General features: G+C 54.0%; 49 protein-coding genes, 1 pseudogene and 1 riboswitch (2 of these 51 cut by a window edge). Of the genes and pseudogenes, 30 read left to right on the top strand and 20 right to left on the bottom strand.

Features of this window, described 5'->3' with window-relative positions:
- The 6 genes from ACMZ66_RS00910 to ACMZ66_RS00935 form a co-directional block, all read left to right on the top strand.
- Window positions 1–1,146, top strand: the end of a protein-coding gene (locus ACMZ66_RS00910) for a Tex family protein (RefSeq protein WP_416933543.1). Its footprint begins 1,221 nt before the window's first position; 1,146 of the gene's 2,367 nt are visible here — the last part of the coding sequence; its start codon lies beyond the left edge, outside the window; its stop codon occupies window positions 1,144–1,146.
- Between the two features lie 124 nt (window positions 1,147–1,270).
- Window positions 1,271–1,377, top strand: a riboswitch (TPP riboswitch).
- A gap of 72 nt (window positions 1,378–1,449) precedes the next feature.
- A complete protein-coding gene (thiM, locus tag ACMZ66_RS00915) occupies window positions 1,450–2,259 on the top strand; it encodes a hydroxyethylthiazole kinase (RefSeq protein ID WP_416933544.1) in 810 nt (269 codons plus the stop codon).
- Window positions 2,256–2,900, top strand: coding sequence for a thiamine phosphate synthase (gene thiE / locus ACMZ66_RS00920; RefSeq protein ID WP_416933545.1), 645 nt, complete (start codon window positions 2,256–2,258; stop codon window positions 2,898–2,900). Before thiM ends, thiE begins: the two co-directional genes overlap by 4 nt.
- Window positions 2,901–3,124: 224 nt before the next feature.
- A complete protein-coding gene (locus ACMZ66_RS00925; protein ID WP_416933547.1) occupies window positions 3,125–3,430 on the top strand; it encodes a hypothetical protein in 306 nt (101 codons plus the stop codon).
- Between the two features lie 333 nt (window positions 3,431–3,763).
- Entirely contained in the window at window positions 3,764–4,369 is a 606-nt protein-coding gene (locus ACMZ66_RS00930) for a superoxide dismutase (protein ID WP_416933549.1), read from the top strand.
- Window positions 4,370–4,461: 92 nt separating this feature from the next.
- A complete protein-coding gene (locus ACMZ66_RS00935; RefSeq protein ID WP_416933551.1) occupies window positions 4,462–4,863 on the top strand; it encodes a VOC family protein in 402 nt (133 codons plus the stop codon).
- 48 nt (window positions 4,864–4,911) lie between these two features.
- Here the strand turns inward: ACMZ66_RS00935 and ACMZ66_RS00940 are convergent, their stop codons facing one another.
- The 4 genes from ACMZ66_RS00940 to ACMZ66_RS00955 all read right to left on the bottom strand — a co-directional run bounded on the left by ACMZ66_RS00940 (window position 4,912) and on the right by ACMZ66_RS00955 (window position 10,786).
- Complete coding sequence (locus ACMZ66_RS00940) at window positions 4,912–6,528, bottom strand: P-loop ATPase, Sll1717 family (protein ID WP_416933553.1); 1,617 nt, start codon at window positions 6,526–6,528, stop codon at window positions 4,912–4,914.
- A gap of 137 nt (window positions 6,529–6,665) precedes the next feature.
- Window positions 6,666–8,165 carry an aldehyde dehydrogenase family protein gene (locus ACMZ66_RS00945; RefSeq protein WP_416933555.1) on the bottom strand — a complete coding sequence of 500 codons (1,500 nt, stop codon included), beginning with the start codon at window positions 8,163–8,165 and terminating at the stop codon, window positions 6,666–6,668.
- Between the two features lie 59 nt (window positions 8,166–8,224).
- Window positions 8,225–9,538 carry an aspartate aminotransferase family protein gene (locus ACMZ66_RS00950; protein WP_416933557.1) on the bottom strand — a complete coding sequence of 438 codons (1,314 nt, stop codon included), beginning with the start codon at window positions 9,536–9,538 and terminating at the stop codon, window positions 8,225–8,227.
- 60 nt (window positions 9,539–9,598) lie between these two features.
- Window positions 9,599–10,786: an NAD(P)/FAD-dependent oxidoreductase gene (locus ACMZ66_RS00955; protein WP_416933559.1), complete on the bottom strand. Its 1,188-nt coding sequence runs from the start codon at window positions 10,784–10,786 to the stop codon at window positions 9,599–9,601.
- 281 nt (window positions 10,787–11,067) lie between these two features.
- Between ACMZ66_RS00955 and gcvA the strand changes: the two genes are divergently transcribed.
- Together gcvA and ACMZ66_RS00965 are read left to right on the top strand one after the other, a co-directional pair.
- A complete protein-coding gene (gene gcvA / locus ACMZ66_RS00960) occupies window positions 11,068–11,994 on the top strand; it encodes a transcriptional regulator GcvA (protein ID WP_416933561.1) in 927 nt (308 codons plus the stop codon).
- 188 nt (window positions 11,995–12,182) lie between these two features.
- Window positions 12,183–13,883, top strand: a complete 1,701-nt coding sequence (locus ACMZ66_RS00965) for a methyl-accepting chemotaxis protein (protein WP_416933563.1) — start codon at window positions 12,183–12,185, stop codon at window positions 13,881–13,883.
- A gap of 29 nt (window positions 13,884–13,912) precedes the next feature.
- Here ACMZ66_RS00965 and ACMZ66_RS00970 read toward each other — a convergent pair whose 3' ends face one another.
- Window positions 13,913–15,154: a CynX/NimT family MFS transporter gene (locus ACMZ66_RS00970; RefSeq protein ID WP_416933565.1), complete on the bottom strand. Its 1,242-nt coding sequence runs from the start codon at window positions 15,152–15,154 to the stop codon at window positions 13,913–13,915.
- A 92-nt stretch (window positions 15,155–15,246) separates the two neighbouring features.
- Window positions 15,247–15,879: a LysE family translocator gene (locus tag ACMZ66_RS00975; RefSeq protein WP_416933567.1), complete on the bottom strand. Its 633-nt coding sequence runs from the start codon at window positions 15,877–15,879 to the stop codon at window positions 15,247–15,249.
- A 159-nt stretch (window positions 15,880–16,038) separates the two neighbouring features.
- Between ACMZ66_RS00975 and iadA the strand changes: the two genes are divergently transcribed.
- The 14 genes and pseudogenes from iadA to ACMZ66_RS01045 all read left to right on the top strand — a co-directional run bounded on the left by iadA (window position 16,039) and on the right by ACMZ66_RS01045 (window position 30,818).
- On the top strand, window positions 16,039–17,208 hold the full coding sequence (gene iadA, locus ACMZ66_RS00980) for a beta-aspartyl-peptidase (RefSeq protein WP_416933569.1): 1,170 nt from the start codon (window positions 16,039–16,041) through the stop codon (window positions 17,206–17,208).
- Window positions 17,209–17,410: 202 nt separating this feature from the next.
- The gene (locus ACMZ66_RS00985) at window positions 17,411–17,644 is read left to right on the top strand and encodes a hypothetical protein (RefSeq protein WP_008888617.1); all 234 of its coding nucleotides are present in this window, start codon (window positions 17,411–17,413) and stop codon (window positions 17,642–17,644) included.
- Window positions 17,641–18,234, top strand: coding sequence for an RT0821/Lpp0805 family surface protein (locus tag ACMZ66_RS00990; RefSeq protein ID WP_416933571.1), 594 nt, complete (start codon window positions 17,641–17,643; stop codon window positions 18,232–18,234). Before ACMZ66_RS00985 ends, ACMZ66_RS00990 begins: the two co-directional genes overlap by 4 nt.
- Window positions 18,235–18,470: 236 nt before the next feature.
- Window positions 18,471–18,767 carry an SCP2 sterol-binding domain-containing protein gene (locus tag ACMZ66_RS00995; protein ID WP_416933573.1) on the top strand — a complete coding sequence of 99 codons (297 nt, stop codon included), beginning with the start codon at window positions 18,471–18,473 and terminating at the stop codon, window positions 18,765–18,767.
- Between the two features lie 32 nt (window positions 18,768–18,799).
- Window positions 18,800–19,468 (top strand): DUF6134 family protein, encoded by a 669-nt coding sequence (locus tag ACMZ66_RS01000; RefSeq protein WP_416933575.1) that lies wholly within the window; start codon window positions 18,800–18,802, stop codon window positions 19,466–19,468.
- A gap of 55 nt (window positions 19,469–19,523) precedes the next feature.
- Window positions 19,524–20,834, top strand: coding sequence for an OmpP1/FadL family transporter (locus tag ACMZ66_RS01005; protein WP_416933577.1), 1,311 nt, complete (start codon window positions 19,524–19,526; stop codon window positions 20,832–20,834).
- Window positions 20,835–20,931: 97 nt separating this feature from the next.
- Window positions 20,932–22,623, top strand: a complete 1,692-nt coding sequence (locus tag ACMZ66_RS01010; protein ID WP_416933579.1) for a long-chain-fatty-acid--CoA ligase — start codon at window positions 20,932–20,934, stop codon at window positions 22,621–22,623.
- Window positions 22,624–22,728: 105 nt separating this feature from the next.
- Window positions 22,729–23,133, top strand: coding sequence for a MerR family transcriptional regulator (locus tag ACMZ66_RS01015; RefSeq protein WP_416933581.1), 405 nt, complete (start codon window positions 22,729–22,731; stop codon window positions 23,131–23,133).
- A gap of 45 nt (window positions 23,134–23,178) precedes the next feature.
- A complete protein-coding gene (locus tag ACMZ66_RS01020; RefSeq protein ID WP_416933583.1) occupies window positions 23,179–24,315 on the top strand; it encodes a thiolase family protein in 1,137 nt (378 codons plus the stop codon).
- Window positions 24,315–26,639: a 3-hydroxyacyl-CoA dehydrogenase NAD-binding domain-containing protein gene (locus ACMZ66_RS01025; protein WP_416933585.1), complete on the top strand. Its 2,325-nt coding sequence runs from the start codon at window positions 24,315–24,317 to the stop codon at window positions 26,637–26,639. Before ACMZ66_RS01020 ends, ACMZ66_RS01025 begins: the two co-directional genes overlap by 1 nt.
- A 22-nt stretch (window positions 26,640–26,661) precedes the next feature.
- A pseudogene (locus ACMZ66_RS01030) lies at window positions 26,662–28,447 on the top strand (acyl-CoA dehydrogenase C-terminal domain-containing protein).
- 55 nt (window positions 28,448–28,502) lie between these two features.
- On the top strand, window positions 28,503–29,033 hold the full coding sequence (locus ACMZ66_RS01035; RefSeq protein WP_416933587.1) for a thioesterase family protein: 531 nt from the start codon (window positions 28,503–28,505) through the stop codon (window positions 29,031–29,033).
- 62 nt (window positions 29,034–29,095) lie between these two features.
- Window positions 29,096–29,902: an enoyl-CoA hydratase gene (locus ACMZ66_RS01040; RefSeq protein WP_416933589.1), complete on the top strand. Its 807-nt coding sequence runs from the start codon at window positions 29,096–29,098 to the stop codon at window positions 29,900–29,902.
- A 22-nt stretch (window positions 29,903–29,924) separates the two neighbouring features.
- Complete coding sequence (locus ACMZ66_RS01045; protein ID WP_416933591.1) at window positions 29,925–30,818, top strand: SDR family oxidoreductase; 894 nt, start codon at window positions 29,925–29,927, stop codon at window positions 30,816–30,818.
- Window positions 30,819–31,083: 265 nt separating this feature from the next.
- Here the strand turns inward: ACMZ66_RS01045 and ACMZ66_RS01050 are convergent, their stop codons facing one another.
- From ACMZ66_RS01050 to ACMZ66_RS01065, 4 genes are all read right to left on the bottom strand, one after another.
- Complete coding sequence (locus ACMZ66_RS01050; RefSeq protein ID WP_416933593.1) at window positions 31,084–31,563, bottom strand: hypothetical protein; 480 nt, start codon at window positions 31,561–31,563, stop codon at window positions 31,084–31,086.
- 138 nt (window positions 31,564–31,701) lie between these two features.
- Entirely contained in the window at window positions 31,702–33,819 is a 2,118-nt protein-coding gene (mdoH, locus tag ACMZ66_RS01055; protein WP_416933595.1) for a glucans biosynthesis glucosyltransferase MdoH, read from the bottom strand.
- Between the two features lie 63 nt (window positions 33,820–33,882).
- On the bottom strand, window positions 33,883–35,664 hold the full coding sequence (locus ACMZ66_RS01060; RefSeq protein ID WP_416933597.1) for a glucan biosynthesis protein: 1,782 nt from the start codon (window positions 35,662–35,664) through the stop codon (window positions 33,883–33,885).
- 253 nt (window positions 35,665–35,917) lie between these two features.
- A complete protein-coding gene (locus tag ACMZ66_RS01065) occupies window positions 35,918–36,805 on the bottom strand; it encodes a cupin domain-containing protein (RefSeq protein WP_416933599.1) in 888 nt (295 codons plus the stop codon).
- A gap of 119 nt (window positions 36,806–36,924) precedes the next feature.
- Here ACMZ66_RS01065 and ACMZ66_RS01070 point away from each other — a divergent pair, with 119 nt between their 5' ends.
- Window positions 36,925–37,464 carry a YHS domain-containing (seleno)protein gene (locus tag ACMZ66_RS01070; RefSeq protein ID WP_416933601.1) on the top strand — a complete coding sequence of 180 codons (540 nt, stop codon included), beginning with the start codon at window positions 36,925–36,927 and terminating at the stop codon, window positions 37,462–37,464.
- Between the two features lie 146 nt (window positions 37,465–37,610).
- Here ACMZ66_RS01070 and ACMZ66_RS01075 read toward each other — a convergent pair whose 3' ends face one another.
- From ACMZ66_RS01075 to ACMZ66_RS01090, 4 genes are read right to left on the bottom strand one after another with little or no spacing between them, the layout of a single operon-like run.
- Window positions 37,611–39,209, bottom strand: a complete 1,599-nt coding sequence (locus ACMZ66_RS01075) for a gamma-glutamyltransferase family protein (RefSeq protein WP_416933603.1) — start codon at window positions 39,207–39,209, stop codon at window positions 37,611–37,613.
- 22 nt (window positions 39,210–39,231) lie between these two features.
- Complete coding sequence (locus ACMZ66_RS01080; RefSeq protein ID WP_416933605.1) at window positions 39,232–40,755, bottom strand: tripartite tricarboxylate transporter permease; 1,524 nt, start codon at window positions 40,753–40,755, stop codon at window positions 39,232–39,234.
- 15 nt (window positions 40,756–40,770) lie between these two features.
- Window positions 40,771–41,322, bottom strand: coding sequence for a tripartite tricarboxylate transporter TctB family protein (locus ACMZ66_RS01085; protein ID WP_416933607.1), 552 nt, complete (start codon window positions 41,320–41,322; stop codon window positions 40,771–40,773).
- Window positions 41,319–42,263 (bottom strand): tripartite tricarboxylate transporter substrate binding protein, encoded by a 945-nt coding sequence (locus ACMZ66_RS01090; RefSeq protein WP_416933609.1) that lies wholly within the window; start codon window positions 42,261–42,263, stop codon window positions 41,319–41,321. The genes ACMZ66_RS01085 and ACMZ66_RS01090 overlap by 4 nt, the downstream gene beginning before the upstream one ends.
- A 235-nt stretch (window positions 42,264–42,498) precedes the next feature.
- On the opposite strand from ACMZ66_RS01090, the gene ACMZ66_RS01095 reads away from it, so the two are divergent.
- Both ACMZ66_RS01095 and ACMZ66_RS01100 read left to right on the top strand, forming a co-directional pair.
- Window positions 42,499–43,332, top strand: coding sequence for a sulfite exporter TauE/SafE family protein (locus tag ACMZ66_RS01095; RefSeq protein ID WP_416933611.1), 834 nt, complete (start codon window positions 42,499–42,501; stop codon window positions 43,330–43,332).
- A 123-nt stretch (window positions 43,333–43,455) separates the two neighbouring features.
- The gene (locus ACMZ66_RS01100) at window positions 43,456–44,127 is read left to right on the top strand and encodes a FadR/GntR family transcriptional regulator (protein WP_416933613.1); all 672 of its coding nucleotides are present in this window, start codon (window positions 43,456–43,458) and stop codon (window positions 44,125–44,127) included.
- 101 nt (window positions 44,128–44,228) lie between these two features.
- Here ACMZ66_RS01100 and ACMZ66_RS01105 read toward each other — a convergent pair whose 3' ends face one another.
- From ACMZ66_RS01105 to ACMZ66_RS01125, 5 genes are all read right to left on the bottom strand, one after another.
- Window positions 44,229–44,987, bottom strand: a complete 759-nt coding sequence (locus ACMZ66_RS01105; RefSeq protein ID WP_416933615.1) for an aspartate/glutamate racemase family protein — start codon at window positions 44,985–44,987, stop codon at window positions 44,229–44,231.
- Window positions 44,984–45,823 carry an ABC transporter permease gene (locus ACMZ66_RS01110; RefSeq protein ID WP_416933617.1) on the bottom strand — a complete coding sequence of 280 codons (840 nt, stop codon included), beginning with the start codon at window positions 45,821–45,823 and terminating at the stop codon, window positions 44,984–44,986. The genes ACMZ66_RS01105 and ACMZ66_RS01110 overlap by 4 nt, the downstream gene beginning before the upstream one ends.
- A 2-nt stretch (window positions 45,824–45,825) precedes the next feature.
- Window positions 45,826–46,683, bottom strand: coding sequence for an ABC transporter permease (locus tag ACMZ66_RS01115; protein ID WP_416933619.1), 858 nt, complete (start codon window positions 46,681–46,683; stop codon window positions 45,826–45,828).
- 124 nt (window positions 46,684–46,807) lie between these two features.
- On the bottom strand, window positions 46,808–48,124 hold the full coding sequence (locus tag ACMZ66_RS01120) for an ABC transporter substrate-binding protein (RefSeq protein ID WP_416933621.1): 1,317 nt from the start codon (window positions 48,122–48,124) through the stop codon (window positions 46,808–46,810).
- Window positions 48,125–48,163: 39 nt separating this feature from the next.
- Complete coding sequence (locus ACMZ66_RS01125; RefSeq protein ID WP_416933623.1) at window positions 48,164–49,249, bottom strand: ABC transporter ATP-binding protein; 1,086 nt, start codon at window positions 49,247–49,249, stop codon at window positions 48,164–48,166.
- Between the two features lie 328 nt (window positions 49,250–49,577).
- On the opposite strand from ACMZ66_RS01125, the gene ACMZ66_RS01130 reads away from it, so the two are divergent.
- The 5 genes from ACMZ66_RS01130 to ACMZ66_RS01150 all read left to right on the top strand — a co-directional run bounded on the left by ACMZ66_RS01130 (window position 49,578) and on the right by ACMZ66_RS01150 (window position 56,745).
- Window positions 49,578–50,309 (top strand): GntR family transcriptional regulator, encoded by a 732-nt coding sequence (locus ACMZ66_RS01130; protein ID WP_416933625.1) that lies wholly within the window; start codon window positions 49,578–49,580, stop codon window positions 50,307–50,309.
- 237 nt (window positions 50,310–50,546) lie between these two features.
- Window positions 50,547–51,059, top strand: coding sequence for an RNA polymerase sigma factor (locus ACMZ66_RS01135; RefSeq protein ID WP_416933626.1), 513 nt, complete (start codon window positions 50,547–50,549; stop codon window positions 51,057–51,059).
- A 65-nt stretch (window positions 51,060–51,124) separates the two neighbouring features.
- Window positions 51,125–52,162 carry a FecR family protein gene (locus ACMZ66_RS01140; RefSeq protein ID WP_416933628.1) on the top strand — a complete coding sequence of 346 codons (1,038 nt, stop codon included), beginning with the start codon at window positions 51,125–51,127 and terminating at the stop codon, window positions 52,160–52,162.
- 182 nt (window positions 52,163–52,344) lie between these two features.
- The gene (locus ACMZ66_RS01145) at window positions 52,345–54,807 is read left to right on the top strand and encodes a TonB-dependent siderophore receptor (RefSeq protein WP_416933630.1); all 2,463 of its coding nucleotides are present in this window, start codon (window positions 52,345–52,347) and stop codon (window positions 54,805–54,807) included.
- Window positions 54,808–55,167: 360 nt separating this feature from the next.
- Window positions 55,168–56,745 (top strand): aldehyde dehydrogenase (NADP(+)), encoded by a 1,578-nt coding sequence (locus ACMZ66_RS01150; RefSeq protein WP_416933632.1) that lies wholly within the window; start codon window positions 55,168–55,170, stop codon window positions 56,743–56,745.
- 73 nt (window positions 56,746–56,818) lie between these two features.
- On the opposite strand, the gene chrA is transcribed toward ACMZ66_RS01150, so the two are convergent.
- Window positions 56,819–57,671: the 3' portion of a chromate efflux transporter gene (gene chrA / locus ACMZ66_RS01155; protein WP_416933634.1), read on the bottom strand. Its footprint extends 515 nt past the window's final position; the window shows 853 of its 1,368 coding nt (coding positions 516–1,368); its start codon lies off the right edge, out of view — the gene reads right to left on this strand; it ends in the stop codon at window positions 56,819–56,821.

Consider the following 57,671-nt stretch of genomic DNA (forward strand, 5'->3'; position numbering starts at 1 on the left):
CCGGCCCTTAAAGCAACCAAGGTTATTGTGAATGAGGCCGGTGCGTCGGTTTATTCCGCGTCACAATTCGCAGCCGAAGAATTCCCTGATCTTGATGTGTCGCTGCGTGGTGCGGCCTCCATCGCACGTCGTCTGCAGGACCCGCTGGCAGAACTGGTAAAGATCGAGCCGAAATCGATCGGTGTCGGTCAGTATCAGCATGACGTATCGGAAACCAAACTGGCCAGATCGCTTGATGCAGTGGTTGAGGATTGCGTGAACGGCGTGGGTGTTGACCTTAACACCGCCTCCATCCCGCTTTTGACCCGTGTTGCCGGTCTGACCGAAACGCTAGCACGCAATATTGTCGGCTATCGCGACTCCAACGGTGCCTTCCAGTCCCGTGCTGACCTTAAAAAGGTTGAACGTCTGGGGCCAAAGGCGTTTGAACAGTGCGCTGGTTTCTTGCGTATTCGTGGCGCGACCAACCCGCTTGATGCGTCGGCCGTGCACCCGGAAGCCTATCCGCTGGTCGAAAAGATCAGCACGAAGGCCTCCAAGCCGTTGGCAAGCCTGATTGGCGATTCCGCCTTTATCAAAACCCTGCGCGCCGAAGATTTCGCCGACGAGACATTCGGTGTGCCCACCATCCGCGACATCATCGCCGAACTTGATAAACCCGGCCGTGACCCGCGTCCGGAATTCAAGACCGCGAAGTTCACCGATGGCGTGAATGAAATCAAGGACCTTCGCACCGGCATGAAGCTTGAAGGCACGGTCACCAACGTCACCAACTTTGGCGCGTTTGTGGATATCGGCGTGCATCAGGATGGCCTTGTGCATATCTCGCAGCTCGCCGACAAATTCGTTGAGGACCCCCGTCAGGTTGTAAAAGCCGGTCAGATCGTCTCAGTTACCGTCATGGAAGTCGATGCACCGCGCAAACGCATCGGTCTGTCGATGAAATCGGCCCCGGATTACGAAGGTGTGCGTGAAAAACGCTCGGATAACCGTGGCAGCGCCCCGCATGGCGGCCGTGGTGGTCAGGGCGGTCGTCCGAACCATTCATCTGGCGGTGGTAATCGTGGTAATGCCGGGGGCAATTCCGGCGGTGACGGTGGTGCCATGGCAGCAGCCCTTAAGGCCGCGATGGAACGCCGCAAGTAAGGCTGGATAACAGCAAACAGATATCGGAAATGGCGGGGTCACAAATGTGGTTCCGCCATTTCCCTGTTTGCACATCGCTGCCAACAGGGTGAATTGACACCAGACACATTAAAACCCATCTTGAGCACTCACCAAGGGGAGCCCCGCCAAGGGGGCTGAGAAACTGCCGCGCAGTGACCCTTTGAACCTGATCCAGTTCATACTGGCGTAGGGACGGTGCGAACGCTGATAAGACGTTCTCCATCTTTCCGACTTCGAACTGGGTCTCCAAACGCACCTTATTTGCTGCATTGGAGCCTCGAAATGACGACCGACTTTACCAAAACCTCGACCGAGCTGTTTGAACACATGCGGGCAACCAATCCGCTGGTTCATTGCATCACCAATTATGTGGCGATGAATTATGCCGCCAATGTCTTGCTGGCAGCAGGTGCGTCGCCTGCCATGGTCCACACACCCGAAGAATCCGGTGAATTTGCCGCCATCGCCAGTGCGCTGACGGTCAATATCGGCACCCTGTCCCCTCATTGGGTTGAGGGCATGATGGCAGCCGCCAAATCCGCCAATGATGCTGGCAAGCCCTGGGTGCTTGATCCGGTGGCACATTTTGCCACCCAATTTCGCCGCGATAGCGTTGCCGAACTTCTGGCGCTGAACCCAACCGTCATTCGTGGCAATGCATCGGAAATCATCGCCCTTGCCGGTGGTCAAAGTGCGGGTCAGGGCGTTGATAGTGGCGATCCGGTCGAACAGGCCGAAGGGGCCGCGCGTGCGCTTGCCACGTCCCAGAACGCCGTTGTCGCCGTCACGGGCGAGGTTGATTTCGTTACCGATGGCACGCGATCGGTGCGCATTGCCGGTGGATCACCCTTGATGCCAAAAATCACCGCCATGGGCTGTTCGCTGACTGCACTTGTTGGCGCCTATGTCGCGATTGCCAAGGATCAGGCGTTTGAAGCAACCGTCGCAGCCCTGACAAACTTTGCGGTTGCCGGGACGCTTGCTGCGAAAACCGCCAATGGTCCGGCATCCTTCATGACAGCCTTTGTCGATGGCCTGCATAATCTTGATGCCCAGACCTACGCCAAGACTGCACGCATTGAGGCCCTATGAAGACTTTTGATCTGTCGCTTTATCTGGTTCTGGAACACTCGCTCTGCCTGACCCATTCGATGGTTGAAACCACCATGGCCGCGATTGCCGGTGGTGCAACCATGGTGCAGCTGCGCGATAAAAAAGCCGGGACCGAGGGGCTCATTCGGGTTGGCCGCGAACTTATGGACGTCATGGCGGGTACCAGCGTCCCGTTGATTGTCAATGACGACATCGATGCCGCGATCGCGATCGGGGCTGATGGTCTTCATGTCGGTCAGGATGATATGCCCTCCGCTGCTGCGCGCGACCGGCTCGGGCGTGACAAGATCATTGGTCTTTCGATTGAAGACGAAGATGTCGCACGCAAAGTCGACCGGACCGTTGTCGATTATGTCGGCATCGGCCCGGTCTTTGCCACGCCAACCAAACCCGATCATAAACCAGCCATTGGCTTTGATGGGCTCGCCGAACTAGTCAAGATCGCAGGCCTGCCATCGGTTGCCATTGGCGGGCTTAAGATCGATCACGTTAATGCGGTGCTTCAAAGCGGAGCAGATGGGTTGGCTGTCGTATCAGCCATTTGTGGTCAGCCTGACCCCGAAGCTGCCACCGCCAAAATCGCCGATGCCATCAAAGTTTTTCGGGCGCAAATAGCCTGATACCTCAAGCTCGATCAGATAAAGAAACTCCAATCCCCGCAAGCTAACCCCCTGCGGGGATTTGTGTTTTGGGTCGGGGCGCGTTTTCAAGGCCATCACATGCATGGCAGGCCAGATCAGAACGCAGCAACCGGCACGGAAATGCCTCAATTGCGCCGCTAATTCTTCCGCTTCGTCGGTCATATTGCTGTTCATCGAACAGAATAAACCGCGCGAGGAAGCCCATGCTTAAATCTCTGCGCAGCAAGCCGGTTGCCATCGCCCTCATCGGTCTTATGACGGTCACGACAGCCGCACTGGCTGCAATCAAGGTCGCACCCAAACCCACGACAGACAGTGTCACGGTCTATTCCGAAAAGCCCAAAGGCGACGTCATTCTGAGCCATCAGGATGGCACGATTGCCCTGTCGCGCACATGCGCGCGGTTCCCGTGCAAGATCGACATCTCCGCGCTCAGTCGCGGCGAATATGACGTGATGATCCGTAACGGAACCGACATCGTGCATATGGTCGGGCTCTATAAGGAATAAGGCCTGTTTGCCAAACCGATCCCCATGGGACTCGGGTTTCGCACAAAAATTCCCTATCCGGTCGGGAACGTTTTTCGACCGGAAATGTTGATTAAACAGGTATCGGCAACAATGCGTTGCCCGATTGCATCGGGGTGATGCCCCCAAGACGCATTGCGTAAATCGCAAGGCGCGCTAGATAAAGGCGCAAGGGCATCTTCCGGATGCTGTCGTGTTCGCCCTGCAACAAAGGTTTCCAACAGGTTGCACGGGATTTTCACTTTCAACACGACGCCAAAAAGGGATATGTTGCGTTACCGCACAGACCAATAATGAAAGTCGAGGAACTGTATCATGGCATTTGAACTCCCAGCACTTCCGTATGCATATGACGCGCTTGCGCCGGTCATGTCCGCTGAAACCCTTGAGTTTCACCATGACAAACATCACAACGCCTATGTTGTGAACGGCAACAAGCTGCTCGAAGGTTCCGGCCTTGAAGGCAAGTCGCTTGAAGAAGTTGTTGTTGCATCTTACGGCGACGCTTCCAAAGCAGGCCTGTTCAACAACGCTGCTCAGCACTGGAACCACATTGAGTTCTGGCAGATGATGAAGGGCAATGGCGGCGGCGCCATCCCGGGTGAACTCGAAAAGAAAATCGTTGAAGATTTCGGCTCTGTCGATGCCTTCAAAGAAGCCTTCATTCAGGCTGGCGTAACCCAGTTCGGTTCTGGCTGGTGCTGGCTTGCGATGGACAAATCCGGCAAACTGGTTGTCACCAAGACCCCGAACGCGGAAAACCCGCTTGTTCGCGGTCAGACCCCGCTGCTCGGTTGTGATGTTTGGGAACACTCCTACTACATCGATTACCGCAACGCGCGTCCGGACTATGTCAAAGCCTTCCTCGACAGCCTGGTTAACTGGGAATATGTCGCAGAACGCTTCTCCAAAGCTGGCTAATCAGCCCTGCTTGGAAGTCAAATTAAAGAAAAGCGGTCCAACAGGGCCGCTTTTTTTGTTCGCCACCACCACCAATGCCCGGAGCCCCACAAATGTTCAGTCACGTTACCCTCGGCACATCCGACATTGCCCGTGCCCGAAAATTCTATAATGCCGTCCTGATCCCCATCGGTCTGGTCGAACGCCCCGTCACCCCCGATGGCGGTCCGAAAGCCCTTTGCTGGATTATCCCCAATCAGCAACTGCCGCGTTTTTATATCTATGAACCGTTCAACAAACAGGCAGCATCAGCTGGCAACGGCAACATGGTTGCTTTCCTTGCCCCGTCCACGGATGCGGTCGATGCCGCCTATCAGGCTGGCATGGAAAATGGTGGTTATGATGAAGGGGAACCCGGTGAACGCCCGCATTACGGCAACGGATATTACGGCGCATATGTGCGCGATCCCGATGGCAACAAGCTGCATATCGTTTATCGTGGCGATATTGCTTAGACTTGCGATTTTTTATGACAGCTCAAGCAATCTCCGTTGGCTTCGCTTCTAGATATTTCTTTTCTCTACTGGTGTTATGTTCAAGGCTCTCCAAAGCATGGGGTGCGTATATATTGGGGTATTACGCCTGATTTCAGCGGGGTCAACTGTTGGCTCATCATCGTATGACCAAACAACTGAAGTCCCCTTGCTGAGCCTTAACCCTACCGCTCCAACTAAATATAATGTTGAAAATATATTAGCTAAGAAAATATGACGACTCACCTGACTCTCGAAAAGCTTCACCGCTAATTTGTGTAACTCTTTGTCTTCTTCTTCATTCATTAAAATATCTTGAACAAAATCATCTGCCACTCTTCTATTAAACCTCGAAACATCAAATTCAGATGGCATATTTCTTATGAAATCAAAATAACTATTCAATTCTGGAACCACAGAATTCCACTCTTCCTTTAGGGATATAACTCTCTTTTTTGAGTAAGTTTTCTCAGTGTCTCGGATATCCCTTGCTGTCACTAAACTCTTTCCATCACTTTGATGAAAACATAAGTTTGAAAATATAATAATCTCTCGTGGACGCAGCATCGTCCTACTGATCATATATTCAAATGCATCCTCTTCCCCCACTTTCCCGCTAAAAACGTCATAGAAGTCTATTGTTTTACTAGTGTATTTCATCTTGAAAACATTATTTATCCTCTTATTAACAAGATCTTTCAGTATTTCTTTCCTCCAGTATATTCTTAAATATAGATCTTCATATTTTTCTTCTTGAAAACCTGAATCAACAGTTTCATCAATAACCTTTTTAAGCAGGTCGTTTCTTAGGGCTACAATAATTTTTAAACTTTGAATCTTTCTAAATTTTTTAACAGTTTCAATAAGAGACCTAATAAGTTTATATTTTAGAGCAGGTCTAATTCTAACTTCATCTAAATTATCTATCAGAACATAAAAACTACGGCCATCATCGAGAACATCTTCATCAATTATAGATATCAAATTGTTCAGCTCCTTCATTTGAACTGAACTCATCACCTTATCTTTTACTTTATGAATAAGCTCTTTTGTGACAACTTCACCTACCGCAGCACCAGCATCCAAACCTAATCCATACGCTTCCACACTTGCATGTATTTCCTTTTCGAAATTGTTAGTTATTTCTTTTATCCTCTCCTCTGTTTCTAACCAAAATTTGTCACCAAATCTTTCTAAGTATTCAATTGTCCTTTCTTTATTCCTGTCACCTCTTAACTTTTCAAAAATTTTTGTGAAAAATGTTCTATTCGTACTGTCGCTTATAATATTAAATTTACATCGAATTATTTCTACCGCTATGACATGCCGCCACAGTAACTGATAAAATAGATCGAGGTTTACTCCACTATTCTCAAGACTTCTGATAACGCTCGAATTCTCAATATAATTTAATGAAAGCTCCTCAAGGTTTACCCTCATACAGTCTTTGCCGGAATTCTCCACCATCGACAAAAGCGCACTTTTACCTGTTCCTGTACGCCCGACGATGATCGACTCTGGCTGCTCTACATCTAGCAGCAGATCAAGATCACCATTGTCGATAAAACAGTCTTGCAACATTGCCTGATCCTCTTCGGCAGTCGCTGCTCCAATTTTCACATTTTTCCTTATTACGATCTCGACCAAGAGCCCCTCTCAGATTCCAACTAGTCTATTTAAGTGATTACCCCTTTATTAAATCAACCTTTGGTAATGTATGCTAGTACAAAAAAAGCCCCACCAAAAGTTGGTGGGGCTTTCGACAGATTTCAGCTTAGCAATAATCAGATATCAAACTTGATGCCCTGAGCCAACGGCAGCTCGCGGGAATAGTTGATCGTGTTGGTCGCGCGGCGCATGTAGCCTTTCCATGCGTCCGAACCGGATTCACGACCGCCACCGGTTTCTTTTTCACCACCGAAGGCACCACCGATTTCTGCACCGGACGGGCCGATATTGACGTTGGCGATACCGCAATCGGAACCGACAGCTGACAGGAACAGTTCGGTCTCGCGCAGGTCGGTCGAGAAGATGCAAGATGACAGCCCCTGCGGAACGCCGTTCTGAAGTGCGATGGCTTCTTCAAGGGTTTCATAGGTCATGACATAAAGGATCGGCGCGAAGGTCTCGTTGCGCACGGTCTCGGTCTGGCCCGGCATTTCCACCACAGACGGGGTGACATAGAACGCATTCGGATATTCTGATTCCAGTGCGCGTTCACCACCATGTACCGTGCCGCCGTCTTTCTTGGCGCTGGCAAGGGCGTTCTGCATGTTGTTGAAGCTGTCTTCATCGATCAGCGGACCTACAAGGGTGCCATCGGCAAGCGGATCACCGATTTTGACCGACTTGTAAGCAGCGACGATTTTCGGAACCAGCTGATCCTTGACGTCCTTATGAACGATCAGGCGACGCAAAGACGTGCAACGCTGACCACAGGTCCCAACGGCCGAGAACACAACCGCACGAACGGTCATGTCAAGGTCCGCTGACGGTGTGACGATCATGGCGTTGTTGCCACCAAGCTCAAGGATGGTGCGGCCAAAACGTTCTGCAACGCGCGGGGCAACTTCACGGCCCATGCGGGTCGAACCGGTTGCCGAAACCAGCGCAACATCGTGGCTGTCGGTCAGTGCTTCGCCGATTTTGCGATCACCAATCACAACCTGATGCAGGCCTTTTGGTGCATCACCGAATTTCGCCAGTGCTTTATCAAGGATCTTCTGGCAGGCAAGTGCGGTAAGCGGGGTCTTTTCCGACGGCTTCCAGATGACAGAGTTACCGCAAACCAGTGCCAAGGCGGTGTTCCAGGACCAGACAGCAACCGGGAAGTTGAACGCGGAAATCACGCCAACAACACCGAGCGGATGCCAGGTTTCCATCATTTTGTGGCCCGGACGTTCGGATGCGATGGTAAGACCGTAAAGCTGACGTGACAGACCGACTGCGAAATCGCAGATATCGATCATTTCCTGAACTTCGCCCAGACCTTCCTGATAGATCTTGCCGCATTCAAGCGACACCAGACGACCAAGCGGTTCCTTGGCAGCACGCAGTTCTTCGCCCAGAAGACGGGCCAGTTCACCACGGCGCGGACCCGGTACCTGACGCCATTCGTTGAATGCCTTTTTGGCATTACCGATGATGTCGGTCATTTCTGCCGGATCGGTTTCGGAAACGGCTGCGATGTCCGAACCGTCTACCGGGGTCTGGACTTTAAGCGTGCCATTGGCGATCTCGGCTTCGGACAGACCAAGCTCCGTCAAGATGGATTTGAAACTCACAGTAAAACTCCCTTCTTTTTAAACTTTCCGGTGATCACCACCGGCCATTCCGTTGATGCCTATTCCGTTACCTGCGCCACTTTGGGCAGAAGCTTGGCGATGATGGCAAAGGCCTCATCAACCTGATCAAACGGAATGGTCAAAGGTGCCAGCAGGCGCACCACATTGGCGTGTTCACCACTTGGCATTAACAATAGCCCGTTGGCACGGGCCAGTTGCAATAAGCTTTGCAGACGTTTGGCCGACGGCTTGCCGTCATCTGCAATCAATTCAAACGCGCGCATCGCGCCAATCCCGCGCATATTGCCGATCACATGCCCGCCGGGCAAATCGCGCAACCATGCGATATGGGTCGCATATTTTTCGCCAAGCTGCTTGGCACGACCCAGAATATTGTCGGCTTCGAGAACCTCGAACACACCGGTTGCGGCCGCACAGGCGACCGGATTGCCGGAATAGGTCCCACCAAGACCGCCGGGTGCAAGCGCGTTCATGACATCCTCGGCACCAGTGATCGCGGCTAGTGGGAAGCCTCCGCCAATCCCCTTGCCCATGACAAGGATATCGGGCGCAACACCGGCATGCTCAATGGCAAACATCTTGCCCGTCCGGCCAAAGCCCGACTGGATTTCATCGGCAATCAAAACCATGCCGTTTTCATCACACAGGCGGCGCAAGGCGACCAGAAACTCGGCATCACAGGCACGGAATCCGCCTTCGCCCTGAACCGGCTCAATCACGATCGCGCCAACCGATTTTGGATCGGCTGAAACAGAAAACAGCTTATCGATTGCTGCCATCGCATCACTCACCGATACACCGGTTTCAGGGCATGGATATGGCAAATGCCAAACCGGCCCCGGAAGCGGTCCAAGACCGGTTTTATATGGCTTGGTTTTACCCGTCAGTGCCAGCGTTGCAAGGGTTCTGCCATGAAACGCACCGTCAAAGGCAATCACGCCAGTGCGCCCCGTAAAGGCACGGGCAAGCTTCAACGCATTTTCCATGGCCTCTGCCCCGGAATTGGTCAGCATCGACTTTGCCGGACCTTCAATCGGGCAGTTTTGCGCCAACCAGTCGGTTACCGCGACATAGGGTTCATGGGGCAGCGCGTTAAAGCAGCTATGGGTAAAGCGTTCGCACTGGGCAATCACGCGATCCATCACCTTCGGATTGCGATGCCCGACATTCAAAACACCAATCCCGCCGACAAAATCGATATAGCGCGTGCCATCGCTATCCCATGCTTCGGCATTTAGGGCGCGATCAAGATAAACCGGGTGCACGTTGCGCACGCCGGCCGAAACGGATTGCGTTTGGCGGTCGCGGATCGCGCTTGCTTTGGCTTCTTTGTTGGCATCATCACGGGGCATTGGGGCCTGCTCCGACATTGGGTTAAGCATTTGATTTCGCATTATCGTTACGAAATCGAATTAAATCACATTCAGCTCAAGCACCGGGGCATTATCCCGAATGCGTTCATAGCCAAACACCGAAAGATCAAGGGTCTGATAGCCACCTGTCGCGACCAGCTCGGCAATACCGCGCCCAACTGCCGGGCTTTGCTGCAATCCATGGCCGGAGAACCCATTGGCAAAGACGAAGTTCTTCACATCCGTATGGCGGCCAAGGATCGCGTTCTGATCAAGCAGGTTATAGGAATAATGACCGGCCCAGGCATTGACGACCTTGATCGCCTCGAACCGTTCGGAACGCTCATAAAGTCCCGGCCAGATGATGTCGTCAAACAGGCTGTGATCGACCTCGAAGTCCCAGCATTCCGGATCACGATCCTTGGGCGGGGCGATCCCGGTGATAAAGAATTCACCTTCCGGGCGGACATAAAGGCCGCTTGGATCAATCAGCATCGGGCAGCTTACGGAAATGTCGGCGGCATCCCGGCAATCAAAGACAAAGATGCAACGTTTGCGCGGCTCTACCGGGATTTCGAGCCCGGCCATTTTGGCAAGCTTTGATCCACCCGTACCCGCCGCATTGATCAGCGTGCCACAGCCAAACCGACGACCATCCTTAAGCACAACGCCGGTAATCTGATCGCCTTCGCGCACCACATCGACAACTTCGCCATCGATATAATCCGCACCACGACGTCGCGCCTGTTTGCGGAAGGACTGCATCAGGCAATAGGCATCAAACCAGCCTTCACCCGTGCGGCCCCAGCAACCAGCAGATAGATCAGATGTGTTCATCCATGGATATTTGGCCGCCAGTTCATCTGGTTCCATCCAGACGATATCGGCGCCAAATTCGGTCTGGGTCGCGTGGTTCTGTTTCAGGATATCGCGCCCCTGATCGGTTGCCAGGATCAGATAGCCCTTTTCATGCAAGGCAATGTCGACTTCCGGATCAAGATCGCGCTTAAGATTGCGCAGGAAATCGATGCCATAAGCCGACATCTCGATATTCACCGGGGTGGAGAATTGCTGACGGATCGATGCCGCCGAAAGGGCCGTTGAGCAGAATTCATAATTGGGATCTTTTTCGATCACCAAAACCCGGCCCTTGAAATCATCACGACCGGTCAGATGCCATGCAATCGAACTGCCGATAACCGCACCACCGACAATGATCACATCATAATTTTCGTCAACAGAACCCATTCTCGCCTTCTACCCGATATATTGTTGAAGCCTTCTGGCCGTCATCTTCCCGGACATTTTATCGTTATGAACTGGCGCGTATCCCGGCTTCAGCTGGATGCAACATCCTTCCGAAACATTACAAAGTGACCGCTCTCCAGCCCAATGGCTTTTGGCCCGAACGCTTCATATGGTGGCGCGAGGGGGCTTGGAACCATTTAAAACGTTACGCCTTGGACGAACAGCAAACAAACGATATATTCGCACCACATCATTCCATTTGGTTATGAACTGGATTTGCCATGCGTCGCTTTCTGCCGTCCCTGACTGCCCTGCAATTCTTTGAAAGCTCGGCCCGGCATTTGTCCTTCACGCGCGCTGCCGAAGAACTCAATGTCACGCAAAGCGCGATCAGTCGGCAGATCCGCACGCTCGAAGAATATCTGGGGCGCGATTTATTTCGCCGCGTCAAAAAACGCCTGAAACTGACCGCGGCGGGCGAAGCATATGCCGCACAGGTGCGCGATCTTCTCGATCGGGCGGAGGCCGCAACGCTTCAGGTCATGGCCTATTCCGATGCCGGCGGGATGCTGAATGTAGGCACCTTACCCACCTTTGGCGCGCGTTGGCTTGTGCCCCGCCTTGGCGATTTCAAGGCAACATGGCCTGACATTCAGTTGAACCTGATTACCCAAACGCGCGAGTTCAATTTCGAGCGCGAAGGCATCGATATCGCCATTCATTTTGGTGATGACAATCTGCCCGGATGCGTTACCAACCGCCTGATGGGGGAAACCCTGATTGCGGTATGTGCGCCCAAGCTTTTGCAGGAAAACGACGATCTTCCGATTGCGCGCGAACGTGTGCAGCGTTGCACCCTTTTGCAACATTCCACCCGCCCGCGTGCCTGGCAGGATTGGCTGGCGGCCGCCGGGGTTGCAGTTGTTGACGAGCTGGCCGGTCCGCGCTTTGAGCATTTCCACATGGTCATTCAGGCCGCTGTTGCCGGACTTGGCTTGGCATTGCTTCCGGAATTTCTGGTGCGTGAAGAACTTGAAAGCGGGCGTTTGGTCGCACCGTTTGATGTTTCGATTCCCAATCACCACGCCTATTACGTGGTTTACCCGCAGGAAAAAGAAAACAATTTCGCGGTTCGCGCGTTCCGTGATTGGCTGATTACAACCTGCAGAAGCGAACAAGACACCCGCCAGAACAAAGCAGCGACCTAAACCGGAAATACTATTCTATCGGCTAAGAAAATTGATTGCCGATTGAGAAGCGCCTCCCTAATGTTTCGCATCAAGGGGAGGCGCACGGCGATCCGCGCTTACCGTCCCCATATAGAAAGAAGCTTTTAAAAGCACATCAGGGAGCTACCCGGCACAAAGCCGGATGATGGGGAAAGGAATTTCGGGCTGTGTCGCTACTCGAAGACCGACTTGAACGCTATGATATCCTGCCGGCTACATTTGGCATTCTTGCCAAAGCATCAAAGGATATCAAAGGTGGCGCTGCCACACGGGCCAAGAAATTCTATGAAATCATCGCCCAAAAACCCGACCCCGATCAGCCCCGACTGTCTGAAGGCACCATATCGTCGCTGACCAAGTCACTTGAGGCACATTGGCAAAGCCTGTTTGACGGCAAGATTGACGAAGAATTCGTCCGTCAATCCGTCGCCCTTGGCCAACGCCATGAAGAATTTGGTATCACGCCAAAGCTTTATATCGCCGCCTATAACGCGGTCACGGATGCGCTGATTGAAACCATCATCGTCAAGTTCCGCTGGCGCGCAGGTGAAGCAGCAAAAATCGTCACCTCGCTGACCTCGGTAATGCTGCTTGATATCGAACTCACCCTGACATCATTCTGCGATGCCAGTGCGACCCGTCGCCATACGGCATCTGAAAACGCCTTTGCGGATCAGCAGCTTGATCGCACCATGGATCTTTCGGTCGCGATCAATGAAAGTGCGATTTCGAATGCCCGCATGATGAACGTGATCGAGGATGTGGACCGTCAAGCGCAATCAATCTCGGCCGCGGTTGATCAAATGGTATCGGGTATCAGCCACATTGCTGAAAACGGCCGGGTTGCGGCTGATAACGCGCAAGAAGCCATCAATGTCACCCGCACCGGCCAGGAAACGGTCACTGGTGCTGTCACCAGCATGAATGAAATCGCTGAAGCCGTGCGCGATGCATCGCGCCGGGTCGATATTCTGGCCGAAGCATCATCCAAAATCGGTGAAATTGTCGAGTCTATCGAAGCGATTGCCGCAGAAACCAATCTTTTGGCACTTAACGCAACGATTGAGGCCGCCCGTGCCGGCGAAGCTGGCAAAGGCTTTGCCGTTGTCGCCAACGAGGTCAAGGCGCTGAGCCAGCAAACAGCACGCGCGACGGACGAAATCCGCACACGCATCACCAATCTTCAGGACGAAACCAAGGGCATTGTTGATGCCATGAACCTTGGGACCGAGGCGGTAACGCGTGGCCAAGATGTCATGGGCGAGGTGGCCCGCGAAATCGGTGAAATCGGCAGCAAAATGGAAGACACCACCCAGCGCATCGCCGATATCTCCAACATTCTTGATGAACAAAACCGTGCAACCGATGCGGTGCGTACCGGTATTACCGGCATTGCCAATCAGACCGGTGGACAAGTCAGCGCGATCAGATCGGCGATCGAAACCGTGTCCGAGGTTGAAGGCCTGATTGATCAGCAAGTGTCCGAGCTGGTCCGCTATGAAATCCCCAACCGCACGATCCGAAGTGCACGGGCAGAACATGCCGTCTATTTCAAGGCAGTGGCCGAGGTTTTGGCAGGCCTGACCGACCCGTCCAAGGTCGATATGGGGGCTGCCAACAGCTGCCGGTTTGGCAAATGGTATGACAGCAATGCCGCCGATCCATTCCGCAAGCTTTCAGGCTTTAATGCCGTTCGTGCCCCGCATGACAGCCAGCACAAAGCAGGCCATGCAGCCCTTGCCGCCTATCGCAAAGGTGACCTTGCCGCAGCAGAAGCCGCCTTTGCCGACATGGAGCGCGCAACCATTGATGTTCTGGCTGCTCTGAAAAAACTGGCCGAACAGGCGCGCGATATCACAGCCGCCTGATTGTCTTCCCTCAGAAGTATTGGGCGACGTCAGCTTGCCCCGATCTTCTCTGATGATCCTGCGCGCATGGCCGCGACCAGTTGCACGGCAACGACGACGAACAGGAAATAAAGCGCGATCTGCCAGTCACCCAGAAGGTCGTGCAACGCGCCAAACAGCACGGGCCCAATCGCGGCAAGCAAATACCCAACCGATTGCGCCATACCTGAAAGGCGTGCTGATGTTTGCGGATCTGCACCGCGCATGCCCACCAATGTCAGGGCAATGCTGATCATGCTGCCCTGCCCCAGACCAAGACATACCGCCCAAAGATAGGGAAGCTCGGTCGTGGCAAAGACAAGGCCCGGAATCCCAATGATCAGCGGCACATGGAGAACCAGCATGGCGAGTTTCTTGTTGGCGATCTTGGAATAGATCAGCGGAGCGGCAAAGGCCGCCGGGATGCCAAACACGTTGAAGATCGACAGAAGAGTTGCTGCCTCCGCCTCGGCAATTCCGTGATCAATAAAGACCTTCGCAAGCCAGGCAACGCCTGTGTAAAACATCAGCGACTGGCAACCAAAGAACAGGGCCAACCACCAGGCTTCGGTATTTTTCCATAGCGAGATTGCCGCACTTGGCGCGGGTGCCGCATTGGTATGGCGGTAACGCAACATCGGCAGCCAACAAACAAAGGCAATTGCCGCAAACACCGCCCAAACCCCAAGCGACCAGCGCCAATCACCCTCTGCTGCCGTTCGTATCGGAATTGCAACGAATGCTGCAACCGTTGCACCGGTCGACATGGTAAAGGTGTAAAGGGCGGTGACAAAGGCAACCTTGGTCGGGAAACTGCGCCGCACCAGCGACGGCGTCAGAACATTTAAAACCGCAATGGCAGCGCCGAGAATGATCGTCCCGATCACCATGATGTCATAGGCACCACTCGCCCGAAGCCCCTGCCCGATGGCGATAAACAGCAACATGGTCAGAAGCGTTGCCTCAAGCCCGAACTTCTGCCCCAAACGCGGGGCAAAAATCGACAACACCCCGAAGCTTAGCACCGGCAAGGTGGTCAAAAGACCAAGCTGTGTCCCCGAAAGCGCAAGATCGGTTCCAATGATTTCCGCAAGCGGACCAAGGCCAACGATGCTGCCGCGCATATTTGCCGCCAGAAGCAAAATCGCCAGCAAAAAGCCGATATGGGCACCAAGGCGGTTGAAGCCGCGCCCGGAATCATTGTTATTTGCGGCCGTTATCGGGGCGTCGGTGGGGGCGTCATGATTACTCATCAGGGTTTCCCTTTGGATCATGATGATCCGGGTTGGTTCGTGGTGGTGGCACGAGAAATATCAGGTCGAAACAGGCACGGAAATTGGGGCTGCTATATTGCGGTCAGACCCCAGAGAACCCGCATGGCAATCAGGACGAACAGAACCGCAATAATGCGCTCGATCCATCCGGCATGATCGCGCAGCCATGGCAATACAGCACCATGCGACAATCCGATCGCCACAAGGCAATACCAAGCCGCATCAATCGCAGCAGCCGTAAAGGCCAAAAGGAACTTGCCGCTCCATTCAAATTCGGGCGAAACAAACTGGCTAAACAGGGCAAGGAAGAAAAGCGCGATCTTTGGGTTCAAGAACGCAATCATAAAGCCATCGCGCGCGGCCTGCACGACCGAGCCTGATAGTGCCCCGCCTCCTTCAACATTGAACTTCGATCCGGAACCGGCGGCACGCCACGCCTTGATCGCAAGCCAGATCAAATAAAGCGCGCCCAAAATGCTGACCGCATTATGAAATACCGGCACGGTCTGAAACAGGATGCCAAGCCCCGTCATCGTGATCACGGCATAAAAACCGATCCCCAAACCATGGGCCAGTGCACAGGCAAAACCGGCCTGACGTGATTGTCCGACGGAATAACGCAATACGACGGCCAGGCTGGGACCTGGCGTCATTGCGCCAAGAACGCAAATGGTTGCAACAGACAACCAGGCGGCAAAGCTCATGACGTTTCCTCTTGGTGGCGCAGGTTCAAGCCTGCTTTGGCTGGGTTCAAGCTATCTGCTTGCCTGAACCGTTTCAACCGAATTGAACTGCCGCTATGATAGCGGTCTGCGCCACCCCGCATACGCATATAAAATTCCCGCAAGATACGGTTTTACATAATGTTTCTGCTGCTCAAGAACGCCAATGTTTTCGCCCCGAAGCCGATGGGCATTAACGACATCCTGATCTGCGATGAAAAGATCGTCGCCATCGCGCCTGATCTCGTCGTCTCGGTCCCGGCTGAACTCAAGACAATTGATCTTGGCGGCAAAGTCACCGTTCCGGGTTTCATTGACGGGCATGTGCATCTGATTGGCGGCGGCGGCGAAGGCGGATTTGCCACCCGCACCCCGGAAGTTGCGGTCGGCAAATTGATCGAAGCTGGCATTACATCCGTGTGTGGTTTGCTGGGTACCGACGCCGCGACCCGCCATATCGCATCGCTTTATGCCAAGGCCAAGGCGCTCCGGACTGAAGGCATGTCAGCATGGTTTTTCACCGGGGGCTACCGGGTTCCGTCCCCGACCCTGACCGGCAATATCGGTGATGACGTCACCTTTCTTGATGCCTGTATTGGTCTTAAGACCGCGATATCTGATCACCGCAGCAGCCAAAGTACTGTTGATGAACTTGCCCGTATCGCGTCGCAATCACGGATTGGTGGCATGACCGCGGGCAAGGCCGGATCGGTCGTGGTTCATCTTGGCGATGGCGACGGGCATTTTGACCCGCTAATTGCTGTGATTGAGCAAACCGAAATCCCGATTGGTCAATTCATCCCAACTCATGTGAACCGCAAACGTGCCTTGCTTGACGCGGCAAAGCTTTGGGCAAAGCGCGGCGGAAACATTGATTTCACCACCGGGATTGATGCCGAAGAAAACCCGGCAGGTTCGACCAAAACATCCACCAGCATTGCCGAATGCTTGGGCGATGGTGTTGCTCTTGATCGGATTTCCATGACATCGGATGGCAATGGATCACTTCCCGATTTTGATGCCAACGGCAACATGACCGGCATTTCCGTTGCCGGATTTAAGTCAATACCGCGCGAATTTGCCGATCTGGTTGAAACCGAAAAACTTGGCATCGAAGCAGCACTGGCACCGATCACCATCAATCCGGCCAGGATGCTGGGCCTATCTGCGGCCAAAGGGCAACTTAAACCCGGATTTGATGCCGATATCCTGGTTTTGGATGACGCTATGGTGCCAGATAGCGTCATTGCCCGTGGAAAACCGGCCATGATTGGCAAAGAACGCCTTCTTCGCGGGACTTTTGAGGCTTAAACCGTCTCAAAGACCGACTTTCAACAGGTAAAAAGGCCCCAAAAACCAGCAATTTTCGGGTTTGGTGCCTTTTTATTGCCCTATCTGCCCCAAATTGCCCCCAATAAGGTCAAACCCTTCTCCCATTTCACCGGCAGGCTCCTTATCCAGACACAGATCCACGAATGGTCTGTGCCCAAAAACAATGGAAAGGACACGAGAGATGCGACAAACAGCCATGATTTTGGCCGTTGCAAGCGCATTGGGACTTTCGGCTTGTAGCGGATTGAATGACCGAGACCAGAAAATGCTCAGCGGCGGCGCCATCGGTGCCGGTGTGGGTGCTGTTGGTACAGTGATCACGGGCGGCTGCGTCACATGCGGTGCTGTGATTGGTGGTGCCGTCGGTACCGGTGCAGGTTACATCATGCACGAGAATGAGAAGGCCCGGAAATGATGAAGCGTATCATTCTGATGGCCGCGGCCCTTGGTCTGGCGCTGCCCGTCGCAGCGCCAACACCTGCCAAGGCCGACCCGCCGTCATGGGCACCGGCCCACGGTTATCGCGCCAAACAGCATAAAGGCCATAAACGCGATTACAGCCGTAACCGCTATGGCAATGAACTGTTTGTCTCAGACGGCAGTTTCTTGCGCTGTAACCGCGATGTGGTTGGTGCAATCATTGGTGGTGGTACCGGGGCGGTTCTTGGCTCCACCATCGGCAAAGGCAGCGGCCGTGATGCGGCCATGATCGGTGGTGCCATTCTTGGTATGCTAAGCGGCTATTCAATCGGCCAGAACCTTGATCAGGGTGACCTGGCTTGTACCGGATATGCCTTGCAACGTGTGCCCGATGGGCAGTCTGTTCGTTGGCAAAACCCCGATTCGGGGCGCAGCTACAACGTTGTTCCGACCAACAGCTGGCAAAATGCCCAAGGCCGCTATTGCCGCGAATATAGTGCGACCGCCAATATTGGCGGAAAACTGCAGAAAACCTTTGGTACGGCCTGCCGCCAATCTGATGGATCCTGGCAGATCGTGTCTTAAAGGCGCAACACGCACGACTACATTTCAATTTGGGGTTCAACCCTGCATCAAGCGCGGCACTGCCGGGCTTTTTTGCGTGCAAATTTACCTGTGGCAACAGTCTGAACTCATTTCAATTCAATGCCTTATTCGTAATTGTATTTTCCTTTTCGTAATTTGATTTACGTTAACGTCACTTTGTATTACAGTTGGGTCACAATCATAACAAGAATACCACCTATCTGAGGGAGGCGTTCGTGGATGACATCCTCGAAACCGTAAAAGAAAAGCTGCCGCAATTGCGCGGTTTGAATGCTGTTGTTGCCTTTGATTGCGGCGATGACGGCCACATCGTGATTGATGCAACCGGTGATGAACCGGAAATCAGCGATGACGATCTGTCGGATGCCGACTGCATCCTCAAGATCAAAAAAGCCAACCTCGAAAAACTGATCGCCGGAAAGCTTGATCCGATGCTCGCCTTTACCTTGGGCAAGCTCAAGATCAAGGGTTCCATGGGTGTTGCGGCAAAATTGTCGTCAATGCTCGACTGATTTCGTCAGATGATCCGTTCGACGGGGGAAACATGCGTAACAGCGTCGCAAAGCGCACCGCATCGGCCTTGATTGCAGGTTTTATCGGTTCGACTGCCGTCTTTTCGACGGCATTCGGCTCAGAAATCCTGAATTTCCGCGTCCTTAAGGACGGGGAACCGATCGGTTATGAAAAAGTCGAAATCACACCAACAGCAAATGGCAAAACCGTCTCGGTCGAAACCCTGACCGATGTGCGCGTGCTGTTTCTGAAATTCCATTACGACCATCAGCGCACCGAACAGTGGGTCGGTGACGAACTGGTCTCTGTTGATACCACCACCAATGATGACGGCACACACTACACCTATCAGGTAAGTTTCGAGCAGGATTGCTACGCACTTGCTGGCAAAGGTGTCGGGAAACGTGAAGCCTGTGACAGCGCCTGGCCACTGACCTTGTGGCACGAGGATGTGACCGGAAAAACCGCTCTCTTTAGCGTCATCAATGCCGAACTTTATGCGGTCAAAACCGAGATGGTCGGCGAGGAAACCGTAATGGTCGAAAACCGGGAAACACCGGCGACACATTACATCATGTCCGGCGATGTCGAACGTGACCTTTGGTACGGTACCGACGGAAAATTGCTCAAAACGAGTTTCAAAAGAAAGGGTTACGACATCGACTTTATCCGAGTTGATGCGATAACCCTTCAAAAATAAAAGCGGGCGTTTTAAATCATAGATTTGAAGCGTTTTAAGATTAAGGGAGAAACTGATGTCCAAGTTCAAGAAGAGCTGCCTGTGGGGGGCAGCTTCGGCTACCGCACTTCTATGCGCACTGACCACCATCGGCACCGCCCACGCATCCGGCTTCCAGGTTCGCGAAACCAGCGGAACCTTGCAAGGGTCGAGCTTTGCGGGGATGTCCACGCTGTCAACCGACGCATCAACCATGTCCTATAACCCGGGCACTGTTGGTCAATATGAAGAAACCACCTATAGCACTGGCCTCACCGTTATTCGGCCTGTTGCTAAGGCAAAAAATGTATCGGCATCAAACGGCTCACTAAACAACACGCAAAGCTTTAGCAGTCCAAGTGACGAAGATATGGCGAATGACGCTATTGTCCCAAACGCACATGCTGTCTGGAAGCTCAATGATCAACTGAACTTGGGAATCTCCATTACATCGCCTTGGGGTCTGGTAACAGATTACGAGGGGGACTTCGCAGGTCGATTTTACGGAACGACTTCGTCGATCAAAACCATCAACGTAAAGCCTGTTCTGGCATATCGTTTTGATAATGGTTTGTCGATCGGCGCAGGACCGCAAATCCAGTACATTGATGCTGCGCTTTCAAAAGCTGTGGATAACCTTGCTGGAGCAGGCGAAGGCAGCAGCAAAGTAAGCGGGGACGCTCTTGACTATGGCTGGACCGCAGGCGTCAACTGGGAAATGACCCCATCTACGACACTGGGTCTGTCATATGTTTCCGAAGTTGAACACAAACTAAAAGGCAAGATTGATTTTGACAGTGCCGCAGAGGGTTTTGCAGCCCCATGGGTCGATCGAAATGCAACAGCAGATGTCGCAACCCCCGAGTCAATTACGTTTGGTATTGCTCAAAAGTTAGACGATCAATGGACTGTCATGGCAGATGCCCAGTGGACCAATTGGAACACTATTGACACATTGACCTTTAATTTTGATGGCTTGACGAACGCTGCCGCTGCTACTTCCGGATCCACTTCTGACGAATACAAATGGGGAAGTGCGTGGTTCGGATCGCTTGGTGCCCGCTACCAGCATGATGAGAATTGGGCATTTACCGGCGGTATCGCATTCGATGAAACCCCCATCAAAACCCAATATCGCAATGTGCGCCTCCCTAACTCCAACCGTTACTGGACATCTTTGGGGGCCTCATATCAGGTCGCCGATTGGGCTATGGTCAGCCTCGGTTACACTCATATCTTTGCAGATGAAGCCCGTGTTGATCACACGACCTCAACGCTCGGTACGTTCCGAGCCGACTATGAGGCTCATGTCGACATCATCGCTCTGCAGGCGAACTTCAAGTTCTGATCTGCTATAATGTTCGGTGCGGGGTGGCGGTAGCCATCCCGGCCGGGCTGCTTTTTTTTGCCCGCAAAGTGACGTTAACGTAATGGAGTTAACGCAAGTGAACAAAGTAAACGTTCAAGAAGCACCGATCCTGATGAATGGCGTTGATATCAGTTCGCCCGTTCATACCCGTCCGGTGCATGAGATTTTTGATAGTGCTGCGGCACGCTTTCCCCTGCGGCCGTGCCTTGACTTCCTGGGTCGCATTTATGATTACAAAACCATCGCCGAGCAGATTGATCGCGCTGCCGAGGGCTTCAAACAGCTTGGCGTACGCAAGGGCGACAAGGTTGGATTATGCCTGCCCAACACGCCCTATTACGTGGTTTGCTATTACGCGATCCTGAAATGCGGCGGCGTGGTTGTAAACTTCAACCCGCTCTATGCCAAGCGCGAGATCGCCTATCAGATCGAGGATTCCGGTTGTCGCCTGATGGTGACCCTGAACCTGAAGCAGATCTATCCCAAGGTCGCGGCCTGTCTGGATGAAACCTGCCTGAAACGGATCGTTGTTTGCGAGATGAGCAGCATTTTGCCGCCGGTCAAAAGCGTTCTGTTTTCTCTGTTTAAACGCAGTGAACTGGCAGACGTCCCGACCGATCTGCGTCACATCCCCTATGACCGCGTCATTGGTTGCAAACCGATTGATACGGTCGTTGATGTCGATGTCGATGATCTGGCTGTGCTGCAATATACCGGCGGCACCACTGGCCGGCCCAAAGGTGCGATGCTGACGCATGCCAATCTGAGTGCAAACGTAGATCAGCTGACCCGTTGGATGCCCGATGCCAATCCGGGGCATGAAGTAACGCTGTGCGTTTTGCCGTTCTTCCATGTCTTTGCGATGACGGTAGCGCTCAACACCTCCATCAATCTTGGTGCTGAACTGGTTCTGCATCCGCGGTTTGAGCTAAACGCGCTTTTGAAATCGCTTGATAAGAAAAAGGCCACCATTTTCCCCGGTGTGCCTACCATCTATACGGCGATCAACAACTCGCCCGAAACGCCCAAGCACGATCTGTCGCATATCAAATGCTGCATTTCAGGTGGTGCGCCGCTGCCGGTTGAAGTCAAACACCGGTTTGAGGAAATCACTGGTTCCAAGGTGGTAGAAGGATACGGCCTTACAGAGGCCAGCCCGGTCTGCACCTGTAACCCGGTAAAGGGCGAGAACAAAGAAGGCTCCATCGGCATTCCGATGCCAGGTGCCCAGATTGAAATCCGATCCCTTGAACGCCCAGAGCAACCCGTCGCACTTGGTGAAAAGGGCGAGGTTTGCGTCAAGGGGCCACAGGTCATGCCAGGCTACTGGCAGAACGAGGCCGCCACCGCCGAAACCTTTATCGACGGCTGGCTGCGTACCGGGGATGTCGGATATCAGGACGATCAGGGATACACATTCCTTGTTGATCGTCTCAAAGATGTCATCCTGTGCAGCGGTTACAACGTGTATCCCCGCGCAATCGAAGAAGCACTTTATCTGCATGACCAGATTGCCGAGGTGACCTGTATCGGGGTTCCCGATCAATATCGCGGACAAGCACCAAAAGCCTTTGTCCGCCTTAAAGACGGCGTCACCAACGTGACGTCCGAAGACTTGCGTGCATTCCTTGATGACAAGATCTCCAGAATCGAGATGCCACGCGAAATCGAAATCCGAGAAGAGCTTCCCAAAACCATGGTCGGCAAATTGTCGAAGAAAGAATTGGTTGAGGAAGAACGCCTGAAGCGTGAGGGGAAAAACGCTTAGTTACAATGCGTTAACGTCGCATCACACACACTGAAAAAAATCAATGTGACGTTAACGTAAACTAATTGACGTTAAGAGAAAAATATATACCATTAGGGGCGAACAATGACGAAACTTGACGAACGGTTTTTTACCGTTCCCGAACTGGCCGACGATCTTGGCATCACGCCACGCACCATTCGGTTCTATGAGCAAAAAGGGCTTTTGAACCCGCAACGTGCCGGCACCACCCGGGTCTATACCCGGCAAGATCGCGCCAAACTGCTCCTCATTTTGCGGGGCAAGCGACTTGGGTTCAGCCTGAAAGAGATCGCAGATTATCTTGATCTCTATGGCGCAGACCCAACCCAGGCAGAGCAGATCAAAATGCTGCTGGGACGCGTTCGGGAACGTATTTCTGACCTGGAAGAACAGCGTCAGGCACTGGACGTCACGTTAGATGAATTGCGCGAAATCGAGCAACAATCGGTTGATGCGCTTGAAGAAAAAGGAATCGATCCGGTTACGTAACAAGTTTGCCGGATCAGAGGACAGCTCAGGAAGGAAGACATAGCCATGACCAACGCCGTTATTGCCGGATATGTCCGGTCGCCATTTACCCCGGCCCGCAAAGGGGCCCTTGCCAAGGTACGTCCTGATGACCTTGCGGCACAGGTCGTTAAAGGTCTGGTCGAAAAGACCGGTGTTGATCCCAAGGCCATCGAAGATCTGATCCTTGGCTGTGCCTTCCCCGAAGGCGAACAGGGCTTTAACGTTGCCCGCCTGATCACGTTCCTGGCTGATCTGCCACGTTCTGTTGGCGGTGTTACGGTCAACCGTTTCTGCGGTTCTTCGATGCAGTCTATCCATCAGGCCGCTGGTGCGATTGCTATCGGTGCGGGTGACGCATTCATCTGTGCCGGTGTTGAAAGCATGACCCGCGTTCCGATGATGGGCTTTAACCCGCTGCCGAACCCGGAACTTTATAAGGCGATGCCCGAAGCCTATATGGGTATGGGCGATACGGCTGAAAACGTTGCGGCGAAATACAGCCTGACCCGCTCGGATCAAGAAGCTTTTGCGGTTGAAAGCCACAAGCGCGCGGCAAGTGCCCAGGCTGCTGGCAAGTTTGTCGATGAAATCATCCCGATCCAGACCAAGGACGGCATCGTCTCCGAAGATGGCTGCATCCGTGGTGAAACCACCGTCGAAGGTCTGGCTGATCTGAAACCGGCCTTCAAGGCAGACGGCGTTGTGACCGCCGGTACGTCTTCGCCGCTGACCGATGGCGCATCTGCCGTTCTGGTGTGCTCCGAAGAATTTGCCGCCAAAAACGGCCTGACCCCACTTGCGCGCATCAAGTCGGTTGCTGTTGATGGTTGCCTTCCGGAAATCATGGGTATTGGCCCGGTCGGTGCATCGAAAAAGGCACTGGCACGCGCTGGGCTGACATCGGCTGATATCGATGTGACCGAGCTTAACGAAGCCTTCTCGTCCCAAGCACTGGCAAGCATTGCTGATCTTGGTCTCGACGTTGCCAAGGTCAATATCGATGGCGGTGCTCTGGCAATCGGTCACCCGCTGGGTGCGACCGGTGCACGTATTGTCGGTAAGGCAGCAAGCATCCTTAAACGTGATGGCGGTAAATACGCGCTGGCATCGCAGTGCATCGGTGGGGGTCAGGGGATCGCGACCATTCTGGAGGCGATGTAATGACCGACATCAAACAGGTCGCCGTTATTGGCGCCGGTGTTATGGGCGCGGGGATCGCTGCCCATATCGCCAACTCCGGGACACCCGTCCTGTTGCTTGATATCGTTCCCGAAGGTGCGAAAAACCGCAATGCGGTTGCCGAGGGCGCGGTTGCCAAGATGCTGAAAACTGATCCGGCACCGTTCATGTCCAAACGCGTCGCCAAGCTGATCACATGCGGCAATATCGAGGATGACCTTGATAAGATCGCCAAATGTGACTGGATCATCGAGGCCGTCATTGAACGCCTGGATATCAAGCAGGATCTCTATCGCAAAATTGATGCAGTTCGCGCCAAAGGCTCTGTCGTATCGTCGAACACTTCGACCATTCCGCTCGCCACCCTGATTGGCGGCATGGATGAAAGCTTTGCCAAAGACTTCATCATCACCCACTTCTTCAACCCGCCGCGCTATATGCGTCTGCTGGAGCTGGTTGGATCGGGTGTCACCCGTGATGGCGTGATTGATGCAGTTGCTGATTTTGCCGATCGTAAATTGGGCAAAACCTGCGTCACCTGCCATGACGAGCCGGGCTTTATCGCCAACCGTCTGGGTGTTTACTGGATTCAGGCCGCGATGGTCGAGGCCATGGATCGCAACCTGACCGTTGAAGAAGCCGACAGTGTCATTGGCCGCCCGTTTGGCATTCCCAAAACCGGCGTCTTTGGCCTGATGGATCTGGTTGGTCTGGATCTGATGCCCCATGTGCAATCAAGCATGGCAGGGCTTTTGGACAAATCCGATCCGTTCCACGCGATTTATCGCGAAAGCGAGCTGGTCAGCAAACTGATTGCCGATGGCTATACCGGCCGTAAAGGCAAAGGTGGATTTTACCGCCTGAACCGCGAAGGTGGTCAGAAGGTCAAAGAATCTGTTGATCTGCAGTCAGGCGAATTTTCCAAATCGGAAAAGGCCCGTCTGGGTAGTGTCCGGGCCGCTGGAAAAGACCCGCGCAAAATGATGGAAGCATCAGACAAAGGTGGCCAATATGGTCGCGCTGTCATGGCCAAGACCCTTGCCTATGCCGCCTTCATTGCCGAAGCAGCGGCCAACTCCATCGTCGATGTCGATGATGCGATGAAGCTTGGCTATGCCTGGAAAACCGGTCCGTTTGAGCTGATCGATGCCATCGGCGTTGATGCCCTGATTTCGATGCTTGAAGAAGACAGCATTGAAGTCCCGGCATTGCTCAAGAAAGCCGCTGGCAAGTCGTTCTACAAAGTCGAAGATGGTGATCTTTACTTCCTTGGCTTTGATGGCAGCTACGCCAAAGTGACCCGCCCGGATGGCGTGATCTTGCTTGAAGACATCAAACGCAAATCCGAACGCGTTGCCGGTAATCGTGCCGCATCGCTTTGGGATATCGGCGATGGTGTTGCCTGCCTTGAATTCCATACCAAGATGAATGCGCTTGATGCAGAGGTTCTTGGCGCAATCAAAACATCGATCCGGACTGTCAAAAAGCAGTTCAAGGCGATGGTGATCTATAACGAAGCCAGCAACTTCTCGGCTGGTGCGAACCTTGGTCTGGCATTGTTTGCCGCCAACATCGCCGCATGGCCGGAGATCGAAAACCTCGTTGAAACCGGTCAGGAAACCTACAAGGCGCTGAAATATTCGCCGTTCCCGGTTGTTGGCGCGCCAAGCGGCTTGGCCCTTGGCGGTGGCTGTGAAGTTCTGCTTCATTGCGATGCGGTTCAGGCGCATGGGGAAACCTATATCGGGCTTGTTGAACCCGGTGTTGGTCTGATCCCGGCCTGGGGCGGATGTAAGGAAATGATCCGTCGCTGGGCGGAAAATCCGAAATTCGTCAAAGGCCCGATGGCCCCGAGTGCCAAGGCGTTTGAGATCATCTCGGTCGCGACCGTTGCCAAATCAGCGATGGAAGCCAAGGAAAACCTGTTCTTCCGTGAAACCGATGGCATCACCATGAATCGCAACCGTTTGCTGGCTGATGCCAAGGAACGCGCGTTATCCATGGTGGATGGCTACGAAGCACCCGAAGAATTCACCTTCCGCCTGCCGGGTGAAGCAGCCCGCGTTGCCTTTGAAATGGCGGTTGATGGTTTCCATCGTCTTGGCAAGGCAACCGACTATGACCGCGTTGTTGCCGGTGAATTGGCCAAGGTTCTGGCCGGTGGAGACACCGACGTGACCGAGGAACTTTCCGAAGACGACATTCTCGAACTGGAACGCGAAGGCTTTATGCGTCTGGTCCGCAACGAAGGCACCATGGCCCGTGTTGAACATATGCTGTTCACCGGCAAGCCGTTGCGCAACTAACCGGTCCAGGAGGAAAAGTAAAATGGCTGAATATAAAGCACCCCTGCGCGACATGCGCTTCGTCCTGACCGAGCTGTTTGATTACAACGATATCAATCAGATGCCCGGTTGCGAGGATTTCACCCCTGACGTGGTTGACGCAGTTCTCGAAGAAGCCGCCAAGGTCTGCGAAGAAGTCCTGTTCCCGATCAACCGTTCGGGCGATGAAGAAGGCTGTACTTGGGATGACGGGGTCGTTACGACACCGAAAGGTTTCAAGGAAGCTTACCAAACCTTCGCTGAAGGCGGTTGGACCGGTATTGCCTGCGATCCCAATTATGGTGGTCAGGGCGCGCCGAAATCGCTGAATGCCCTGGTCGAGGAAATGATTTGTTCGACCAACTTGTCCTTCGGGATGTATCCGGGTCTGTCCTTTGGCGCCTATGCCGCCATGCATGCCCATGCATCGGACGAACTTAAGGACAAATACCTGCCCAAAATGGTCGAAGGCACCTGGTCTGGGACCATGTGTCTGACCGAACCGCATTGCGGTACCGATCTTGGGATTATCAAGACCAAGGCCGAACCGTTGGGCGACGGGTCCTATTCAATTTCCGGCACCAAGATTTTCATCTCGGCCGGGGAACATGACCTGACCGAAAACATCATCCATCTGGTTCTGGCTAAGTTGCCAGACGCACCCAAGGGCACCAAGGGTATTTCGCTGTTCCTGGTTCCGAAATTCATGGTTGGTGACGACGGATCGCTTGGTGATCGCAATGCCGTCAAATGTGGTTCCATCGAACACAAGATGGGCATCAAGGCATCTGCCACGTGTGTGATGAACTTTGATGGTGCTGTTGGTTATCTGGTGGGTGAACCCCATCAGGGCATGCCCGCCATGTTCACCATGATGAACCAGGAGCGTCTGTCGGTTGGCATTCAGGGTCTTGGTCTTGGCGAGGCGGCCTATCAGGGTGCGCGCGCCTATGCCAAGGACCGCCTGCAAGGCCGCGCACTGACCGGTGCGAAATCCCCCGATAAGGCAGCAGAACTCGATCATCGTTCATCCTGATGTCCGCCGTATGCTTCTGACCGCCAAGGCCACCAACGAAGGTTGCCGCGCGATGGGCATGTGGGTTGCCCGTGCACTGGACACTGCCAAGCACCATGCTGATCCGATCAAACGCGAAGAAGCCGACGAGTTTGTTCAGCTGATGACCCCGATCGTCAAGGCTCTGTTCACCGACTGGGGCTTTGATAACACCAACCTTGGTGTTCAGGTCTTTGGCGGTCACGGCTATATCCGTGAATGGGGCATGGAACAATATGTGCGTGATGCCCGTATTGCCCAGATCTATGAAGGCACGAACGGCATTCAGGCGCTTGACCTTGTGGGTCGTAAAATGCCGACCAAGGCCGGTCGTTTCCTGCGTCGTTTCTTCCACCCGGTTCAGGAATACATCGAAGCAAACGTTTCAAACGGCGAACTTGGCGAATATGTCCAGCCGCTGGCAAAGGCTTTCATGCGCTTGCAGCAGGCAACCGGTGAACTTGCCCAGCGCGGGATGAAAAACCCGGACGAAGCCGGTGCAGCCGCAACCGAATTCCTGCGTCTTTTCGGTCTGGTTGCGGTTGGCTTCATGTGGGCTCGCATGGCGGAAATCGCACTGACCAAACAGGATGACGATGCCGATGGGTTCTATAAGGCCAAGCTGATCACAGCGAAGTTCTATATGGAACGCGTTCTTCCGCAGTCCGGTGCCATGTTCAGCCAGATCATGTCTGGTTCCTCGACCATGATGGCACTTGACGAGGAGCTGTTCTGATCATGAATTCGGGCCGCAATAACAACACTTTGGCATCAGGAAACGGAGTTCTGTCGTGAACCTTATTTTCCGACTGATCCGTGTCGTGATCCTGTCGTTGTTGCGGCCCGGTTTGCATCCGCTTGATCCATCGACCCTGCATTTCCGGGCATGGCCGCTTGATCTGGACATCAATGTGCATATGACCAATTCGCGGTATTTCGCATTGATGGATCTGGGCCGGACCGAGCTGATCGTGCGCAACGGCATCGCCAAGCAGATGCTTAAACGCAAATGGCAGCCGGTTGTGTCGGGATCGACCATGCGGTTCAAACGCGCGATCAAGCCGTTCCAGAAATTCGCACTCGAAACCCAGGCACTTTATTGGGACGAAAAGGGCTTCTATCTCGAACAACGCTTTGTTTCCAAAGGTAAAACCTTGGCACTTGGCGTGGTCAAAGCCGTCTTTGTCGGACCCGATGGCATCATCCCGCCCGAAGAAGTCTGTCGTCTGGTGGGCGCTGATCAAACATCGCCATCCATGCCCGATTGGCTGTCTGGCTGGCCGGATATGGAAAGTGCGATCGAAGCCAGATTGGCGATCTAAAAGCATAAGGTCCCGACACTCGGGATCAAACAACCGGGCAACGACCCGCGGGAGGAATTCACATGGCATCAAATGACGCTGTTTTGCTGTCGGTCACAGACGAGATCGCAACGATCACGCTAAACCGTCCTGACCGGATGAACGCGCTTGATAAATCCATGATTGCCGGGCTGTCAGATGCCCTTGATCAGATCGAGGCAGACATCGCCCATATTGGCGCGGTTATCATCGAAGGATCAGGCGGCACCTTTATGGCCGGCGGCGATGTGAAATTCTTCTATCAGATGTCGCAAACCCCGGCGGAAGAAGCCAGACCGTTGATCGAAACCATGATCAATCGCGTCCATGACATCATCATCCGCCTGACCGCCCTTCCCTGCCCGGTCATTGCCAAGCTTGAAGGGGCGGTTGCCGGATTTGGCATCAGCCTGATGAATGCGTGTGATTTGGCGGTTGCCGCCGAAGAAACCGTTTTTACGCTGGCCTATATCCATATCGGTACGTCGCCGGATGGTGGTTCGACCCATTCGCTGACCCGACTTGTTGGCATGAAAAAGGCCAAGGAAATTGCCCTTCTGGGGGATCGCTTTGGCGCGGATGAGGCCCATGATTGCGGCCTGATCAACAAGGTCGTCCCGGCCAGCTTGCTGGCATCGGAAACCGCAAAATATGCGGCCCGTCTGTCGGCTGGACCGCGTGGCGCCATTGCACGCACCAAGGCATTGCTAAACGGCGCACCAGAGGCAGACCTTCAGACCCAGCTTGCGGCCGAAGCCAAATCATTCGCCGAATGCTCAATCAGTGACGATTTCCGCGAAGGTGTGACCGCCTTTGTTGAAAAACGTACCCCCCGCTTTGGCAAATCATAAGAAGAATACAGGGAACGAAACGATGAAAAGTCTTAAAGGCAAAACACTGTTCATCACCGGCGCATCACGCGGTATTGGCAAGGAAATTGCCCTGCGTGCCGCACGTGATGGCGCCAATGTTGCGATCATCGCCAAAACCGATGAACCCCATCCCAAGCTTCCAGGCACCATCCACAGTGCGGCTGCCGAGATAGAGGAAGTCGGTGGCAAGGCATTGGCGCTTAAGACTGACATCCGCGAAGAAGACCAGATTGCCGAGGCGGTTGCCAAAACGGTCGAGACCTTTGGCGGGATCGATATCCTGATCAACAATGCCAGCGCGATCAATCTGACCCCGACCCTGCAAACCCCCATGAAGCGGTTTGATCTGATGCATCAGGTCAATACACGTGCAAGCTTTGCCTGTGCGCAGGCCTGCCTGCCGCATCTGATGAAGTCGGACAATCCGCATATCCTGACCATGTCGCCACCGCCAAACTTGTCTGCACAATGGTTTGCCAATCACACGGCCTATACCATTTCGAAATACGGCATGAGCCTTGTGACCCTTGGTCTGGCGGCTGAATTTGCCGATGAAGGGGTTGCTGTGAACTCGCTTTGGCCGGTCACGGTGATTGAAACCGCAGCCCTTAACATGATCCCCGGTCTGGAACAGGGCCGTGCGCGCACGGCACAAATTCTGGCAGATGCCGCGCATGCGATCCTGACCGCACCGTCACGTGATGTGACGGGTGGCTTCTTTACTGATGAAAGCGTGCTGGAAGCCATCGGCATTACCGATTTCGAACAATACAACCTGACCCCGGGCAAAACGCCCTATCCGGACTTCTTCCTGGAGCTTGACCGCAACGGCAAGAACGATCCCGAGGTTGCCAAACTTTTGGAAAAACTGGGCAGCTTTCACAAAGCAGCCTGACCGTCATGGCGCCGGAGAAGTGTGTGCTTCGGCGTCTCGTAGGGGCCTGATGACCTGACGTGGAATGATCTACTAGGGAAATTGGGCTCTCTCGCCCGCTGAACTAAACCCGCCCTTTGTGGCGGGTTCTTTTTTGGCCGGACGCAACGATGGCATCCGTACATAAAGGCACCGCCAACCGGTTCTTTGGCGGTGCCCCTTCGCAATAACGCTAGGACGTTGAGGGTTAAGATGAAAAAGCGTGACGCGAAGGTATTATCCGGGATCAGGAAGCCCGGCGTTCCAGTGACTGACGCGGCATTTCGCAGACAACAAGGCTTGGCGTTGGCAACATCATCTGTACCGAAAGTGCCATGGCCAGATCGCGGTTATCACGATCCGCATCAAGGAAATGTTCCGACCAGATGCCATCACGGTTGGCCGACAGGAACGCACAGCGCAGCATCGAAAACGATGGCGATCCGTGGGTTTCATGCTGACCATTGACCGATGCCAGCCAATTTGCAATCGCATCATGGGCGGCCTGATCAAGGATGTCTTGCATATTGGCGCGATCATTCGCCGCAATGCTGTCCTGTGCCAGCGCATCGCGCAGGGCATTAATCATGCGCTGCGTCCCAATTGGGTTCTTTACACCAAATGACCGAAGCCAGGCGCGCGCCGTATCTTCGATCAGGCGCGTCATCGCGGCCAACTCAAATGCGGCGTAGGAAAAACCCTGTGTTGCGACGGTCATATCAGTCATGTGTTTGGCCCTCCGGGGCGGTAACAATCAGCGGTGATTAACGTGTCGTTAAGAAACAAGATCACCGAAAAAACGCGGGATAATTTGCTCGAAATCTGGGCGTTTTTGTGGCGCCGAAGATCGATTTAAAACAATATCTTACGGCGACTCGGTCGGGTTTTCAGACGCATTGACATCACGGCCCGCCATGATCTGATCAAGCGGCTTGACCGGCCATGACAGGATCAGAAGTTTTTCATCACGCGTCAGGCTTTCAATCCCCAACCGGGCAAGCTTTTCATAAATGATGCCGATCTCGATCGTCGTGCGGGTATCGGGCTTGCGCACCGGTAGTAACGCCGAATGCAGCGCATTGGCATATGGATCTTCGATCAGGCGCATCAGCCCGTCTTTGACATCCGCATCGCCACTTTCTGCATTGATACGCGCCAGGGAACGCAGCTCATCTGGGCTGTCATATTCTTCGGGTGTCACAAACAGCTTCCATCTGCGCGCAGCCTGACCAATGGCAAGGCTGCTTGAATAATGGGTCAGCCAGGGCGACAGAACCAGACCTGCTAAAATCGGTGACAGCCACCAGAAGAAGGCCTGATCAACAAAGATCGCAATCGCCCCCCAAATCAGGCCGATGACAATGATCGTCCGATGGGTTTTAAGTGCTGACTTGAACGGAACCCCGGCATCGTCACGTTCCTGCGCATCCCAGCCAACCTGGTTGCCAGTCAGAACCGAAAACACGAATTGGGAATGCAGCATCATCATGATCGGCGCTTGAAGGGCGGAATAAAGCGTCTCCAATACGCCACTCGCCAACACCATGACGCCGCCATACTTTTTGCGATCCCGTCCCAAACAGACCATCAGGATCGAGATGATCTTGGGCAGAACCAGCATGCCAATGGTAAAGACCAGCAACACCAGCATCTCAAACGACCGGTCAACCGGCCATTGCGGGAACATGGTGAAATGGCCCGGGAAGAAGCTATAGGTCAGCTGGGTGTTCTGAAGTGTCGCGATGGTCGAGCTCAGCAACAGCAAAAGCCACAGCGGCGATGACACAAAGCTCATCACGCCCATAAAGAAATGCAAGCGGCTCAGTGGCTTGAAACCATGTGCAACCATCAAACGCGCATGCTGCATATTGCCCTGACACCAGCGACGATCCCGGATGGCAAAATCAATCAGGTTGGGCGGAAGTTCTTCCCAGCTGCCTTCAAGCTGCGGGATCAACCAGCACCGCCAACCGGCCTTGCGCATAAAGGCTGCCTCCACGAAATCATGGCTCAGGATATGACCACCCATCGGCGGCTTGCCCGACAAAACCGGCAGACCACAGCATTCAATGAACGCCTTGGTGCGAATGATCGCGTTATGGCCCCAATAGTTCGAACTACCCATGCACCAGAATGACAGGCCAGCCGACATGGTCGGGCCATGCACGCGTGAAATGAACTGCAAGATACGGGCAAACAGTGTCTGACGACCGGTCGGCTGCGGCGGGCTTTGGATAATCCCGGCATCCGGGTTGTTCTCCATCAGATAGGCCATATTGACCATGGCCTCACCCGACATGACGCTATCGGCATCAAAGACGATCATGTGATCGTAATTGGCTGCATAGGTCTCGCAGAATTCCTTGAGGTTGCCGGATTTGCGTTCAGTATTTTCCGTGCGACGGCGGAAGAAAATCTTGCCGCGCGCATTTAGATCCGCGCATGCCTTCGCCCATGCCATTTCCTCGGCAATCCAGATATCGGGATCGCGGGTGTCCGACAGAACAAAGAAGCTGAATGCATCAATCTCGCCGGTTTTCTCAAGGCTTTCGTAACTTGCGCGGAGCCCTGCGAAAACGCGGTTGGGATCTTCGTTATAAACCGGGATGACGACAACGTTCTTGGATCGTAACGATCCTTTGCGCACAATGGGTTTAAGGCGCTTAAGCGTAATCGCATCAAGCTTAAGCCCACGCAAAACGAGGCCAACAATCCCGGTAAAGAAGGACAGAGAAATCCAGGCAAAGTTGATGGTAAAGAACGCAACCACCACCATTTCCATAATGGTCAGCTGATCCGCCCCCAAAACATCAGCCATCAACCAAGCCGCATAGGCCGTTGCCGCAATCGATGCGCCAAACAGGAAAAACCGCCGCTTGCCAACACCAGGCCCGCGTAATTTCACGGTCGGATCACAGCCAAGATCATCCGTCGCATTTACGGGTGCGGATGATGGCAGTTTATCGGTGTTGGCGTCAGTCATCTAACTCATCTGGCATTACCTGAAATTGGCAGAGAAGGCGAAGTAAACGGCTAGGAAGTTGGCTTAGAAGACCCACGGCATTGTCCAGGTCTCGCTTAAGACCTGATCGCCATACAGCAGGAACACACGAAGATTGCTTGCAGCTTCATCAGTGGTATCGAGCAGATCAAACATCACACGAACACCGCCATTTTCCGGGTCATTCATGATGCGAATGTTTTTGATCTCTCCCTCTGATGCGCTGATATCGGCGCGCATCTTGGCGATGTTGCGTTTGAAGTAATCAAGCTCCCCACCGGCAAAATTCAGAACAAAGCGCGTGGTTGCCTGATCTTCATCACCTTGGGCCGCCATACGCATGATCCGTGTATCGCTTGCCTGCGCCATCGGATGCAGACCGGTACCATCACGGGTCGCCGTCACGCTGTAATCAACCTGAAGCTCGCTACCTGCCGTTGGTTTGGTCTCGGGCACCCAATAGGCAACGATATTGTCGTTTAATTCATTCGGGCTTGGAATTTCGACCAGTTCGACATGACCCTTGCCCCAATCGCCTTTCGGCTTCACCCAGTAGCCCGGCTGCTGGTCAAACCGGCGATCCAGATCCTGATAATGATCGAAATTGCGGTCACGCTGCAAAAGACCAAAACCACGCGGGTTTTCATCCAAGAACGAGCTCATCTGCAGATGTATCGGGTTATCAAGCGGTCGCCACAGCCATTCACCACGGCCGTTATTGATCAAAAGGCCATCCGTCGAATGTACTTCGCCGCGATAATCGTTAAATGTCCGGCGGCGCTGTTCACCAAACAGGAACATGCCATTCAGTGGTGCCAGTCCGATCTTTTCCACACCATCGCGGAAGAACAATTTCGCACTGATATCCGCACGGCTACGCTGACCCGGCGTAATGTCAAAACGATAGGCACCGGTTAGGCGCGCGCTATCAAGTAGCGCATAAATCCGGATCGTCTGATCACCCTTTTTCGGCTCAACGATCCAGAATTCCTTGAATACCGGGATTTCTTCGCCGGTCGGGCCGGCAAGATCAACCGCAAGACCACGCGCCATCTGACCGATGGATTGGCCCTGCCCCTGCAAACGGAAATAGGACGCGCCAAGAAAACGTGTCAGCTCATCATTGCTTTGCACATCGCTCAATGGATAGCGCAGGCGGAACCCGGCATAGCCCTGGGTCGAGAAATCATTGGCTGAAAGCCCTGTCTTGCCGAAGTCAAACAGCCCGGCCGAAAACGGGATGACCTGAATTTCACCGTCGCGCACCAGATTGATCGCAACCGGCACGTCATACATGCTGCCCGGATGGAACAGATCCAGCGAGAAGCCGGTATTTTCCGGATTAAAGAACGCGCGCTGCGATTTGAAGCGGATCTGCTCATACTGATCCGCTGTCAAATTGGCCAAGGCATCGGGCAGATCGCGATGGGGATTTTCAAACGGGTTTTTGGCAAGCTTGCGCGCACGCTCCGTCACCATTTCCGGATCAAATGCGACCGGCACAGAAACAACCGGCTTTGCGGCTTCGTCCCCATCCTGACCTGCAGCCGGACTTACCGGCGCAGCGTCATTTTCAATCGGACCTGCAACTTCTTCTGCTGCCCCCGACGTCTCATCGGCAGTTTCAACTGTCGTGGTATCGGTCGTCACTTCGTTGGAAGAAATGCTGCCCTCAACGCGTTGTGCCTCAACAGGGACGTTTTCAGGTGCGGCTTCCTGCGCACGCAAAGTCTGCGGAGTTCCAAGCAAAATGGTTCCGGTTACCAAGGCAACCAGAACGCCATGCATAAGGGCCAGCGTCGGGCGCTGTTGAAAATTTTGCGTCATGCCTGTGTACGCTACCAACCGTTGGATTTTTCAGAGGCTTAACCTCAGTTCTTCAATGTGCTTGTGCACAAAGAACAGGGCAGGAATGTGTCGCCATCAGGGAAAGAATCCGCAAAACCTGAACGGGATATCTGCCAAGAATGAATGCTCTATACCCGGATATGCAATTGACGAAGCGGCATTTTTGCATGGGCTATCACACTGAAATGCAGACATTCCCGGCTTGACGAAAGCCAAAATATGGCGGCGATTTTCAGATATTGAATGCGTCGGAATCTGCGCTGGAATCGCCTTGTAACTGGCGTGGTGTGACGTTGTGTTTAAGCTGAATGGCGCGCGCAAGGGCCGTTGTACTGCGATACCCCACCGATCCGGCCACCGATTGAAGGTTCTGGCCCGCACGCAGCATCTCAAACGCCTGATCAAGGCGGATCGATTGTACATATTCGCCGGGCGATGATCCCATTAAATCGCGAAACAATGCCGCAAAGCTTGCGCGCGACATCCCGGCAATCTCGGCCTGACTTTCGACCGACCAATTGCGCCCCGGATCACGATGAAGTTCCCCCACAACCCGGGCAATTCTTGGATCGCGCAAGGCCGCAAGAATTCCCGACGTGACCAAGCCCTCTGCCTGACAATGGCGCAACACCATCAGCAACAGCAAATCCATCAAAAGATTTACCGCGGTCTTCCCACCGGGTTGCGTTTCCGCGGCCTCAAGGAAAAGCTGCGATGTAATTGCCTCAAGCCCAGGAATGTCATCAAAGGCAAGTGCCAGGCAATCAGGCACACCAAGTTTGGCCGGACTTGGTCCGGGATTAGGGAATTCCATATGCGCACATACAAGGCTTGATCCGGTTTCGGGTGTCTCAAGCACATGGGGTGTTGGTTTGCCGAGCAAAATCACACCGGGCCGATCAAGCACCACATGGGGTTTGCCATTCATCAAAACCCGGACCGATCCACTTTGCAGGACATGCAGCATACCTTGCTGATCGGTGGCTACGTCGCCGCGCCCGACATGGTCGCTATTGCCACATAGAACACCGGAAAAGAACACATCCCCGCGTGGGTGATGCGCGCCAAAGATATCGGACAGGACATCTCTTTCAGACGAATTGCGTGCTTCTTTGGACAACAAGTCAACTTCCCGTCGATAGGGTGAACTCAGCAATCAAGACAGCTTCTTGATGACCCAGTTTAACGATCATCTGCCAGTAACAAGCTGGTGATCAGCCCCATAAAGGAGGTTTCCAAATGTCCGTTTCGTCCAAATCCTTGCGCGTTCTTGGCCTTGCTGCCGCCCTTGGTGTTGTCGCCATTGGCGGGACCATCGCCCTTTCAACCCAGGCCCAGGCCGCCCAGGAAATCAATATCGTCGATGGCTTTGCACTCAATGGCTATGACCCGGTTGCCTATTTCACCCTTGGCGCACCAACACCGGGGAGCTCGCAATATGTTGCTGAGCATGACGGTGCAAAATACCGCTTCGCCAGTGCCGAAAGCCGCGATCTGTTTAATCAGAACCCGGATAAATACGCCCCGCAATATGGTGGTTTTTGTGCCTTTGGTGCGGCGATGGGCCGTAAATTCGGTGCCGATCCGCTCGCATGGCGCATCGTTGATGACAAGCTGTATCTCAACCTGAACAAGGAAATTCAGGAACGCTGGGTACAGAACATTCCGGGCTTCATCCGGGGTGCTGATCATAACTGGGACATCATCGAGACGATCGAAGACGCCAAACTGGCCGACGAGACCATGGCGCCCAAGGGCCTGACCATCGGCGCGCAGTAGTCCTCTCGCACGCTAATCCCGTGTGACGTTTCCGGGTTTGTCCTGTCGCCTCCCTGTTGCCCGGATAAAAAATGGCCGGTCCATCTGCTGGACCGGCCATTTCGTTTCAGATGACTGCGATGCCGATCTGAAATTATCAGGTGGGCTTAATAGCCAACCGCACAACCGTCCTTGCGCGGGTCCGATCCGGCAACATACCCGGCATCGGTCTTGGCAATCAGCTGCGCGCCACCGAAACCAAAATTGGTGCTATCGGGTGTTTCCACCTTGATCGCATGACCTTTGGCCTTCAGCGCATCAATCACATCCGCACCCAAGGATGCCTCAACCGCAACCTCAAGCCCCGCCAGAGCCTGCCAACGCGGTGCATCAACAGCCGTTTGCGGGTCCTGCCCCCAAAGCTGGGTACGGAGCGTCATTTGCAAATGACCCTGTGCCTGCATCGGCCCCCCCATGACGCCAAAGCTCATGATCGGGTTTCCGGTATCGCTCATCAGGAAGGCCGGAATGATGGTCTGGAACGGGCGCTTGCCACCCTTAACCAAGTTCGGATGACCGTCTTTCAGGCTAAAGCCGTGACCGCGGTTCTGCAGGCTGATCGACGTACCTGGAACCACCACGCCTGATCCAAAGCCCATATAGTTCGACTGAATGAACGACACCATCATGCCGTTTTCATCGGCCGCCGTGACATAAACCGTGCCACCATGTTTCGGCGCACCGGCATTAAAATCCTGCGCCTTGTTGGCATCGATCAATGCCGCACGGGATTTCAGATAATCATCAGACAGCAAATGCTCGACTGTGACATCGGTCATGTAATCAAGATCGGCGACATAGGCCCGCATATCGGCAAAGGCCAGTTTCATCGCTTCGATCTCAAGATGAAGCGCTTCGACCGAGTCGGGTTCATAATCGGTAATATTGGTATGACGCAGAATACCAAGCGCGATCAGCGCCGAAATGCCCTGTCCGTTTGGCGGGATTTCATGCAGCTTCACCTTGCCAAAGCTTTGCGAAATGGTGCCAACCCAATCGGCCTTGTGATTTGCCAGATCTTCTTCGGAAAGTGCCGCGCCATGTTCCTTGGCAAAGGCTGCGATCTTGGCTGCCAGTTTCCCGCGATAGAAGCTTTCACCCTTGGTTTCGGCAATCTCGATCAGGCTGTCGGCGGCAGCCTTGTTGATAAAGAGCTCACCAGCTTTGGGGGCTTTGCCACCAGGCAGGAACGCCTCGGCAAAGCCCGGCTGTTTGGCCAGAAGATCACCACCCTTTTCCCAAAGGGTCGCGATGATCGGGGAAACCGCAAAACCACGCGATGCATATTCGATCGCCGGTTCAAACAGTTTTTCAAACGGCAGCTTGCCAAATTTGGTCGAGATTTCCTGCCAGGCAGAAACCGCACCCGGTGTCGTTACCGATTCCCAACCGCGCTGGGGCATCTTGTCTGATCCGGCAAAGCGTTCCGGGTTCCAAGCTGCTGGCGCACGGCCCGAAGCATTCAGACCATGCAATTCCTTGCCATCCCAGATGATCGCATAGGCGTCTGAGCCAAGACCGTTACCGGTCGGCTCCACCACGGTCAGTGCAATCGCCGATGCCAATGCCGCATCAGCCGCATTGCCGCCAGCCAGCAGCATGCGCAGACCTGCTTGGGCTGCCAATGGCTGGGATGTGGAAACCATATTGCGCGCCAGCACCGGGGACCGGCGTGAGGCATAAAGCGCGTCATGACGAAGTTTCATAGAAGTCTCCTCGGACGACGGCTTAATCGCCGTCTTGTTCATCGGTGGCAGGGCGGTCTTTTTTGCGCATCTTCAGAACCGATCGAACACTGAAGATAACAGACAGAACAGCAGCTGCGAGCAACACAGCAGAAATCGGGCGGGTAAAGAACACCGTCCAGTCGCCGTCACTCATCAGCGCACGGCGCAAGTTGGTTTCGGCAATCGGCCCAAGGATCACACCAAGGACGAGCGGTGCCAGCGGATAATCAAGCGATTTCAGGCCATACCCCACCAAACCAATCGCACCGAGCAAGTAAAGATCCGTTACGCGGTTGTTGAGTGCAAAGGCCCCGATCACGCAGCAAATCATCACGGTCGGGACAATGAACTGCTTGGGAATGTCGGTCACACGCAAGAACAGGCGCATCGAGAGGACACAAACCACCAGCATCATCAGCGACGCGACAATCATGGCGACAAACATGCCATAGGCCAGATCGGCATTATCCATGATCAAACGCGGACCAACCGAAATACCATGCACCATAAGGGCTGCCATCAGGATCGCATCAACCGCCGATCCCGGAATGCCAAGTGCAATCATCGGGATCAAACCACCACCTGCTGTGGCAGAGTTGCCGGCTTCAGATGCAATCACCCCATCCGGATTGCCCTTGCCAAATTCCTCCGGGGTTTTGGAGCTACGCTTGGCCTGATCATAAGCCAGAAGGTTGGCAATCGATCCACCTGCACCGGGCAATGCGCCGATGAAGACGCCAATCAATGATGAACGCACCAGATTGACCGGATGCATCAGAACTTCGCGCATCACAGCCCAGGTTTTGAATTCGATCACATCGGGGATCAGCGCGCCCTTGCTGTCCTTTTTGCCATGGTCCTCGACCTCGCCCATCAATTGACTGATGGCAAAAATACCAATCAGAACAATCAGGAACGGCAGACCCGGCATCAGGATATCGGACTCAAAGGTCAAACGCGGGCGGCCCATCATCGGGTCCGGCCCAATCGTCGCAAGACCCAAGCCAATCACACCGGCAATCAGTCCCCGCATCAATGAATTGCCCACAAGGCTTGCGACAATCGTCAGCGCAAATACGATCAACGAGAAATATTCCCACGGACCAAGTTTCACTGCGATCAGTGCCAGCGGCGGGGCCGCAACAATCAGGATGATGGTGGAAATTACCGTGCCAAAAAATGATGACCAGACACCAAGTGAAAGCGCACGTCCGGGCTCCCCGCCACGCGCCATTGGAAAGGCATCAAAGGTAGTGGCAACCGAACTGGGCGTCCCGGGAATCCCCAGAAGTGCTGCACTGATCAAACCACCGGTATAACCGCCGACATAAACCGACAACATCACCGAAACCCCCTGAAGCGGGTCCATGGTAAAGGTCAGTGGCAATGTCAGGATGATCGCCATGGTCACGGTAAAGCCGGGAATAGCGGCTGCGACGATCCCGGCGATGGAACCGATCAGCATGTAAATCAGGGTATCGAATGCGAAAACCTGATGGGCACCGGCAAGAAATGCGTCCAACATGATCGTAAACTTCTGTTAGCCCGCGAACAGAACGCCGCGCGGGAGAAACACGTTAAAGACTTCGGCAAACAGCAGATTCAAGCCAACCGAGAAAATCAGGGCGGCGATCACGGACTGAATGAGGGTCTTTTTCGAAATGCCTGCGATCATCAGCTGGGTGATCAGCAGAAAGATAAAGGTCGCCAGCGAAAAGCCTGCAATCGGCAAAACGCCAAGATAAACAACCAGCAAGCCAAACAGGGCAAAGGAAATCCGGCGCACCTTAATCCAGCCACAAAGCGCGCTCATCAAACCATCAAGCTGACCGGCCTTGCGGATATCAATCACGGCACGGATTGCGGAAATCAGGCAAAGCCCCGCCAAAACGGCAAAGACCAGCTGCGGGAAGGATCCTGCACCAAGCGGCTCCCAACGTGATGTTGGCAATTCACCTGCGCGCAGCGACAGATAAGCCGATCCCAGCCCAAAAACGATATATGAAATCAGCCGTGCGAATTCGGTTGTTGCACGCGAAGCAGCGGATGCTGATGCACCCGCTGCTGCTGATTTCGCCGACCCGTTCGTCATCCTGCGAGCTTGCCAACCAGACGGTTAACAGTGTCAGACAGTTTGCCGAGATAGGCTTTGTATTCTTCCTGGCCCAGGAACATTGCTTCTGAACCAACATTCTTGATCTTGGTGCGAACATCTTCGTTCTGCATGACCTTTTCCAGATGTGCTTCAAGCGCATCTGCAATTTCCTGCGGGGTGTCTTTTGGCAGAACAACACCACGGGTCACAGCCAGATCAAGATCATGGCCAAGTTCGCCAAAGGTACGAACATCCGGCTCATCAGCAGTACGTTCCGGCATGCCAACAGCGGCAAAGATCAGATCGCCATTTTCAACAAACTGACCAGCCGAGGATACATCACCGATGGCAACGTCAATGTTACCACCCACCAGCGCACGGATACGCTGACCGGTACCTTCATAGCCAACATAAGAAAACTGAATGTCGAACGCGTCTTCGATCATCGCCATGTGAAGATGCGGAACACCTGCAAGGGTCACACCGGCGCGAACCGCACCCGGATGTTCCTTGGCATAGGCAACCATTTCTTCAAAGGTCGAGAAATTGTCGTTCTTTGAAAACGTCAGATATTGCGGCGATGAGGTCACCAGCGCGATCGGCATGAAGCTGTCCCAGTTCAGGTCGGTAATGCCCGTCCCGTTGGAAATCAGAAGACCTTCGTGGATCTGCGAAATGGTGTAGCCGTCTGCCGGACGCTTGGCGAATTCTGCCAGACCAACATTGCCGCCAACGCCAGGCATGTTGATGACCGGAACAGCCTTGCCGGTCTCTTCTGCCAGACCCTGAGCAACAAGACGCATCAGCGTATCACTACCGCCACCCGGTCCCCACGGGACGATGAATTCGATCGGTTTTTCCGGATAGTCCTGCGCCTGGGCGGGGCCGGCAATCGCTGCGGCCATCAAACCGGCGGCAACGGCAATCTTGCGGAACATGTCAGTGCCTCCTGATAAATTTACTGGATCAATGGAAACCAATTTAATTTTGGTACACTCATTTTGTCGACACATTGTTGTCATCCGAATATTGTATCCGCAACCCCAAAAACGCATTTATACGTAATTTTCGCTAAATTTCGCGATTTCATGCGCAAAACCATTGCCAAACGTATAGCGCTGGCGTTACCAGTAATCAGATACAATCGTAAAAATTGGTTTGGATTGGTTTGAAATGATTGAAATCGAAGGCACCATGAGCCTTTATCTGGTGTGGGGCGCTGCGATGCTGTTTGCTGGCGTCGTTGGCGGCATTATGGCCGGCCTGCTTGGTGTGGGTGGCGGGATCGTGATTGTCCCGGTGCTCTATCACTTTCTGACCACCATGGGGGTCGATGAAAGCTTGCGCATGCAGGTTGCTGTTGCCACCTCGCTGACCACAATCATTGCCACCGCGATCTCATCAACGCGCAGCCATTATAAGAAGGGCTCGGTCGATATCGCCCTTCTCAAACATTGGGGTCCGGCGATTGTCGTTGGCGTTATCATTGGTACCGCGATTGGCGGTTTGGCCGATGGTCGCGTTCTGACCATCGTCTTTGCCGTGGTGGCCATTCTGGTTGCCGCCAACATGATTTTGGTAAAGGACCGCGAAACGGACGAGGCGAAAAACCCGCCGAAATCTGTCTGGGCGGTGCTTGGTGTGATTGCCGGAAGCCTGTCTGCAATGATGGGGATTGGCGGGGGAACCATTTGTGTCCCGGTTCTGAATTTCCTGGGCTATGACATCCGCCGCGCGGTTGGAACGGCTGCGGCCATCGGCCTGATAATCGCTCTGCCCGGAACGATCGGCTATGCCATGTCGGGCGTTGGTGTTGATGGACGCCCGCCATTTTCAATTGGTTATGTGAACGTTCTGGCTGCTGCCCTTTTGATCCCGATGACGGTTCTGTGCGCACCAATTGGCGCACGGATTGCCCACACGATCCCGCGCCGCGCGCTTCGCATGTGTTTTGGCCTGTTTCTGGCCGTGACATCTTTGCGGATGTTCTATGATCTGATTAACTGATATCAGAGATTGGGTTTGACCCATTTGATCTTCGAGCCGAACCATTCCACTGGGAGAGAGCACCAAGTAACAAGGTGCGGATTGGTTCGGTTACAGGGAACGCCATAAAAAAGAAAAATGACCATGCTTGATCCTGCGACCCAAGGGCTGGCTGAAAAGCTCAAAGCCGGTTTTGCCCGGGGTGAATTTGTCAAAGACGGGCGCGTGATTGCCGAACGCACCCTTGCCGAACAGCTTGATGTTGGCCGCCGCGCATTGCGCAAGGCGCTTGATCTTCTTGAAACGGACGGACTGATCTGGCGCCGCCAGGGCCAGGGCACCTTTGTCGGCACGCCGCCAACACCTCGCATGCGCAAGCTTGAAGGCATTGCTACCAAAACAAGCCCGTTTGAAATCATGGAAGTCCGCCAGGAAATCGAACCATCAATGGCCCGCTTTGCCGCCCTTCGCGCATCGCAAAGCGACATCGATGCCATGCGCACCATGGTCGAAAACGCAGCCCTTGCCTCGACACAGGGCGAATATGAAAAATGGGACGCGGCCTTTCACCAGAAACTGGCCAAATCGGTCAAAAACACCCTGTTTCTGGCTGTGTTTGAGGCCGTCAATGCAGTTCGTCGTGATGCTGCCTGGGCCCGCATGCGCGAAAGCAGCCATTCGGGCAGCCTGATCAATGATCTTAGTGCGCAGCACCGTGACATCGTTGATGCCATCGAACAGCGCGATCCCAAACGCGCCGAAGACGCCATGCGCCGCCATCTGGCGCAGGTTGAACAGGCGCTTAAACAAAGCTGATCAAACCGCAAAAGCAAAACGGGCCAACATATCGTCTGGCCTATTTTTTTTTGTGCTTCGCCTGAACCAATCCTGATTGGACCGGATGCCTTTGCCCCGCGTCACCCTTGCGGCGCAAAGGCATCAAACATCCCGTGATAGGCCTTCATCGGCGGTTTGGCATAAGCACCAACCTTGCTGGTCCTAAGTCCCAGCATCGCCATGGCCTCGATCATCTTCACAGCCGCACTGACACCGTCAATCACCGGCACGCCAAGCTCTGCCTGCAGACGTTCGGAAATGTCGGTCATGCCCGCACAGCCCAGAACGATGGCCTCAGCATAATCATCGCGCAGGCAAATCTCGGCCTGCTTTTTAAGCGCGTCATAGGCCATCGCCGCATTGGCACCTTCGAAATCAAGGGTTCGAACACCCGCAGCGCGCACCACGCATTGCGAGGATGCACCGTATTTCGACACCAGATGTTCAAGCGGACGGACCGAAACCGCCATGGGGGTCACAATCGCAAAGCGCGACGCCACCGCAGCCGCCATGCGCAATGCAGCCTCACACAGGCCCAGAACCGGGGCACCAGTCAAACAACGCGCGGCATCGACCCCGGTATCGTCAAAGCAAGCGACCACATACCCACCGACCGGATCGGTTTGTTGAACGGGTTCGGCTTCAAGTTCTCGGATGACGGACAGCAACCCGACGCTGGCAAAAGCTTCGTCGTAATAGCCTTCGATGCTGTCGGGGCCAAATGCCGGGTTAAGGGCCAGAACCTGTGTGCTTTGCGCGACGATCTTTTGCGCCTGATCGCCAACCTTTTTAGTAAATCCAGACGACATATTCGGGTTGATAACGGCAATCCGGCTCATGCTTTTTGCCCCTTGCGGCGACGCATGATCGCGACCGATCCAAGGGCGATGGCGATCACAACGAATGAGAATCCGGTGGTCACCGTGCCCAATGCATAAAGGACCGGCGTCGTGACATTGGTCGTCATGCCATAAATCTCAAGCGGCAGAGTATTCAGCGCCCCCGCCGTCATCAGCGTTCGGGCAAATTCATCGTAAGACAGGGTGAATGAGAACATCGCAACCCCGATCAGGCTCGGCCCAACCATCGGCAGCACAACATATTGAATGGTCTGCCAGTTGCTTGCGCCAAGATCACGCGCGGCTTCCTCGTAAGACGGATCAAAACGGTTAAACACGGCAAACATGATCAACAGCCCGAACGGGAATGTCCATGTCAGATGCGCACCAAGGGCGGATGTAAACCATTGCGGCTGCCATTCAACAATATTGAACAGCAAACCAATCCCAAGCGAAATCAGGATCGATGGCACGATCAGGCTGGCAATCGCCAGATAGAAGATCACACTGTCGCCCCGGAACCGGCGGCGGAAGGCAAGACCCGCCATAAACGAGACCACCACCGTCACCACCATGACAATCAGGCCAAGTTTAAGCGATCGCATGAACGATCCGCCAAAATCGCCCACCGCCTGTTGTTCAAACAGATTGCCAAACCAGTGGAACGAAAACCCGTTCATCGGGAAGGTCAAACCACCATTCTCCCCCTGAAATGACAGGATGAAAATCGTCAACATCGGCCCATAGAGGAACAACACAAACAGGAAAAAGAAGGCAGCCAAGAAATAGAAGCTCGTCGGGCGACGTTCGCGGGTTTTACGGGTCATCGCGGTCATGATCAGAGCTCCTTTCGGATATCAACAAGGCGCAAGAGCCCGGTCACGATCAAAAGCACCGTGATCAAAAGAACCACCGCACTGGCCGCAGCCGCCGGATATTGCAAAAGCCCAATCTCGTTGGAAATCTGCAAACCGACAGATGCGCTTTGCCCACCACTCATCAAACGAACCGTGATGAAATCACCCATCACAACCGTGATGACAAAGATCGAACCGATGGCGATGCCCGGTTTGGACAGCGGCACGATGACGGATTTAAGCGTTTCAAACCCGCTGGCCCCGGCATCGCGGGCGGCCTCAATCAGGGATCGATCAATACGCATCATGGAATTGAAAATCGGCACCACCATGAAAAGCGTATAGAGATGCACATCTGCCAGCACGACTGCGAAATCGGAAAACAGAAGGAACTCCAGCGGTTGATCGACGATTCCCAGATTGATCAGTGCCGAATTCAAAAGCCCGTTGCGGCCAAGGAATGGAATCCACGAAATCATCCGGATGATATTCGACGTCCAGAACGGGATCGTGCACAGCATGAAAAGCACGATCTGCCATGTCAGGCTGCGCACATGGAACGCCAGGAAATAGGCCACCGTAAACCCGATCAAAAGGGTAAAGGTCCAGGTCAGCGCCGCATATTTCAATGTATTGAGATAAATCTTCCAGGTCACCGAAGACCCAAGAAGGTAGCTGTAATTTTCTAAAATGAAATCAGGCAGGATCCGGTATTCGTCATAGTCCCAAAAACTGACAACAACGATGGTCAGAAGCGGAATGACAAGAAAGATCGCAAAGATCGCCGCCATGGGCGTGATCAAAAAATAGGACGATCGTTTGGACGTATCAAAAGCCATTATGTGTTCCTAAAAGCTCTGTCCGTAAGGCCTGCCGAATAAACAAATAAAGTCTGGCAACAATTCAATTTTTTGGCATGCCGGGCGCGGCCTAAACCGCGCCCGAACAACGTCTTTCGCCAAATTAAGCAGCGATAAACTCGTTCCACTTGCGGACCATGTGCTTGTTCTCGTCCATGACAGAGTTCCAGCACGCGACCGAGCCCATACGCTCTTCATAGGAACCGCCGTCACGAACTGCGCCGGCCTTCTCCATGACCTTGCCTTCCGGGCTAAGGATGTCGCCCTGTGCGGCTTTGCCTTCCATCCAGAAGCCCCATTCGTCTTCAGACATGAACTTCTTCGCGGTTGCCGGTGCAGCACTGTAGTAACCCTGACGGTTAAGATACGCACCAACCCAGCCAGACAGGTACCAGTCGATATATTCGTAAGCAGCTTCAAGCTCGAGACCCGAAAGATGCTTGGCCAGACCAATACCGCCACCCCATGCACGGTAACCTTCTTTGAGCGGCTGGTATTTACACGCGATGCCTTTGGAACGAACCGCAGCAACCGCTGGCGACCACATGGACTGAATAACAACTTCGCCCGATGCCATCAGGTTGACCGACTTATCGAAGCTCTTCCAGAAGGCGCGGAACTGACCGGCTTTCTTGGCATCGATCATGACCGCGATGGTCTTGTCGATTTCTTCCTGGGTCATGTTGCCCTTATCGCCATAGGTAACTTCGCCCATGGCTTCACACACCATCGCCGCATCCATGATGCCGATCGACGGGATGTTCAGGATCGATGCCTTGCCTTTGAATGCCGGATCAAGAAGATCAGCCCAGCTTTCGATCGGACGTTCGATCAGGTCCGGACGAATGCCAAGGGTATCTGCATTGTAAATGGTCGGGATCAGGGTCATCCACTGGGTCGGAGCAGATGCGAACTCGACACTGTCAGCACCTTCAACGAAGCCAACGGTGTGCGGCGCGGTACCCTGTGCGATTTCGGAATCCGGGGTCAGCTTGCCGGTGATGAACAGCTTGGAAATCGCATCATAGTTCTTAAGCTTGGTGGTATCCATCGGCTGCATGGTGCCGGCCGGGAAGACCTTCTTACAGATCCAGTATTCGATATCGGCAATATCAAAGGAGTTCGGCTGGGTCACGGCACGCTGGGCAACCGCATCGGAATCAAGCGCGGTCATCTGAAGGGTAAAGCCAAGGTCTTCTTTGACCTTGTCGGCAACGGCGTTGATGTTGGAAACACCTGTACCGAACTGGCGCAGCGTCACGTTTTTGATGTTCTGCGCCCAGATGGTCGGGAAGCCGGTAATCACACCCGAACCGATGGCAGCACCGGTAACAGCCGCAGCACCCTTAACGAAACCACGGCGTGAAATGCCGGTTTCCGTCAGAAGGTTTTTCTTCGAAGTTTTGTTTTCGATCGTCATGTGAAGCACTCCTGATAGATTTTTGGTTTGGTTGTTTAGTCACGCCAGAACATGGGCATGTTCGGGCTTCCAATAGGCGATGAACTTGTCCTGTCGCCTTACCGGCGCCTGCCGAAATTCGCTTTCGGTCTTCATCAGGGTTATTTCCTTGCCGTCGCTTGTGGTCGCGACGATTTGTACCCAAAGGCCGAGATACTCGACCGTGGTAATCTCAACGGGGATCTGCCCGTTTTTGGTCTCTTCGGGTGGCGTTTCGTCCAGACCGATCAGGTCGGTACGAATGGTGAATTCAAGCTCCTCACCGGCTTTCCCCTCGCCAAAGCCCGGCAGGAAAAAGCTGTCTGGTCCGCGCGCAAGCAATGTGCCCGCCGGACCGGATTCCGATACAGTGCCTTTGAAAATGTTCTGACCGCCCATGAAGTTGGCGATGAAACGGGATTTCGGCTGGTTGAAGATTTCCTGCGGGGTGCCTTTCTGGCGAATGATCCCGTCTTCCATCACAACCACCATGTCCGAAAGCGCCAATGCCTCATCCTGGGCGTGGGTGACATGGACAAAGGTAATGCCAAGTTCCTGCTGCAGGCGGCGCAATTCATCACGCATGCGTGCACGCAAGAACGGATCAAGGGCCGAAAGCGGCTCATCAAGCAGCAAAACAGAAGGTTCGGTAATCAGCGAACGCGCTAAGGCAATACGCTGCTGCTGACCACCAGAGAGCTGGTCGGGCTTGCGATCTGCAAATTGCTCCATCTGGACCCGGCTCAGCATCTCTTTGGCCCGATCTTGACGATCCGATGGGGAGACACCTTGCATCTTGAGGCCAAAGGCAACGTTCTCCGCACAGGTCATATGCGGGAAAAGTGCGTAATTCTGGAACATCATCGCCGTGCCGCGCTTGACCGGCGGAAGTTCGGTGACATTGCGATCCCCGATCAGAAGATCACCTTCGCTGATCACTTCATGACCGGCAATCATGCGCAGCGTGGTCGACTTGCCGCAGCCCGACGGACCAATCAGACAGCAATAGGCACCTGCCGGAATTTGCAGGTCAATCGACTTGACCGCCTGTGTGCTGCCATAGAACTTACTGACAGCAATTAACTCAATGGCTCCGTTGCCCTTCATCCGCTCACCCGTCGCTGCATGCAAAATTGTTAACAATCCTGTTTGCGATTGCAGGCAAAATGCGTGCCATTTTGTTTTATCGGCGGTTTTGTGCGGGATTCCGTTGGTGCGGCGCGAAAATCATCAGAAGATCAAGGGATCCCCTGCTTGTTTTCTGCCCACATAATGCGCATTTTTTACGCACCACGGTTTCATTGTACGTTTTAAATGCAATTATCAAGAAACAGGGGAAACAGGCGCGCGCGATTTTTTATTGTATAGATCGTCAACAATTTTGTAGAAATATGGGAACAGCTCAAAAAACCAAACGACGGAAAGTAACGTCACGATGGCCAAGGCCGACGAAACCGGCACCTACAAGGGCAGCGGCAAGCTGCGCCCGGAGGAAATGATCTATCAGGAAATGCTCGACGCGATCCTTGATCGCCGTCTCGAACCGGGCATGAAACTGGTTGAAGAAGATCTCGCCAAAACCTTTGGGGTGAGCCGCGCACGCATTCGCGCCACTTTCTTGCAGCTGGCCCATGACAAGCTGATCAATCTTGTCCCCAATCGTGGCGCCTTTGTTTCCGAACCAACCATTGATGAAGCCATCGAAGTCTTTTCCGCGCGCCGCATGATCGAAGACGGCGTTGCGCGCAAGGTCGCGACCACCATGACCGATGCGCGCGCTGCCCAAATCCGCGACCATCTCGAACGCGAACATGATGCCCATCATCGGGGCGATCATCGCGCGGCCATCATTCTGTCTGGTGAATTTCACCTATTGCTGGCGCGCCTGACCGGCAATCTCGTGATCGAGGAATTCCTTGAACGCCTGATCCTGCGCACGTCCCTGATCATAGCCATGTATGAAAGCCCGCAGCCGGTGGATTGCTCCCACACCGAGCATGACGAATTGCTGAACGCGCTCACAAGTGGCGATCCGGATATTGCGGCTGCTGAAATGTCACGCCACCTGGATGCCATCCGCGATCGTCTGCAATTGCAGCGTCCGAAACCTGGCAAGACCGATTTCGCCAGCATCTTTGGCCGCAGACCAACCTCGGAAGCAAGCTAAGCATATAACCGGCTGTCTCAACCGCACCTATTGCCACCCAAAACACCACCGGCTTTTCACGCCAAACGCCCAGCATCTGACAGATCAAAGAACAGCCCGCCTGTACGGGTCGCGCCAAGCGACTGATTCCCCACACTAATCCAGCCAATCAGCACCAAATCCGTATCTGGACCGAATATTGTTGCGATTGATTATCACAATGAATATCATGCGCCATCCGGAACAGAATACGATCTCATGGCCACCAAAGCCGACACCCAGCATTTATTTCGCCTTTACGGGGAGGAAGTCCGACGCTTCCTGGCCCGCAAATTGTCGTGCGCGGATACGGCCGAAGACCTGACGCAGGAAACCTTTGCCAGGCTTTTGCGCATTGACAGCGATGCCGTGATCGAAGATGGCCGCGCCTTTATCTACAAAACCGCCACCAATCTGGCGATTGACCATATCCGGTCCCAACGGCGTCGGCGCACCGACCCGACCGATCATGACACCATGGCCATGATCGCCGATGATCGCCCCAATGCCGAGACCCAGACCGGTGATCGCAGGCGACTTGCCTTGCTCCAACAGGCCATATCGGAACTACCACCCCGCACGCGCGAGATTTTCGTTTTGTGCCGGATTGACGGGCTGAGTTATTCCGACATTGCCCAGAAACTGTCGGTTTCGGAAAGCACGGTGCAAAAGCACCTTGCCACCGCACTTGCCCACGCTGTGGCCAAACTTAAAAAACATCAGACAGAATGAAAAAACGGTACGGTTTTTCGCGCGCCGAACGTCATAAGAAATAGAACGAGATCAGGAAGAAGCATTTGGCTCAGGGCAACAACATTCGCAAAATCAATGACGTGGATCGCACCGCTGCGGCGTGGGTGATCCATGACCATGATCTTGCGATCCTTGATCGCCCGTCAAAATCGGCCACGTCGGATCGCGCGGATGCCAAAACCAGTGCTGACTGGATTGACGCAGACGCCGCACATGCCGATGCCTATGACACTGCACAGCAGGTCTGGGATGAGCTCGCCTTCCTCGATCGCGATGCGTTGATCGCACCGATCCATGCCGCCAATGACGTTGGGGTAAAAAGCAAATCCCAGCCCAATTGGACACGACGCTTCCTTGCAATTGCCGCAGTCCTTCTGATCGCCGTTATTGGTGGCCTGAAGGGTCCCGACATGCTGATGCGCGGCTTGTCCGATCACAGCACCGCACGTGGGGAGCTTAACAGCCTGATGCTGGCCGATGGCAGCACGGTCATGCTTGATTCCGCCTCTGCCATCGATGTCGATTTCACCGATACGGCGCGCGAAGTCACGCTTTTATCTGGGCGGGCAAGCTTTGATGTCGCGCCCGCAGGTGACGGCGTTCCGCCCTTTGTGGTCCGCGTCGGCAACAGCACTACCCGAGCACTTGGTACCAAGTTTGATATCGCGATCCATGAGGATGGCGGCCCCCAATCAGTAACCGTGACCTCCATCGAACATCAGATCAAACTGACCCCGGATCTGGATGATGCAAAAACCAGCTTCATTCTATCGCCCGGCGAGCAGGTTTCATTTGGTGGACCGACGGCAGATATCGCCATTCAGCATGTCAATCTCGCGACCAGCACAAGCTGGCAGCAGGGTTATCTGATCTTTGATCACGCCAAGCTGTCAGATGTCACCAGAACACTTAACCGCTATGCCAAGGGTCCGATCCTGATTGCCAACAACACGCTCGCAGACCGTGAAGTCAGCGGCATGTTCCGCATTGATCGCATTAATCAGGCGGTTGATGTGATTGTGTCGGGGATTGGTGCTTCAAGTTACAGCATCCCGCATCTGGCAACGGTTCTTGTGGATTAGACTGCGTCAAAGCTGCTGAAACTGCAGTGATTCTGTTCGTTCTCTCGCCAATCGCGGATTTTCAAAAAAACTTTCAACTATTTTTACCGGATCGGAAAAGCCGGGCGTCTTCTCCTGTAGGAAAACAATAATGCGACCTACTTGCATTATCAATTACGTGAAGACCAAGGGGAGATGGCTAGATGGCCTCCAAATGGGGAACGCAGGTCGCACGCACGACCGCCCAGCACAATCAGAACAACCAGCACACCAAACATCACCGCATCGCAAAACAGCTTCTGGCCGGAACCGCCATGTCACTTGGCGCGCTGATGCTGTTTGCACCGATCACCGCACAGGCCAACACCGGTGCAGCAAAGACCGAAATCGCCCAGGCCAATGTCAGCTTTGATTTTGATATCGCTGCCCAGAACCTCAATAACGCGCTTCTGGCCTTTGCCCAGCAAACCGGCATTCAGATTTTCTATGACACCGCCCAGGTCGAAAACCTGACGAGCCGAGCCGTCACCGGCACCATGACCGCGGCCGAAGCCTTGGCAAAGCTGCTTGAAGGCAGCGACGTTAAATTCAGCTTCACCGATGATGCATCGGTCACCCTTGTTGCTGGCGGTGATGGAACCCTGATGGACCCGGTCGTTGTCGAGGCACAAGGTGCGTCCAATCCCGGCGATCCAGCCGCCACCGAGGGTACTGGAAGCTTCACCACAACGGTCGCCAGTGTCGGGTCCAAGGGCAATGAAAGCCTGCGCGAATTGCCGCAAACCGCAAGTGTTGTAACGGCTGAGCGGATCGAGCAGCAGAACTTCCAATATCTTGACGACGCAATGCGCTACACCACTGGCGTTCAGGTTGCCCAGAATACTGCTGGTCGTTCATCGCTGTTCTCACGCGGTTACGAAGTGGCTGATGTACAGACCAATGGCGTTTCCGTTCCACTTTCCAGCCGTGATGGCACGCTGCCCAACCTTGCGATGTATGACCGCATCGAAGTTCTGCGTGGCCCGGCAGGTTTGTATGGCGGGTCCGGTGAACCCTCCGCCACCATCAACCTGATCCGAAAACAGGCCAATGATGAATTCAGCGGATCTGGCTCACTGGGTTATGGGTCCTGGAACCATTACAGTGCGCAGGGTGATATCTCCGTCCCGCTGACCGAAGACGGCAGTGTTCGTGCACGTGGCGTTGTCTCCACCGACTATCGCGACAGCTTTGTTGATGTCGAAGAAAACAACAACGAGCTTGGCTATGTGACCCTTGATGCCGATGTGAATGACGATACCTTCGTTTCGCTTGGCTTCTCGCATGAACACAAGGATCAGGTACCCCATAACGGCCTGCCGACAGATTCAAACGGCAACCTTCTGGATGTATCGCGTTCAACCTTTGCCGGTGCGGACTGGAACAGCTTTGAAAACACGATGGATGATGTCTATTTCGATCTGAAACATCAGTTTTCGGCTGACACGCAGGGTGCGGTTTCGCTGCGTTTTTCAAATCGCAATATGAATGCGCTTTATGCCTATACCATCTCGACGGCGGCGGCGACCAACACGGCAAGTTACCGTGCGCTGGGACTTTCGGCTGATGAGCAGGCTGTCGCAGCAGACGCCTATATCAACCACAAATTTGATATGCTCGGTTACGAGCAAAGCTTCACTGTTGGTACGGATATCTCGCACACGGACATGTCATATGTGCAGAAGCTTGCGAACATTGGTACCGCAAGCATTTCAAGCCCATCGCTGAGCATTCCAACATCGTTTACTACCCGAAACGATTATGAACAGGACTCGACCGAGTTCGGCACCTATGCCAAGGCGAAAATTCAGACCTTCGATGATGTCACCTTCTCGTTCGGGGGCCGGACAAGCTGGTACAACTCGGTTCAGGATGGCTTGGTCAACGGTTCGAACACAGTAAACAACACCACCGATGATGCGGTCTTTACGCCGTTTGCCGGTGTGGTCTATGACCTCAGCAACGATTTTTCGACCTATTTCAGCTACACCTCGATCTATGAACCGCAGTCTGAAAACACGACAAGCGGCAACCAGATCGAACCACGTACCGGCGAACAGTTTGAAATCGGCCTGAAAGGTGAGCATTTCGGTGGCCTTTTGAACACCTATATCGCTGCCTATCAGATGGAAGACGAAAACCGCGCTGTGACCGACCCGGATGACAGCACCGCAAGCATCTCTGCGGGCAAGATCCGCACCCGCGGTATTGAGGCCGAAGTCAGCGGCGAGATCCTGGAAAACTGGCAGGGCTTTGTTGGTTACACCTATATCTATAGCACCGATATCGGCAGTGAATCGGACAGCTCATATCGCACCTATGCGCCAAAACACTATGTAACGTCCTGGACCGACTACACCTTTGACGAAGGTGCTGTTGATGGGCTGAGCATCGGTGGCGGTGTGACCTGGTCGGATGGCTGGGTGTTTAACGATGCAGTTGAAGCGCCAAGCTATACCGTTGTTGACGCGCGCGTTGCCTATCAGCTCAATGACAACCTGTCGCTTGCGCTCAATGCCAATAACCTACTTGATGAGAAATACTATACCCGCGTCGCTTCGACCTCGACCTTTAACTATTACGGCGCACCGCGGAACTTCTTCCTGAGCCTGAACGGCACGTTCTAGGGCTTCGATCTTAATAGTCTGATGAATGTGAAAGGCGGGGGCCATGTTCCCGCCTTTTTCGCTTTTGCAACAACCCACTGTTATATAACGCGCATTCAACCAAATCCGATAAATTGTATAAAATATTCGACGCAAAAGAACTGCTCTGCTATGGTCCAGGCATGCGGCTTTGGGGCGTCGTTGCAGTATTATCATATTGTATGATGTTTACATCTGCGGTCCGAAAACCTAAGCTGCGCTCAGATTATCAGACTGCGCCATCGCGCCGGTCCGACAAATTGACATTTCGGTGTTACGGACAGGTGCGACAGAACTGCGCAGATCGATCAGGTACAGGACATAACCCCACAGGAGACCCACATGCTGAGTGGAAAGCATTATATCGCAGGCGAATGGCTTGATGGCCCGGATGTGTTTCAGGCTGACAATCCGTCAACCGGTGAGAAGCTCCCGACCCAGTTCCAGCACGGCACCGAGGAAATCGTTGATCAGGCTGTTCAGGCAGCTCAGGCCTGTGCCGAAGAATTCGCATCCATGCTGCCGGCAAAGCGTGCAGAGTTCCTGCGCGCCATTGCTGATGAGATCGATGCGCGTGGTGATGAAATCACCGAAATCGGCAATCTTGAATCAGCTTTGCCCGCCGCACGCTTGACTGGCGAGCGCGGTCGTACCGTGGGTCAGCTGCGTTTCTTTGCCGATTGGATCGAAGAAGGTTCCTGGCTTGAAGCCCGCATTGAAACCGCACAGCCAGACCGTCAGCCGCTGCCAAAACCCGACATCCGCGTGATGAACAAGGCCTTGGGTCCGGTTGGCGTATTTGGCGCGTCAAACTTCCCGCTGGCATTTTCGACCGCGGGCGGTGATACCGCATCCGCACTGGCCGCCGGTTGCCCGGTTGTCTTCAAGGGCCATGCCGCCCATCCCGGAACGTCCGAAGTCGTTGCCAAGGCGATTGAGGCCGCTGTTGCCAAAACCGGCATGCCAAAGGGCGTGTTCAGCCTCATCCATGGCGGCACGCGCAAGGTTGGTCAGGCACTGGTTGCCCATCCGTTGATCAAGGCGGTTGGCTTTACCGGATCGACCGGTGGTGGCCGTGCGCTGTTTGACATTGCTGTTTCCCGCCCGGAACCAATCCCGTTCTATGGTGAACTGGGTTCGAACAATCCGGTCTTCCTTCTGCCCAAAGCCATGGGCGAAAAGGCCGCAGACATTGCCAAGGGCTGGGTCGGGTCACTGACCATGGGTGTTGGTCAGTTCTGTACCAATCCGGGTCTTCTGATCGCACTTAAGGGTGCCGATCTTGATACCTTTGTCGAAACTGCCGCTGCTGAACTTGGTCAGGTTGGCGGTGCTGCCATGCTGACCGATCGCGTTTCAAGCGCGTATCATGACGTTACTGATACCATGTCCAAACATGGCAAGGTCACCTGTGCGCTGAAACGTCGTGACACGGATGGCAAGTTTGAGGGCAGCCCGGCGATCTTCCGCACCACGGCGGCTGATTGGAAAGCCAACCCGGAACTGGCCGAAGAAATGTTCGGCCCGGCGGGCATCATCGTTGAATGTGATTCGGTTGCGGAAATGGTCGCATTGTCCGCAACCCTGATTGGTCAGTTGACCGCAACCATCCACATGGTTGACGGCGATGCCGATACGGCTGCTGCCCTGCGTCCGGCATTGGAAAAATGCGCGGGTCGTATCCTGATCAATGGCTGGCCGACCGGTGTTGAGGTCTGCCATTCCATGGTGCATGGCGGCCCGTACCCGGCAAGCACAGATTCGCGTTCGACCTCGGTCGGGTCCCTGGCGATCAAGCGTTTCATCCGCCCGGTTTCCTATCAGGCCTTCCCGGATGCGCTGCTTCCCGCCGCGATCAAGGATGCCAATCCGCTCAACATCCCGCGTCTGGTCAATGGCAAGTGGCAGATGCCGGGCTAATCAGCACGCATTTCGCACATACAAAGGGCGCGGCCATCTGGTCGCGCCCTTTTTTGTTCTGGTACCGCGTTACCTAAAACGCCCCAAGCACCCCCATCACAATACCGACCCCAGCACAGAGTCCCAAAACCCGGATGGTGCTGATCCTCATCCAGAACACGGCCAAAACAGCCAGCAGTGTCAAACCCGCCGCAGCAAAGTCCAGAGATGTCAAAACCGGCACGATCAGGTTAAGTCCATAGGACTCAAGCGTGCCAACTTCTGCGAACAACACATGTAACCCAAACCATACGGCAAGGTTCAGGATCACCCCGACCACTGCCGCCGTAATCGCGCCAAGTGCGGCACCAAGCTGATGATTGTCACGTAGTCGTTCGATGAACGGAGCCCCGAGAAATATCCACAAGAAGCATGGCGCAAAAGTCACCCAGGTTGTCAGCACCGCCCCAAGCGTCCCGGCAAGCAATGGTGGCAGCGTGCCCGCGTCACGAAACGCGCCCATGAAGCCGACAAACTGGGTAACCATGATCAACGGACCCGGCGTGGTTTCCGCCATGCCAAGCCCATCAAGCATTTCGCCGGGAGCCAGCCAGCCAAAATTCTGCACAGCTTCCTGTGCGACGTAGGCAAGCACGGCATAAGCCCCACCAAAGGTCACGACCGCCATCATGCTAAAGAACCCGGCAATCTGGCTAAACACATTGGCTGGGCCAAGCACGGCAAACAACGCACCAACCGGCACCAACCAAAGACCGAGCAATATCGCCGACATTTGATAGGCCCAACGCCGATTGATCATCGCATGTTGCGGGGTTTCTTCGCCCAGAAGGGTGTCGGCATCGGCAACGTGGGTCTTACCGATCTTTCCATGCCCACCCCCATCGCGGAAGGCCGCAAGATCAAGCTTTGAGGCCAAATATCCGGTT

The sequence above is a fragment of the Thalassospira sp. genome (assembly GCF_048059015.1).
Classification (GTDB): domain Bacteria; phylum Pseudomonadota; class Alphaproteobacteria; order Rhodospirillales; family Thalassospiraceae; genus Thalassospira.

Excerpts from the sequence above, each read along its gene's own strand:
- ACMZ66_RS01095 (WP_416933611.1), top strand. The coding sequence starts at position 42,499 with ATGATTGAAATCGAAGGCACCATGAGCCTTTATCTGGTGTGGGGCGCT.
- ACMZ66_RS01125 (WP_416933623.1), bottom strand. The coding sequence starts at position 49,249 with ATGAAGGGCAACGGAGCCATTGAGTTAATTGCTGTCAGTAAGTTCTAT.
- ACMZ66_RS01040 (WP_416933589.1), top strand. The coding sequence starts at position 29,096 with ATGGCATCAAATGACGCTGTTTTGCTGTCGGTCACAGACGAGATCGCA.
- ACMZ66_RS01130 (WP_416933625.1), top strand. The coding sequence starts at position 49,578 with ATGGCCAAGGCCGACGAAACCGGCACCTACAAGGGCAGCGGCAAGCTG.
- ACMZ66_RS01105 (WP_416933615.1), bottom strand. The coding sequence starts at position 44,987 with ATGAGCCGGATTGCCGTTATCAACCCGAATATGTCGTCTGGATTTACT.
- ACMZ66_RS01150 (WP_416933632.1), top strand. The coding sequence starts at position 55,168 with ATGCTGAGTGGAAAGCATTATATCGCAGGCGAATGGCTTGATGGCCCG.
- ACMZ66_RS00930 (WP_416933549.1), top strand. The coding sequence starts at position 3,764 with ATGGCATTTGAACTCCCAGCACTTCCGTATGCATATGACGCGCTTGCG.
- ACMZ66_RS01085 (WP_416933607.1), bottom strand. The coding sequence starts at position 41,322 with ATGACGAACGGGTCGGCGAAATCAGCAGCAGCGGGTGCATCAGCATCC.
- ACMZ66_RS00985 (WP_008888617.1), top strand. The coding sequence starts at position 17,411 with ATGCGACAAACAGCCATGATTTTGGCCGTTGCAAGCGCATTGGGACTT.
- gcvA (WP_416933561.1), top strand. The coding sequence starts at position 11,068 with ATGCGTCGCTTTCTGCCGTCCCTGACTGCCCTGCAATTCTTTGAAAGC.
- ACMZ66_RS00950 (WP_416933557.1), bottom strand. The coding sequence starts at position 9,538 with ATGCCCCGTGATGATGCCAACAAAGAAGCCAAAGCAAGCGCGATCCGC.
- ACMZ66_RS00990 (WP_416933571.1), top strand. The coding sequence starts at position 17,641 with ATGATGAAGCGTATCATTCTGATGGCCGCGGCCCTTGGTCTGGCGCTG.
- ACMZ66_RS01120 (WP_416933621.1), bottom strand. The coding sequence starts at position 48,124 with ATGACGATCGAAAACAAAACTTCGAAGAAAAACCTTCTGACGGAAACC.
- thiE (WP_416933545.1), top strand. The coding sequence starts at position 2,256 with ATGAAGACTTTTGATCTGTCGCTTTATCTGGTTCTGGAACACTCGCTC.
- ACMZ66_RS01000 (WP_416933575.1), top strand. The coding sequence starts at position 18,800 with ATGCGTAACAGCGTCGCAAAGCGCACCGCATCGGCCTTGATTGCAGGT.
- ACMZ66_RS01115 (WP_416933619.1), bottom strand. The coding sequence starts at position 46,683 with ATGGCTTTTGATACGTCCAAACGATCGTCCTATTTTTTGATCACGCCC.
- mdoH (WP_416933595.1), bottom strand. The coding sequence starts at position 33,819 with ATGACTGACGCCAACACCGATAAACTGCCATCATCCGCACCCGTAAAT.
- ACMZ66_RS00935 (WP_416933551.1), top strand. The coding sequence starts at position 4,462 with ATGTTCAGTCACGTTACCCTCGGCACATCCGACATTGCCCGTGCCCGA.
- thiM (WP_416933544.1), top strand. The coding sequence starts at position 1,450 with ATGACGACCGACTTTACCAAAACCTCGACCGAGCTGTTTGAACACATG.
- ACMZ66_RS00970 (WP_416933565.1), bottom strand. The coding sequence starts at position 15,154 with ATGAGTAATCATGACGCCCCCACCGACGCCCCGATAACGGCCGCAAAT.
- ACMZ66_RS01070 (WP_416933601.1), top strand. The coding sequence starts at position 36,925 with ATGTCCGTTTCGTCCAAATCCTTGCGCGTTCTTGGCCTTGCTGCCGCC.
- ACMZ66_RS00975 (WP_416933567.1), bottom strand. The coding sequence starts at position 15,879 with ATGAGCTTTGCCGCCTGGTTGTCTGTTGCAACCATTTGCGTTCTTGGC.
- ACMZ66_RS01005 (WP_416933577.1), top strand. The coding sequence starts at position 19,524 with ATGTCCAAGTTCAAGAAGAGCTGCCTGTGGGGGGCAGCTTCGGCTACC.
- ACMZ66_RS01090 (WP_416933609.1), bottom strand. The coding sequence starts at position 42,263 with ATGTTCCGCAAGATTGCCGTTGCCGCCGGTTTGATGGCCGCAGCGATT.
- ACMZ66_RS01060 (WP_416933597.1), bottom strand. The coding sequence starts at position 35,664 with ATGACGCAAAATTTTCAACAGCGCCCGACGCTGGCCCTTATGCATGGC.
- iadA (WP_416933569.1), top strand. The coding sequence starts at position 16,039 with ATGTTTCTGCTGCTCAAGAACGCCAATGTTTTCGCCCCGAAGCCGATG.
- ACMZ66_RS00955 (WP_416933559.1), bottom strand. The coding sequence starts at position 10,786 with ATGGGTTCTGTTGACGAAAATTATGATGTGATCATTGTCGGTGGTGCG.
- ACMZ66_RS01110 (WP_416933617.1), bottom strand. The coding sequence starts at position 45,823 with ATGACCGCGATGACCCGTAAAACCCGCGAACGTCGCCCGACGAGCTTC.
- ACMZ66_RS01075 (WP_416933603.1), bottom strand. The coding sequence starts at position 39,209 with ATGAAACTTCGTCATGACGCGCTTTATGCCTCACGCCGGTCCCCGGTG.
- ACMZ66_RS00925 (WP_416933547.1), top strand. The coding sequence starts at position 3,125 with ATGCTTAAATCTCTGCGCAGCAAGCCGGTTGCCATCGCCCTCATCGGT.
- ACMZ66_RS01045 (WP_416933591.1), top strand. The coding sequence starts at position 29,925 with ATGAAAAGTCTTAAAGGCAAAACACTGTTCATCACCGGCGCATCACGC.
- ACMZ66_RS01145 (WP_416933630.1), top strand. The coding sequence starts at position 52,345 with ATGGCCTCCAAATGGGGAACGCAGGTCGCACGCACGACCGCCCAGCAC.
- ACMZ66_RS01100 (WP_416933613.1), top strand. The coding sequence starts at position 43,456 with ATGCTTGATCCTGCGACCCAAGGGCTGGCTGAAAAGCTCAAAGCCGGT.
- ACMZ66_RS01050 (WP_416933593.1), bottom strand. The coding sequence starts at position 31,563 with ATGACTGATATGACCGTCGCAACACAGGGTTTTTCCTACGCCGCATTT.
- ACMZ66_RS01015 (WP_416933581.1), top strand. The coding sequence starts at position 22,729 with ATGACGAAACTTGACGAACGGTTTTTTACCGTTCCCGAACTGGCCGAC.
- ACMZ66_RS01080 (WP_416933605.1), bottom strand. The coding sequence starts at position 40,755 with ATGTTGGACGCATTTCTTGCCGGTGCCCATCAGGTTTTCGCATTCGAT.
- ACMZ66_RS01025 (WP_416933585.1), top strand. The coding sequence starts at position 24,315 with ATGACCGACATCAAACAGGTCGCCGTTATTGGCGCCGGTGTTATGGGC.
- ACMZ66_RS01135 (WP_416933626.1), top strand. The coding sequence starts at position 50,547 with ATGGCCACCAAAGCCGACACCCAGCATTTATTTCGCCTTTACGGGGAG.
- ACMZ66_RS01020 (WP_416933583.1), top strand. The coding sequence starts at position 23,179 with ATGACCAACGCCGTTATTGCCGGATATGTCCGGTCGCCATTTACCCCG.